Annotated in this window: 62 protein-coding genes and 1 pseudogene (2 of these 63 running past the window's edge); 38 read left to right on the plus strand and 25 right to left on the minus strand. The window is 73.5% G+C overall.

Annotated features, from left to right (window positions below):
- Positions 1-935, plus strand: partial view of a hypothetical protein gene (locus tag ACFY0X_RS17790; RefSeq protein ID WP_387755456.1) — the 3' portion only. It extends 1,900 nt beyond the left edge of the window; only the last 935 of its 2,835 coding nucleotides appear in the window; its start codon lies off the left edge, out of view; it ends in the stop codon at positions 933-935.
- A gap of 108 nt (positions 936-1,043) precedes the next feature.
- Here the strand turns inward: ACFY0X_RS17790 and ACFY0X_RS17795 are convergent, their stop codons facing one another.
- From ACFY0X_RS17795 to ACFY0X_RS17805, 3 genes are all read right to left on the minus strand, one after another.
- The gene (locus tag ACFY0X_RS17795) at positions 1,044-1,331 is read right to left on the minus strand and encodes a hypothetical protein (RefSeq protein WP_387755459.1); all 288 of its coding nucleotides are present in this window, start codon (positions 1,329-1,331) and stop codon (positions 1,044-1,046) included.
- A gap of 397 nt (positions 1,332-1,728) precedes the next feature.
- Positions 1,729-2,124 (minus strand): hypothetical protein, encoded by a 396-nt coding sequence (locus tag ACFY0X_RS17800; protein WP_387755462.1) that lies wholly within the window; start codon positions 2,122-2,124, stop codon positions 1,729-1,731.
- 154 nt (positions 2,125-2,278) lie between these two features.
- Positions 2,279-2,506, minus strand: a complete 228-nt coding sequence (locus ACFY0X_RS17805) for a hypothetical protein (RefSeq protein ID WP_387755465.1) — start codon at positions 2,504-2,506, stop codon at positions 2,279-2,281.
- A gap of 503 nt (positions 2,507-3,009) precedes the next feature.
- On the opposite strand from ACFY0X_RS17805, the gene ACFY0X_RS17810 reads away from it, so the two are divergent.
- Together ACFY0X_RS17810 and ACFY0X_RS17815 are read left to right on the plus strand one after the other, a co-directional pair.
- Positions 3,010-3,213: a cold-shock protein gene (locus ACFY0X_RS17810; RefSeq protein ID WP_030303996.1), complete on the plus strand. Its 204-nt coding sequence runs from the start codon at positions 3,010-3,012 to the stop codon at positions 3,211-3,213.
- Between the two features lie 367 nt (positions 3,214-3,580).
- Positions 3,581-5,098, plus strand: coding sequence for a DEAD/DEAH box helicase (locus ACFY0X_RS17815; protein ID WP_387755470.1), 1,518 nt, complete (start codon positions 3,581-3,583; stop codon positions 5,096-5,098).
- A 53-nt stretch (positions 5,099-5,151) separates the two neighbouring features.
- Here ACFY0X_RS17815 and ACFY0X_RS17820 read toward each other — a convergent pair whose 3' ends face one another.
- Positions 5,152-5,892 (minus strand): alpha/beta hydrolase, encoded by a 741-nt coding sequence (locus tag ACFY0X_RS17820; RefSeq protein WP_387755473.1) that lies wholly within the window; start codon positions 5,890-5,892, stop codon positions 5,152-5,154.
- Between the two features lie 181 nt (positions 5,893-6,073).
- A complete protein-coding gene (locus ACFY0X_RS17825; RefSeq protein WP_387755730.1) occupies positions 6,074-7,264 on the minus strand; it encodes a CapA family protein in 1,191 nt (396 codons plus the stop codon).
- A gap of 322 nt (positions 7,265-7,586) precedes the next feature.
- Between ACFY0X_RS17825 and ACFY0X_RS17830 the strand changes: the two genes are divergently transcribed.
- The 3 genes from ACFY0X_RS17830 (at position 7,587) to ACFY0X_RS17840 (ending at position 9,324) form a co-directional block, all read left to right on the plus strand.
- Positions 7,587-8,150: a GNAT family N-acetyltransferase gene (locus ACFY0X_RS17830; protein WP_387755476.1), complete on the plus strand. Its 564-nt coding sequence runs from the start codon at positions 7,587-7,589 to the stop codon at positions 8,148-8,150.
- A 256-nt stretch (positions 8,151-8,406) separates the two neighbouring features.
- Positions 8,407-8,979: a DJ-1/PfpI/YhbO family deglycase/protease gene (locus tag ACFY0X_RS17835; RefSeq protein ID WP_387755479.1), complete on the plus strand. Its 573-nt coding sequence runs from the start codon at positions 8,407-8,409 to the stop codon at positions 8,977-8,979.
- Between the two features lie 123 nt (positions 8,980-9,102).
- Complete coding sequence (locus ACFY0X_RS17840) at positions 9,103-9,324, plus strand: DUF6480 family protein (RefSeq protein ID WP_387755482.1); 222 nt, start codon at positions 9,103-9,105, stop codon at positions 9,322-9,324.
- A 95-nt stretch (positions 9,325-9,419) separates the two neighbouring features.
- Here the strand turns inward: ACFY0X_RS17840 and ACFY0X_RS17845 are convergent, their stop codons facing one another.
- Complete coding sequence (locus ACFY0X_RS17845) at positions 9,420-9,620, minus strand: hypothetical protein (RefSeq protein ID WP_387755485.1); 201 nt, start codon at positions 9,618-9,620, stop codon at positions 9,420-9,422.
- Positions 9,592-10,263, minus strand: a complete 672-nt coding sequence (locus ACFY0X_RS17850; protein ID WP_387755488.1) for a hypothetical protein — start codon at positions 10,261-10,263, stop codon at positions 9,592-9,594. The genes ACFY0X_RS17845 and ACFY0X_RS17850 overlap by 29 nt, the downstream gene beginning before the upstream one ends.
- Before the next feature lie 109 nt (positions 10,264-10,372).
- On the opposite strand from ACFY0X_RS17850, the gene ACFY0X_RS17855 reads away from it, so the two are divergent.
- The 4 genes from ACFY0X_RS17855 (at position 10,373) to ACFY0X_RS17870 (ending at position 12,178) form a co-directional block, all read left to right on the plus strand.
- Complete coding sequence (locus tag ACFY0X_RS17855; RefSeq protein WP_387755491.1) at positions 10,373-10,807, plus strand: Hsp20/alpha crystallin family protein; 435 nt, start codon at positions 10,373-10,375, stop codon at positions 10,805-10,807.
- A gap of 143 nt (positions 10,808-10,950) precedes the next feature.
- A complete protein-coding gene (locus ACFY0X_RS17860) occupies positions 10,951-11,229 on the plus strand; it encodes an STAS domain-containing protein (protein WP_387755494.1) in 279 nt (92 codons plus the stop codon).
- 63 nt (positions 11,230-11,292) lie between these two features.
- A complete protein-coding gene (locus tag ACFY0X_RS17865) occupies positions 11,293-11,697 on the plus strand; it encodes a DUF2267 domain-containing protein (RefSeq protein ID WP_387755497.1) in 405 nt (134 codons plus the stop codon).
- Between the two features lie 79 nt (positions 11,698-11,776).
- The gene (locus ACFY0X_RS17870) at positions 11,777-12,178 is read left to right on the plus strand and encodes a DUF2267 domain-containing protein (protein ID WP_387755500.1); all 402 of its coding nucleotides are present in this window, start codon (positions 11,777-11,779) and stop codon (positions 12,176-12,178) included.
- A gap of 121 nt (positions 12,179-12,299) precedes the next feature.
- Here the strand turns inward: ACFY0X_RS17870 and ACFY0X_RS17875 are convergent, their stop codons facing one another.
- The 4 genes from ACFY0X_RS17875 to ACFY0X_RS17890 form a co-directional block, all read right to left on the minus strand.
- Entirely contained in the window at positions 12,300-12,596 is a 297-nt protein-coding gene (locus ACFY0X_RS17875) for a hypothetical protein (protein ID WP_387755503.1), read from the minus strand.
- A 153-nt stretch (positions 12,597-12,749) separates the two neighbouring features.
- Positions 12,750-13,889 carry an FAD-dependent oxidoreductase gene (locus tag ACFY0X_RS17880; RefSeq protein ID WP_387755506.1) on the minus strand — a complete coding sequence of 380 codons (1,140 nt, stop codon included), beginning with the start codon at positions 13,887-13,889 and terminating at the stop codon, positions 12,750-12,752.
- A 192-nt stretch (positions 13,890-14,081) separates the two neighbouring features.
- Positions 14,082-14,780, minus strand: a complete 699-nt coding sequence (locus ACFY0X_RS17885) for a TetR/AcrR family transcriptional regulator (RefSeq protein ID WP_387755509.1) — start codon at positions 14,778-14,780, stop codon at positions 14,082-14,084.
- A 5-nt stretch (positions 14,781-14,785) separates the two neighbouring features.
- Positions 14,786-15,379 carry a PadR family transcriptional regulator gene (locus ACFY0X_RS17890; RefSeq protein ID WP_387755512.1) on the minus strand — a complete coding sequence of 198 codons (594 nt, stop codon included), beginning with the start codon at positions 15,377-15,379 and terminating at the stop codon, positions 14,786-14,788.
- Between the two features lie 164 nt (positions 15,380-15,543).
- Here ACFY0X_RS17890 and ACFY0X_RS17895 point away from each other — a divergent pair, with 164 nt between their 5' ends.
- Positions 15,544-15,939 (plus strand): nuclear transport factor 2 family protein, encoded by a 396-nt coding sequence (locus ACFY0X_RS17895; protein ID WP_387755515.1) that lies wholly within the window; start codon positions 15,544-15,546, stop codon positions 15,937-15,939.
- Between the two features lie 86 nt (positions 15,940-16,025).
- Here ACFY0X_RS17895 and ACFY0X_RS17900 read toward each other — a convergent pair whose 3' ends face one another.
- Positions 16,026-17,333 (minus strand): YhgE/Pip domain-containing protein, encoded by a 1,308-nt coding sequence (locus ACFY0X_RS17900; RefSeq protein WP_387755518.1) that lies wholly within the window; start codon positions 17,331-17,333, stop codon positions 16,026-16,028.
- Between the two features lie 702 nt (positions 17,334-18,035).
- Between ACFY0X_RS17900 and ACFY0X_RS17905 the strand changes: the two genes are divergently transcribed.
- Positions 18,036-18,644: a DNA polymerase ligase N-terminal domain-containing protein gene (locus ACFY0X_RS17905; RefSeq protein ID WP_387755520.1), complete on the plus strand. Its 609-nt coding sequence runs from the start codon at positions 18,036-18,038 to the stop codon at positions 18,642-18,644.
- Between the two features lie 19 nt (positions 18,645-18,663).
- On the plus strand, positions 18,664-19,566 hold the full coding sequence (gene ligD, locus ACFY0X_RS17910; RefSeq protein ID WP_387755523.1) for a non-homologous end-joining DNA ligase: 903 nt from the start codon (positions 18,664-18,666) through the stop codon (positions 19,564-19,566).
- A gap of 129 nt (positions 19,567-19,695) precedes the next feature.
- On the opposite strand, the gene ACFY0X_RS17915 is transcribed toward ligD, so the two are convergent.
- Complete coding sequence (locus tag ACFY0X_RS17915; protein ID WP_387755525.1) at positions 19,696-20,115, minus strand: hypothetical protein; 420 nt, start codon at positions 20,113-20,115, stop codon at positions 19,696-19,698.
- A 248-nt stretch (positions 20,116-20,363) separates the two neighbouring features.
- On the opposite strand from ACFY0X_RS17915, the gene ACFY0X_RS17920 reads away from it, so the two are divergent.
- Positions 20,364-21,038: a transglycosylase family protein gene (locus ACFY0X_RS17920; RefSeq protein WP_387755528.1), complete on the plus strand. Its 675-nt coding sequence runs from the start codon at positions 20,364-20,366 to the stop codon at positions 21,036-21,038.
- Between the two features lie 211 nt (positions 21,039-21,249).
- On the opposite strand, the gene ACFY0X_RS17925 is transcribed toward ACFY0X_RS17920, so the two are convergent.
- Positions 21,250-21,753, minus strand: a complete 504-nt coding sequence (locus ACFY0X_RS17925) for an ArsI/CadI family heavy metal resistance metalloenzyme (RefSeq protein WP_387755535.1) — start codon at positions 21,751-21,753, stop codon at positions 21,250-21,252.
- Positions 21,754-21,841: 88 nt separating this feature from the next.
- On the opposite strand from ACFY0X_RS17925, the gene ACFY0X_RS17930 reads away from it, so the two are divergent.
- Genes ACFY0X_RS17930 through ACFY0X_RS17945 form a run of 4 tightly spaced genes read left to right on the plus strand, consistent with a single transcriptional unit; the run spans position 21,842 to position 23,932 of the window.
- Entirely contained in the window at positions 21,842-22,234 is a 393-nt protein-coding gene (locus ACFY0X_RS17930) for an ArsR/SmtB family transcription factor (RefSeq protein ID WP_387755538.1), read from the plus strand.
- Entirely contained in the window at positions 22,231-22,980 is a 750-nt protein-coding gene (locus ACFY0X_RS17935; RefSeq protein WP_387755540.1) for an aquaporin, read from the plus strand. The genes ACFY0X_RS17930 and ACFY0X_RS17935 overlap by 4 nt, the downstream gene beginning before the upstream one ends.
- 32 nt (positions 22,981-23,012) lie before the next feature.
- Positions 23,013-23,432: an arsenate reductase ArsC gene (locus ACFY0X_RS17940; protein WP_387755542.1), complete on the plus strand. Its 420-nt coding sequence runs from the start codon at positions 23,013-23,015 to the stop codon at positions 23,430-23,432.
- Positions 23,429-23,932, plus strand: a complete 504-nt coding sequence (locus tag ACFY0X_RS17945; protein WP_387755545.1) for a GNAT family N-acetyltransferase — start codon at positions 23,429-23,431, stop codon at positions 23,930-23,932. Before ACFY0X_RS17940 ends, ACFY0X_RS17945 begins: the two co-directional genes overlap by 4 nt.
- Positions 23,933-24,122: 190 nt before the next feature.
- On the opposite strand, the gene ACFY0X_RS17950 is transcribed toward ACFY0X_RS17945, so the two are convergent.
- Positions 24,123-25,208, minus strand: a complete 1,086-nt coding sequence (locus ACFY0X_RS17950) for an alkene reductase (protein WP_387755547.1) — start codon at positions 25,206-25,208, stop codon at positions 24,123-24,125.
- 169 nt (positions 25,209-25,377) lie between these two features.
- On the opposite strand from ACFY0X_RS17950, the gene ACFY0X_RS17955 reads away from it, so the two are divergent.
- The 5 genes from ACFY0X_RS17955 (at position 25,378) to ACFY0X_RS17975 (ending at position 28,789) form a co-directional block, all read left to right on the plus strand.
- Entirely contained in the window at positions 25,378-25,935 is a 558-nt protein-coding gene (locus tag ACFY0X_RS17955; RefSeq protein ID WP_387755549.1) for a TetR/AcrR family transcriptional regulator, read from the plus strand.
- 9 nt (positions 25,936-25,944) lie between these two features.
- Positions 25,945-26,229 (plus strand): YciI family protein, encoded by a 285-nt coding sequence (locus tag ACFY0X_RS17960; RefSeq protein ID WP_387755553.1) that lies wholly within the window; start codon positions 25,945-25,947, stop codon positions 26,227-26,229.
- Between the two features lie 382 nt (positions 26,230-26,611).
- Positions 26,612-26,938: a hypothetical protein gene (locus ACFY0X_RS17965; protein WP_387755556.1), complete on the plus strand. Its 327-nt coding sequence runs from the start codon at positions 26,612-26,614 to the stop codon at positions 26,936-26,938.
- Complete coding sequence (locus ACFY0X_RS17970; protein ID WP_387755558.1) at positions 26,938-28,281, plus strand: putative T7SS-secreted protein; 1,344 nt, start codon at positions 26,938-26,940, stop codon at positions 28,279-28,281. Before ACFY0X_RS17965 ends, ACFY0X_RS17970 begins: the two co-directional genes overlap by 1 nt.
- A gap of 19 nt (positions 28,282-28,300) precedes the next feature.
- On the plus strand, positions 28,301-28,789 hold the full coding sequence (locus tag ACFY0X_RS17975; protein ID WP_387755560.1) for a SitI3 family protein: 489 nt from the start codon (positions 28,301-28,303) through the stop codon (positions 28,787-28,789).
- Between the two features lie 296 nt (positions 28,790-29,085).
- On the opposite strand, the gene ACFY0X_RS17980 is transcribed toward ACFY0X_RS17975, so the two are convergent.
- On the minus strand, positions 29,086-30,039 hold the full coding sequence (locus ACFY0X_RS17980) for a pirin family protein (RefSeq protein ID WP_387755562.1): 954 nt from the start codon (positions 30,037-30,039) through the stop codon (positions 29,086-29,088).
- A gap of 93 nt (positions 30,040-30,132) precedes the next feature.
- Between ACFY0X_RS17980 and ACFY0X_RS17985 the strand changes: the two genes are divergently transcribed.
- A complete protein-coding gene (locus ACFY0X_RS17985) occupies positions 30,133-30,621 on the plus strand; it encodes a carboxymuconolactone decarboxylase family protein (RefSeq protein ID WP_387755564.1) in 489 nt (162 codons plus the stop codon).
- Between the two features lie 157 nt (positions 30,622-30,778).
- Positions 30,779-32,032 carry a serine hydrolase domain-containing protein gene (locus tag ACFY0X_RS17990; RefSeq protein WP_387755567.1) on the plus strand — a complete coding sequence of 418 codons (1,254 nt, stop codon included), beginning with the start codon at positions 30,779-30,781 and terminating at the stop codon, positions 32,030-32,032.
- A 130-nt stretch (positions 32,033-32,162) separates the two neighbouring features.
- Here ACFY0X_RS17990 and ACFY0X_RS17995 read toward each other — a convergent pair whose 3' ends face one another.
- Positions 32,163-32,915, minus strand: a complete 753-nt coding sequence (locus ACFY0X_RS17995) for an acetoacetate decarboxylase (protein ID WP_387755570.1) — start codon at positions 32,913-32,915, stop codon at positions 32,163-32,165.
- A 158-nt stretch (positions 32,916-33,073) separates the two neighbouring features.
- On the opposite strand from ACFY0X_RS17995, the gene ACFY0X_RS18000 reads away from it, so the two are divergent.
- From ACFY0X_RS18000 to ACFY0X_RS18020, 5 genes are all read left to right on the plus strand, one after another.
- On the plus strand, positions 33,074-33,967 hold the full coding sequence (locus ACFY0X_RS18000; RefSeq protein WP_387755573.1) for a 3-hydroxyacyl-CoA dehydrogenase family protein: 894 nt from the start codon (positions 33,074-33,076) through the stop codon (positions 33,965-33,967).
- 255 nt (positions 33,968-34,222) lie between these two features.
- Entirely contained in the window at positions 34,223-34,828 is a 606-nt protein-coding gene (locus tag ACFY0X_RS18005; RefSeq protein WP_387755575.1) for a TetR/AcrR family transcriptional regulator, read from the plus strand.
- A 93-nt stretch (positions 34,829-34,921) separates the two neighbouring features.
- Entirely contained in the window at positions 34,922-35,689 is a 768-nt protein-coding gene (locus ACFY0X_RS18010; RefSeq protein ID WP_387755578.1) for a leucine-rich repeat domain-containing protein, read from the plus strand.
- A gap of 212 nt (positions 35,690-35,901) precedes the next feature.
- Positions 35,902-37,218: a threonine--tRNA ligase gene (gene thrS / locus ACFY0X_RS18015; RefSeq protein ID WP_387755581.1), complete on the plus strand. Its 1,317-nt coding sequence runs from the start codon at positions 35,902-35,904 to the stop codon at positions 37,216-37,218.
- A gap of 223 nt (positions 37,219-37,441) precedes the next feature.
- Positions 37,442-37,726 carry a hypothetical protein gene (locus ACFY0X_RS18020; RefSeq protein ID WP_387755584.1) on the plus strand — a complete coding sequence of 95 codons (285 nt, stop codon included), beginning with the start codon at positions 37,442-37,444 and terminating at the stop codon, positions 37,724-37,726.
- Positions 37,727-37,812: 86 nt separating this feature from the next.
- Here the strand turns inward: ACFY0X_RS18020 and ACFY0X_RS18025 are convergent, their stop codons facing one another.
- Entirely contained in the window at positions 37,813-38,220 is a 408-nt protein-coding gene (locus ACFY0X_RS18025; protein WP_387755587.1) for a VOC family protein, read from the minus strand.
- A gap of 81 nt (positions 38,221-38,301) precedes the next feature.
- Between ACFY0X_RS18025 and ACFY0X_RS18030 the strand changes: the two genes are divergently transcribed.
- Entirely contained in the window at positions 38,302-38,823 is a 522-nt protein-coding gene (locus ACFY0X_RS18030) for a MarR family winged helix-turn-helix transcriptional regulator (protein ID WP_387755589.1), read from the plus strand.
- A 106-nt stretch (positions 38,824-38,929) separates the two neighbouring features.
- Here the strand turns inward: ACFY0X_RS18030 and ACFY0X_RS18035 are convergent, their stop codons facing one another.
- The 4 genes from ACFY0X_RS18035 to ACFY0X_RS18050 all read right to left on the minus strand — a co-directional run bounded on the left by ACFY0X_RS18035 (position 38,930) and on the right by ACFY0X_RS18050 (position 41,259).
- Positions 38,930-39,556: a C40 family peptidase gene (locus ACFY0X_RS18035; protein ID WP_387755592.1), complete on the minus strand. Its 627-nt coding sequence runs from the start codon at positions 39,554-39,556 to the stop codon at positions 38,930-38,932.
- Between the two features lie 323 nt (positions 39,557-39,879).
- Entirely contained in the window at positions 39,880-40,368 is a 489-nt protein-coding gene (locus tag ACFY0X_RS18040) for an SRPBCC family protein (RefSeq protein WP_387755595.1), read from the minus strand.
- The gene (locus ACFY0X_RS18045) at positions 40,365-40,769 is read right to left on the minus strand and encodes an ArsR/SmtB family transcription factor (RefSeq protein ID WP_387755598.1); all 405 of its coding nucleotides are present in this window, start codon (positions 40,767-40,769) and stop codon (positions 40,365-40,367) included. Before ACFY0X_RS18045 ends, ACFY0X_RS18040 begins: the two co-directional genes overlap by 4 nt.
- A 43-nt stretch (positions 40,770-40,812) precedes the next feature.
- On the minus strand, positions 40,813-41,259 hold the full coding sequence (locus ACFY0X_RS18050) for a hypothetical protein (RefSeq protein WP_387755601.1): 447 nt from the start codon (positions 41,257-41,259) through the stop codon (positions 40,813-40,815).
- A 182-nt stretch (positions 41,260-41,441) separates the two neighbouring features.
- Between ACFY0X_RS18050 and ACFY0X_RS18055 the strand changes: the two genes are divergently transcribed.
- The 3 genes and pseudogenes from ACFY0X_RS18055 (at position 41,442) to ACFY0X_RS18065 (ending at position 44,133) form a co-directional block, all read left to right on the plus strand.
- A complete protein-coding gene (locus ACFY0X_RS18055; protein WP_387755603.1) occupies positions 41,442-42,008 on the plus strand; it encodes a TetR/AcrR family transcriptional regulator in 567 nt (188 codons plus the stop codon).
- Positions 42,009-42,170: 162 nt separating this feature from the next.
- A complete protein-coding gene (locus ACFY0X_RS18060) occupies positions 42,171-42,644 on the plus strand; it encodes an SRPBCC family protein (RefSeq protein WP_387755606.1) in 474 nt (157 codons plus the stop codon).
- Positions 42,645-42,760: 116 nt separating this feature from the next.
- A pseudogene (locus tag ACFY0X_RS18065) lies at positions 42,761-44,133 on the plus strand (carotenoid oxygenase family protein).
- Between the two features lie 59 nt (positions 44,134-44,192).
- On the opposite strand, the gene ACFY0X_RS18070 reads toward ACFY0X_RS18065, so the two are convergent.
- The 3 genes from ACFY0X_RS18070 to ACFY0X_RS18080 all read right to left on the minus strand — a co-directional run bounded on the left by ACFY0X_RS18070 (position 44,193) and on the right by ACFY0X_RS18080 (position 47,187).
- Complete coding sequence (locus ACFY0X_RS18070) at positions 44,193-45,473, minus strand: hypothetical protein (protein ID WP_387755609.1); 1,281 nt, start codon at positions 45,471-45,473, stop codon at positions 44,193-44,195.
- A 78-nt stretch (positions 45,474-45,551) separates the two neighbouring features.
- Complete coding sequence (locus tag ACFY0X_RS18075) at positions 45,552-46,400, minus strand: DUF4389 domain-containing protein (protein ID WP_387755611.1); 849 nt, start codon at positions 46,398-46,400, stop codon at positions 45,552-45,554.
- Positions 46,401-46,584: 184 nt separating this feature from the next.
- Positions 46,585-47,187 (minus strand): hypothetical protein, encoded by a 603-nt coding sequence (locus ACFY0X_RS18080; protein ID WP_387755614.1) that lies wholly within the window; start codon positions 47,185-47,187, stop codon positions 46,585-46,587.
- Positions 47,188-47,355: 168 nt separating this feature from the next.
- Between ACFY0X_RS18080 and ACFY0X_RS18085 the strand changes: the two genes are divergently transcribed.
- The 4 genes from ACFY0X_RS18085 to ACFY0X_RS18100 form a co-directional block, all read left to right on the plus strand.
- Positions 47,356-48,768 (plus strand): BTAD domain-containing putative transcriptional regulator, encoded by a 1,413-nt coding sequence (locus ACFY0X_RS18085; protein ID WP_387755617.1) that lies wholly within the window; start codon positions 47,356-47,358, stop codon positions 48,766-48,768.
- Positions 48,769-48,907: 139 nt separating this feature from the next.
- Positions 48,908-50,284 carry a M14 family metallopeptidase gene (locus tag ACFY0X_RS18090; RefSeq protein WP_387755619.1) on the plus strand — a complete coding sequence of 459 codons (1,377 nt, stop codon included), beginning with the start codon at positions 48,908-48,910 and terminating at the stop codon, positions 50,282-50,284.
- Between the two features lie 589 nt (positions 50,285-50,873).
- Positions 50,874-51,596: a ScbR family autoregulator-binding transcription factor gene (locus tag ACFY0X_RS18095; protein ID WP_387755621.1), complete on the plus strand. Its 723-nt coding sequence runs from the start codon at positions 50,874-50,876 to the stop codon at positions 51,594-51,596.
- Positions 51,597-51,895: 299 nt separating this feature from the next.
- Positions 51,896-52,314, plus strand: the beginning of a protein-coding gene (locus tag ACFY0X_RS18100; protein ID WP_387755623.1) for a BTAD domain-containing putative transcriptional regulator. 427 nt of this gene lie beyond the right edge of the window; the window shows 419 of its 846 coding nt (coding positions 1-419); it begins with the start codon at positions 51,896-51,898; its stop codon lies beyond the right edge, outside the window.

Genomic DNA, 52,314 nt, shown 5'->3' on the forward strand with positions numbered 1-52,314 from the left:
ACGAGCCGACGGCGTACGCCGAGATCGCCCGGGCCCTGGGAGTCGGCGAGTTCGACCCGGCGAAACTGGCCGGGACGTCCGGCGGCCGGGACACCCCGGTGCCCGCCCTGGTCAGCCGCGACCTGGCCGGGCGCCTGGCCGCGGGGCCGGCCGAGGTGCGCACGCCCAACGGCAACGACGTGCACCTCGCCGTCGCCGGCCTCGTCACCGCCACCCCCGCGCTGCCGGACCCGGGCAAACCCTTCGTCGTCGTCCCCGCCGGCCCCACCTGGGAACGACTGCCGGGCACCAGGCGGGCGAACAAGTGGTTCGCCCTCGGCGACGTCGACCCCGACCGGGTCAGGACGGTCCTGCGGGACACCAGCGGGGCCCGGCCGGTCGGACTGGCCAAGCTGATCGCCGACGACGCCACGGCCGTCGGCAAGGACACCCACGGGCTGCCCGCCGGCTACCAGGTGCACAGCAGCCGGGAGACCGCCGCCGCGCTCGGCGACGACCCGCTGCAGCACGCCACCGAGCGGCTGTTCTGGTACGCGGCCGCCGCCGGAGCCGGATTCGCGTTGCTCGCCGTGCTGCTGACGCTGCTGCGGGCCGCGCCGGACCGTACGGCGGTGCTCGCCCGGCTGCGCACCATGGGCCTGCGGCCCCGGCAGGGGCTGGCGCTGATCCTCGCCGAGTCGCTGCCGCAGACCCTGGCGGCGGCCGTCGGCGGCGGCCTGGTCGCGGCCGCGGCGGTCGTCCTGCTGGGCGGCGCCTTCGACCTCTCGGCGCTGGTCGGCGCCACGGTCGGCGAGACCCTGGCCCCGGCGGTGCTGCCGGTGCTGCTGCCCACCGCGGGCCTGGCCCTGCTGGTCGGGCTCGGGGTGGTGGCGGAGACGCTGGTCGCCGGCCGGCGTCAGATCGCCACCGAACTGCGGGCGGGGGAGCAGCCGTGACGGCCCGGCCGGCGGCAGCACGGGCCGGGACCGTACGGGCCGCCCCGATCCGGCCCCGGCACTCCGGCCGGGTGCCGCACCGACCGGTCGGTCGACGGCCGCGGTGGCTCACTGCGCGGTGAGGCGGCGTCCGAGGTCGTCCAGGTAGGAGGTGCCGTAGGCGTCGGCGAGGTCGTCCAGGTCGATCATGGGCGGGATGTCGATCACCGGCTGGCGCTCGACCAGGAAGGCCACCGTCTCGTGGACGATCCTGGTCTCCTCGGCGCCGGTGACCTGCGGCTGGTCGAGGACGCCGTCGGTGACCCGGATCCGGGTCTCCGCCTCGGCGGCGCCCTCGCGTACCCGGACCAGGTGCTCGTGGTCGCCCAGGGGTTCGACCTGGATCTCGATTCCCATGGTGGTCTCCGCCTTCCGTTCCGCGTGGTCCGGGCCGTGCGGCCGCGGCTGTGTGGATGCTAACGCCCGGTCGGCGCGGCGGCGGTGCCCGCTGCTCGCGCGCTCGACCGGCGCGTCGCCGGCCGACCGTACGGATGGACGGGGGACGGCTCGGAGCGGCGGCGCAGCGGCGAGGCGGCCTGACACCGGGCGGGCCGGGCGCCCCTTCCGTGGGGGACCGGTGCCGCACCCCTGGGTACGGACGCGCCGCGCACGTGAAGTGCGCGGCGCGGAGGTCGTCAGCGGGAGTGCAGGAGGCCGGGGTGGCGGCCGGCGTTCGGGCAGGAGCGGCCCTGGGCGCCGTGGGGGCGGGGGTCGAGCGGACCGTCGGCCCGCTCGACCCTTCACGGGCGGTGTGTCACTGGTCGGAGTAGCTGAGGTCTCCCACCGTCCAGCAACTGATGTCGGCGATGGCGATCCGGTACATGCCCCCGGTGTGGGGCAGGCCGTAGCTGCCCTGCAGGATGCGGGCGACGTGCAGGTGCAGGTGGGTCGGCCGTGAGTCGGGCGGCACCGCTTCGTCGCGTGCCGCTCCACCGGCGGCGTTCGCGGGCGCCGCGAACAGTGCGGCGAAGGGCTTCAGGAAGTCCGAGGTGGCGAGGACTTCGGCCACCCTTTCGTTCCACAGGCTCTCCGGTGCCAGCCGGCCGGTGATGACCGCCCCGGGGACGACCACGGTCAGGGGCATCTGGGTGCTGTGCTCGGACTCCACCATCGCGGCGATGTCGACGAGCAGCCCATCAGGGTTCGACATGGACTTGAGGATAGTGCCCGCCGGACGCTGCCCGCACGGACTTCCCCGGGCGGCCTCCGGCCGCCGCCCGACGGCGCCACCGGGCGCGCCACTCACCGGCCGCTCCGCCCGTGCGGCGTGCGCACCACGGGCGGAGGAGCCGGGAGCGTCCGGGTCAGAGCGCGAACATCGCGCTGTACGGCGGGGTGACGCGGGCCTGCTGCGAGCCGAAGTCGACGAGCACGGCGGTGTCGCCGTCCCCCTCGACGCCGATGACCCGGCCCAGGCCGTACCTGTCATGGGTGACCCGGTCGCCGACGGCGAAGTGCTTGAGGGGCGCCTCCGGCGGGGCCTTGAAGGGGCTGTGCGGCAGGGGGCGGCGGACTGCTGCGAAATTTTTCATCCCTGCCAGTATGGGCCGGAAATCGCCGCAGCGGACCCCTTCGACGCACTCGGGTTCGAGCGGGGCCGCAACGCCGCAGGTCCCGGCCGGTACGCCGCTGGACGGCACCGGCGCGCGGCGTGGTCACCCGCGCTGCTCCGGCGGGGTGAGGGTCGGCCGCGCCGGGCCCGACGGGATCCTCCTTCGGGGCCCGCGGCGCCGACCCCGTCGACGCGCCAACCAGCCTGCCGCCAGGCGGCGTTGACGCCCGTGACGGCTCCGGCCGGTGGCCCCGGGGGACGCCTCGTCCGAAACCGGCGCGGAAATATCCGCCCACAACGCGCTCGGGCCTGCTAGAGTCGTTTTAGTTGCAGTAGTGGTTCCCATGAACTTTGTGTGCGCCTGCTGATGTATTTCGCAGGCGCATTTTTTCTTTCCCGGCTCTTCCCGGGTGGGTGCTTCCCGCGGCGACTCGATGCGTGCGCTGTGCACGCGTCGGACAGCCCCTTGAAGGAGATTTCTTAATGGCTAATGGCACCGTGAAGTGGTTCAACTCGGAAAAGGGCTTCGGCTTCATCGAGCAGGACGGTGGCGGCCCCGACGTCTTCGCCCACTACTCGAACATCAACGCCAACGGCTTCCGTGAGCTGCTCGAGGGCCAGAAGGTCGAGTTCGACGTCACCCAGGGCCAGAAGGGCCCGCAGGCCGAGAACATTCGCCCGCTGTAATTCCTGCCACGGCACCCGCCAAGCAGCGAGGGGCCCGCACCGCGCACACACGCCTGGTGCGGGCCCCTCGGCATTGCGCCACGGCGCACCCCCCGGCCGTTCAGGCCCTGGCTCCGCCACCGGCGCCCGTCCCCATGCGAGACGCGCGGCGTCGCGTCCGGACCGGCGCCCTGCCGTGACATCGCACGGCTTCGAGGCTCCCGCTCCCGCCCGGTGCGGTGAGCGCCGACCGTAGGTGACGTGCCGCACGGTTCCACCGTCCACGCTCCGACCGTCACACTTCCGGCCCGTTCCCTTGCGGTCTCCGCCGGCGCCCAGCGCCACGGAGCCTTCCTCGTGACGCGCCGCCCCGAGGAAGGTCTCCCGCATGAACCGTCCCAGTCGCTCCCCGTACCGGAACGCCGGCTCCCACTCCGGCGGCAACTCCTTCCACAGCGCCAGGCCCGCCGGAGGGCGGCGCTCGTCCGGCCGTGGCGCCGGCCGGGGCCCGTCCCCGTCGGGCGAGTTCGCGATGCCCGTGAGCACCACCCCGGCCCTGCCGGCCGCCGAGTCGTTCGACGAGCTCGACATGCCGAAGGCGCTGCTGCCGGTGCTGGCCCGCCGGGGCGTCACCGCGCCGTTCCCCATCCAGGCCGAGACCCTGCCGAACTCGCTGGCCGGCCGCGACGTCCTCGGCCGGGGCCGCACCGGCTCCGGCAAGACCATCGCGTTCGGCCTCGCCGTGCTGGCCCGCACCGCCGGGCAGCGGGCCGAGCCGCGCCGCCCGCTGGCCCTCGTGCTGGTCCCCACCCGCGAGCTCGCGCAGCAGGTCACCGACGCCCTCAGCCCCTTCGCCCACGCGGTGCGCCTGCGGATGGCGACCGTGGTGGGCGGGACGTCGATGAGCCGCCAGGCGTGGCTGCTGAACCGCGGGGCGGAGGTCGTGGTCGCCACCCCCGGCCGGCTCAAGGACCTGATCCAGCGCGGCGACTGTCAGCTGGACGGGGTCGGCGTCACCGTGCTCGACGAGGCCGACCAGATGGCCGACATGGGCTTCCTGCCGCACGTCACCGAGCTCCTCGACCAGGTCGCCGAGGGCGGCCAGACCATGCTGTTCTCCGCCACCCTGGACCGCAACGTCGACCGCCTGGTGCGGCGGTTCCTCAAGGACCCGGTCACCCACTCGGTGGACCCGTCCGCCGGGGCGGTCAGCACCATGGAGCACCACGTGCTGCACGTGCAGAACTTCGACAAGAACGCCACGATCGCCCACATCGCGTCCCGCGACGGCAGGGTGATCATGTTCACCGAGACCAAGGACGGCGCCGACCGCCTGGTGGACGACCTGCTCGCGAACGGGGTGAAGGCCGCGGCCCTGCACGGCGGCAAGTCCCAGCCCCAGCGCACCCGCACCCTGGAGCAGTTCCGCACCGGTCAGGTGACCGCGTTGATCGCGACCAACGTCGCCGCCCGCGGCATCCACGTCGACGGGCTCGACCTGGTCGTCAACCTCGACCCGCCGGCCGACCACAAGGACTACCTCCACCGCGGCGGCCGCACCGCCCGCGCGGGCGAGTCCGGCACCGTCGTCACGCTGGTGCTGCCCAACCAGCGCCGCGCGATGACCCGCCTGATGGCGACGGCCGCCATCACGCCCGTCACCACCAGGGTCAGCGCCGGCGACGAGGACCTGGCCCGGATCACCGGCGCCCGGGTGCCCACCGGCATCCCCACCGTGATCCCCGACCCGGTCATCGAGCGGCCGCGCCGCAGCCCCTTCGGGAGCGGCCCCCGCCGCAACCGCCCCGCCCCCACCGGGGGCGACCCGCGGTCCGCCGCGGGCCGCGACAACCCGGGCGCCGCCGGCCGCCGCCGGGCACCCCGCCGGGCCACCCTCGCCCCGTAGCGGGGTCGGGGCCAGTCCTCGGGCCCCGTCGAGTCCACCTGGTGTCCCCGGGCCTACGCACTCGGCGCGCCGGCCGGGGTGGGGCGGCCGGCGGTGGCCAGCCGGTGGAGCAGCCCGACGGTCTCCTCCTGGTGGGACGCGAAGACCCCGTGGTCGCTGTGCCAGGTGAGCACGTGGGTCGCGCGGGCGGCGAACCGGCGTTGCAGGTCCGGGTGCATGGCGCGGTCCTCGGTGCAGACCACGTAGCTGCTGGGCCGGTGGTGCCAGGCGGCGCTGGTCGTCGGCTGGTGGGCGGGGGCCATCAGCTGGGGGACGAGTCCGGCGGCGTGGCGGGCGCGTTCCTCCTCGCCGAGTTGGGAGTGGAAGAGCCGTCCCGCGGCCTCGGGGTCGATCGTCGTGGTCCCGGCAAGGTCGCCGACCATGCTGGTGGTCAGGTCGGTGGGCGGTGCACTGGCGAGCAGGCCGAGGGCGGTCTCGCCCTGGTCGGGCATCATCGCGGCGAGGTAGACGAGGTGGTCGACCTTGTGCGGTGGAAGGCCGGTGATGACGGCGCCGCCGTAGGAGTGGCCGCACACGACGGCGGGGCCGCCGTCGGTCAGCCGGTCCAGCGCGCTCTCGGCCGTGGCTATGTCGGCCGCCAGCGACCCGCGGTGCAGCTCGGCGACGGCCACGGCGACGCCGCGTGCCCGCAGCCCGGCCGCGACGCCGTCCCAGGCACGGCCGGTGTGCCACGCGCCGTGCACCAGCAGCACTCCTCGGGGCGAACGGGGGGACGGGGACGGGGTGATGGTCACGAGGGCCTCTCGGTGTTCTGTCGATCGCGGAACAGGGGGAGCGCGGGCGGCACCCGCAGGCGCGTGCCGACGGTGCGGGACGGCGGCGCGCCCCGCCCACGACTCCGACCTGTAAGAGACACCGGCCGGGGAAAAGGATTCGGCTTCCGCCCGGGCAGTCGTGAAACCGTGCCGCGGGCGCTCAGCGAGCCATGGTCAGTCCTGCCGCGCCGCCGCCCCGGCTCAGCACGATCGACCGGATGTGGTCGACGGCCCGGGCGTAGTCGCCGCGGCCCGGCTCGCGGCGGACGGCCTCGGTCAGGTCGAGGACGCGGTAGGGCGGACCGAGGTCGGTCAGCTGGGGGACGAACTCGGCCCTGGTGACGGCCCAGCGCTGCCCGGGCCCGGCGGGCGGCGAGAAGGTGAAGCGGGCGATGGAGCTCCAGTTCCCCCGCGGGTCCTCCGCGCCGGTGGGGTTGAACATGTGTCCGGCGAGCTGGTCGCCCAGGCCGTAGACGATCCAGGTGTCGTCGATCTTCTCGTAGGCCTGCGGGATGTGGGCGTGGGTGCCGAGCACCAGATCGATGTCGGGCCGGCCGGGGCCCTGCCCGGCGGCCAGCTCGCGGGCGAGGGAGAGCTGCTGCCCGTCCGGGGCGTCCTGCCACTCGGTGCCCCAGTGGAGGCTGACCACCACCACGTCCGCCCCCTGCTCCCGGGCGGCTCTGGCGTCGGTGAGGATCCGCTCCCGGTCGATGAGGTTGACCGCCCAGGGGCGCTCCTTCGGCAGCGGGATGCCGTTGGTGCCGTAGGTGTAGGCGAGTTGGGCCACCGTGGCGCCGCCTGCCGTGAACAGCGCGGGGCGGCCGGCCTCGTCGGGGGTGCGGGCGGATCCCGTGTGCTTCAGGCCGACGGCGTCCATGGCGTCGAGCGTGCGCCGGATGCCGTCCGGCCCGTCGTCGAGGGTGTGGTTCGAGGCCGTGTCGCAGGCGGTGTAGCCGGTGTCCCTGAGCGCCCGGGCCACCTGCGGGGGCGACTTGAACGACGGGTAGCCGGTGAAGGGCCCGCCGTCGGCGCCGTACACCGTCTCCATGTGGCAGACGGCCAGGTCGGCGGCGGCGACGACGGGCTTGATCCCGGCGAGCATCCGGGCGAAGTCGTAGCCGTCGCCCCCGGCGTCCTCCTGGGCCTGCCGGATGATCTCGGTGTGCGGCAGCACGTCCCCGGTCGCGACCAGGGTGAACGCCCGCGGCCCCGGCGGGGTCGGTGTGGCCGTGGTGGCGGGATCCCGCGGCGGCGACGGTACGGCCTGCCGGGCCCGGGGTGCCCCGCACCCCGCGAGGGTGAGCAGCAGGGCGGTGGCGGCTGTGAGGATCTCTCGGCGCGGGAATCGCATCATCGGCTCGTCCCATGATCGGCGGGTGTGACGGTCCGACTATGCGAGCCATCGACCGGCCGACGCGGAACCCGCGCTCCGGGATCACCCGACGGGGCCAGCCGCCGCGGCGGGTCGGACCGTGGACCCGTTCGGGCTTCCCGGCGGCACGGAGCGGCCCCGGTCCCGTCGGGGGCCTCCGGCCCGCGGCCGCGTGAAATTCGATTGCGCGGCTGGTGGCGAGGGTCTAGAACGGCGTTGTTGTCCAGGACGAGTCGTTGGGGGCTCCGCGGTCCGGTCGCGTCGACCGGCGGGTGGCCCTCGGGGGAGAAACACCGGACCGATGACCATGCTCTCGCTGCCCATCAAGACCGAACGGCTCCTCCTGCGCCCGTTCACGCCGGACGACCTCGACGACCTGTACGAGTTCCAGCGCCTCCCGGAGGTCGCCCGCTACCTCTACCGGCCTCCGCTCACCCGGGAACAGTGCGTGCAGAGCCTGGAGCGCCGCGCGGCCGGCACGGAGTGGGCCCAGGACGGCGACGCTCTGGCGGTTGCCGTCTGCCCGGTCGGCGAGGCGAAGGTCGTCGGCGAGATCACCCTGAAGCTCGCGAGTACGGCGGCGCGCCAGGCCGAGATCGGCTGGACCTTCAACCCGGCGTACGGCGGCCGGGGTTACGCCACCGAGGCGGCGCGCGCGACCGCCGGACGGGCCTTCGCCGAACTGGGCGTCCACCGGCTCTTCGCCCGCCTCGACGTACTCAACACCGGGTCGGTGCGCGTGTGCGAGCGCCTCGGCATGCGCCGGGAGGCGCACCTCGTCGAGAACGACCTCGACGGCGAGCGCTGGGGGAGCGAGTACGTCTACGCGACGCTCGCCCGCGAGTGGAAGGCCGACCGGCCCTGACGACAGGCCCGGACGAATCCGCCTGAGGCGCCCGGCCGGGCGTCGGCGGCGGGGCCTCGTCGGGCTGCTCGTCGGGCTCGGTGCGGTGGACGGGGACGGGATGCGGCGGGCGTCGCCCCGGCGCGGCGGTCGCTCGCATCCCGTGACGATCCGGATCGGGCCGGTGAATCCGGCATGGCCGGGAGCGCGGCGGGTACCCGCAGCGCTCGGGGTGCGTGTGCGCGCCCCGAGCGAACCGACCCGAACAGGAGGAGCCATGAACCGGCACGGCAAGGTCCTGGCGATCGTGACGAACTACGGCGTCGAGCAGGACGAACTGCTCGTCCCCGTCCGGCACCTGCGCGAGAACGGCATCCAGGTCGACATCGCCGCCCCCGAACGGGGCGAGATCCGCACCCTGGTCGGGGACAAGGACCCCGGCGAGACGGTGCGCCCGACACTGACCCTCGACGAGGTCGACGCCACCGGCTACGACCTGCTGCTCATCCCGGGCGGCACCATCAACGCGGACACCCTCCGGCTCCGGCAGCCCGCCGTCGACACGGTGGTCGCCTTCACCACCTCGGGGCGGCCCGTCGCCGCCATCTGCCACGGCCCCTGGCTCCTGGTCGAAGCCGGGGTCGCCTACGGCAAGCGGCTCACCTCCTACCCGTCGCTGCGCACGGACCTCGCCAACGCGGGCGCCACCTGGACGGACGAGCCGCTGGTCACGGACGACACCAACGACTGGCGCCTGGTGACCTCGCGCAACCCCGGCGACCTCGACGAGTTCCTGCGCGGCATCGACGCCGCCCTGCAGGCCCGGGCCGAGGCGGTCAGCCCGCACTGACCGGACGGCACGGCGCCGACCGACGGGGACCGCCCGACCGTACGGCGGGCGGGTGTGACGTTTCCGCCCCTCGGCCCGGGGCAGCCGCCCGGCAATCGAAGCCCACACTTTCCGGGATGCACCATGACCACACCTGACCCCGACCCGGACCGCACTCCGGCGCTGGACGAGCACGGCGCCCTGCCCGGCGGGGACACCCCACCGGCCGAGGGCGGCACGTCGGGCATCTCCCACCCCGAACCCGAGGAACTGCGCACGGCCTGGGGCATCTGGCCCGCGGTGGTGATCGTGGCGATCGCCGTGGCCGTGTCGGTCATGCTCGTCGCCATGATCTTCGTCGCCTGACCGGGGCCGCCGTCCACCCGACCGGCGCGGTGGGACCGCTTCGTGCCGCCGCCCACCCGCCGATGCGAGGCCCCGGCAGGGACCCGTTCCGGGCTCTACTCCCCGGTACCGGGCCAGCTGGGCTGCGCGAGCCGGTGGCGCAGGGCGTCGAGTCGGGCGAGGTGCGCGTCGAGCGCTGCGGTGACCTCGCTTCCCACGGCGTGGACGCGCGCTTCGAGGGCGCCGATCCGGTCCAGGATCGCCTGCCACCCGTCCTGGTCGGCGGCGTCAGGCGCGTCGGCGGTTGCTGGCGTCACGGAGCTGGTCGGTGCGGTGGGTGAGGGCATCGAGGTCGTTGGCGAGGTCGTCGTGGTCGGGGCCGAGGTGGGGGCGGATGTCGGCGAGGGGCTCGATGAGATCGGCGGCGTCGGCCCGGCCGAGGGCGGTGGTCAGGGCGCTCTGGGCGCTCCGGGCGCGGGCGCCGAGGCCGGCAGCGGTGATCCGGGCCGCCAGGACGCGCAGTTCGGCGGCGTTGTCGCGCGCCCAGGCGGTGACGGCTCGGTCGGCGGCCCGGCGGTCGCGGACCGCCTTCACCCGCTCGGCGCCGGTGTCGGCGGTGCTGCGGGCGGGTCGCAGGCGCAGGTAGCGGTTCTCGGCGGCCTGGCGGCTGGCGACGCCCATGGGGCGGGCGAGATCGGCCCAGGTCGCGCCGCCCGCCCGCGCGGCCTCGACCAGCGGGGCCTCCCAGTCCGCGAGCTGCGCGCGCAGCTCGCGCAGGAGCACCAGGGCGGCCAGCGCCTGCCCGGCCCCGTCCTGCGGGGCGTCCCACGGCGAGGTGTCGGGCGCGGCGCCGGGTGCGTGGGCGGAGCGGACCGCGTCGTCTATGGCGGCGAGCGCCGCGGCGGCGGCCAGGAAGGAGACCGGCTCGGGACCGGATGCGGGCGGTGGCTTGGTACTCATGGCGTCATTCTACGGATGACACGCAGCATTTGTCATCGGATGGATGACGTGCTACAACAAAGACAGGTGAAGCGCACTGGCACCCATCGATCAGTGGAGGTGTTTCGCGATGCTGATGCGCACTGACCCGTTCCGCGAGCTGGACCGGCTGACCCAGCAGTTCCTGAACACGACCGGCACCTGGTCGCGGCCGACCCCGATGCCGCTGGACGCCTACCGGACCGGCGACGAGTACGTGATCTGCTTCGACCTGCCCGGGGTGGACCCGCAGGCGATCGACATCGACGTCGAACGGAACATGCTGACCGTCAAGGCCGAGCGCCGTCCGCGCCAGGAGGGCGAGGGCGTGAAGTGGGAGCTCTCCGAGCGCCCGCTCGGAGTCTTCTCCCGGCAGGTCATGCTCTCCGACACCCTCGACCCGGAAGGGATCAGCGCCGACTACGACTCCGGCGTGCTGACCCTGAAGATCCCGGTCGCCGAGAAGGCCAAGCCCCGCAAGATCGCGATCAGCCACAGCGGCGGTCGCAAGCAGATCCAGGCCTGACCCCTCCCCGAGACCGTTCCGTGCCGCCGCTGATCCCCCCGGGCGGCGGCACGGAACGCGCTCCTCCCGTACACCCCTGGCCCGGCCGCGAGCCGGGTGACCCCTGGCCCCGCAGCGCGGGCCGACGGACAGCGAGCACTGCGATGGCCACCACGGTGAACCCGTTCACGGTCCGGGCGTGCGGCGAGATCGACCTCGACACCGGCCCGCGCCTCCACCGTGAGGTGGAACGCGCACTCGCCCGGCACCGGGAGGTGGTGCTCGACCTGTCGGAGGTCACCTTCATGGACTGCGCGGGCCTGAACGCCGTGATCCGGGCCCGCGAGCTGGCCGAGCGCCGGGGCCGACGCCTCGTCCTGCGCGGCATCGGCCACCCCGTGGCCCGACTCCTCAAGCTCACCGGCGCCAGCCTGACCCCGTGAGCCGGCGGCCACCGGCCGGACTCGTCCCGAGAGAAAGCTCGTCCCACGAGAAAGGAGAGCGCTGTGGCGATCCGCTGGGAGGCGTTCTTGGACCAGGTCCGGGAACGCGGCGAGTACGACACGCCTGCCGAAGCCGAACGCTGTGCCCGCGTCATCCTCGCGCTGCTCGGCGCCCATCTGGCCGGCACCGTGCGCGCCCAGCTCGCGGCCCGACTGCCCGAGACCCTCGCCCTGGTCCTGCTCAACCCCCTGCAGGCCGCCGAACCGCTCACCCCCGAGCGGTTCGTGCGCGCCACCGCGGCCTGGATAGAGGGCGCCACCGAATCCACGGCGCTGTGGGACATCGGTGCCGTCCTGTCCACCGTCGCCGACGCCGCCGGTGACGAGCTCATGGAGCAGGTTCTGCTCCAGCTGCCGCCCGGCTACGACACCCTCTTCGGCCGCCCCGACCTCGGCCGACGCCCCTGATCACCCCGCCCCGCGCCGCCGCGACGTCGCGTCCCGCGAGTCGCGGCGGCGCGGCGACCCGTCCCGGAGGCCACCCGCCATGACCCGGTACCGCCGCCTGATCCAGCAGCTCCGCGTTCTCGGCCGCTACGCCGACGACGGGGAAGCCGAACGCGTCCTCGACACCGTCCTCGGCATCCTCGGCTCGCAGCTCACCGGCGACGAACGGTGCGACCTCGCCGCCGCCCTGCCCGAACGCGCCCGCGCGAAGCTCGTCGCCCAGATCCCCCTCGACCGCCCCGTCACCGCCCCGGCCTTCGTCGAAGCCGTCGCCCACAACCTCAACACCACGCTCGCTAGCGCCCGCTGGCACACCTCCTGCACGCTCACGGCCGTCGCCGACCTCGCCGGCGACCACCTCACCGAGCGCCTCCTCGCCCACCTCCCCCGCGGCTACGCGCTCCTGTTCGGCCGCGCGGACCTCACCCCCGTCGCGGCCTGATCCGTACGGAAGGAACCGGAGGACGACCGCGCCGGAGGACGACGCACGTCCAGCACGCGACATCTGCTCCGCCGAGCGTCCTGGGGCGCTGACCGAGTCCGCGACGACGCGCCCCCGGGAATCAGGTGCCGGAGTTGTCGACGAACGCCACGATGTCGAGGAATTCGATCGTGGGCGGGGCGCCGTAGATCCCCGTCACCTTGTCGACGAGCTCCTCCGTGAAGAAGGAACGGGCTTTGTCCTCGTCATCCCATACGTAGAAGTTCCTTGCGTGGAGGCCGTCTTCGTCGAGCATGAAGCTCTTGAAGCGAAGGCCGGCCATGCCTTCGAACGGTCCTCGGAGTTCGCCGGCGATCTTTGCGACAGCGGAGAGGTCGAACTTGTCGGTCCGGGTGAAAGTCACGAGCACGCCGATCATCGGGCTTCCTATCGATCGAGTGGTGCTGGAGGGGGACCTCCCCGCACACGGCCGGAGATTCCGGTCGTCATGCCCTGTTCCCAGCTTGTCAGCCGCAGGGGCCGCCCACCACCGCGCTGTTCGGCGAGGAACCCCCGCTGCGGCGAGGGGCGGTCACGCGTCGGCCGGTGCGGTGGTGAAGAAGGCGGTCATCCTCTCCAGGCCGTCGTCGCCGAACATGGTGTCCAGGCTGGCGGCGGACTCGGCGGCCGAGGCCTCGCTCCGCGGGAACAGGGCGTTCTCGTAGGCGGTGAGGGCTGCCTCCGGGTCGCCGGGGTGGGTGGCGACGGCCCGGGCGAGTTCGGCGCCGTCGAGCATGGCGAGGTTGGCGCCCTCCCCGGCGAACGGGGACATCAGGTGGGCGGCGTCGCCGAGCAGGGTCACACCGGGGACGCGGTCCCAGCGGTGTCCGACCGGCAGGGCGTGGATGCGGCGCGGGGTGATGGTGTCGGCGTCGGCGACGAGGGCCCGCAGGTCCTCGTGCCAGCCCTCGAAGCGGGCCAGGACGGCGGCCTTGGCGGCGTCGCCGTCACCGAAGTCGATGGTGTCCAGCCAGTCCTCGGCGGCCCTGAGCGCGGTGTAGACGTGCAGGCTCCCGTCGGTCTCCCGGTGGGCGAGGAAGCCGCTCCGGCCGCCGAGGCAGAGGAAGAACCCGCCGCCGACGACGGCGGCACTGCGCGGGTGGCGGGTGTCGGCGTCGAAGAGGTCGGTCTCGACGAAGGAGATGCCGGTGTAGGCGGGGGTGGCGTCGGAGAGCAGCGGCCTGATCCGCGACCAGGCGCCGTCGGCTCCGATCAGCAGGTCGGTGGTGAGGGCGGAGCCGTCGGCGAAGGACACCTCGTGGCGTCCGCCGCCCAGCGGGCGGGCGCCCGTGACCTTCCTGCCCCAGTGGACGGTGCCGTCGGGCAGGGAGTCCAGGAGGAGGCCGCGAAGGTCGCCGCGGTCCACCTCGGGCCGGCCGCCGGTGGCGTCGTCCTCCTCGGCCACGTGGACCGTGCCGTCCGGGCCGAGCAGGCGCACGGCCTGGCCGCCCGGGTGGACGAGCTTGAGGAAGTCGTCGTGGAGGCCGGCGGCGCGCAGGGCCTGCTGGCCGCTGTCCTCGTGGATGTCGAGCATCCCGCCCTGGGTGCGGGTTTTGGCGGACGCCTCCAGATCGAAGACGGCCGCCTGGATGCCGTGGAGGTGCAGCACCCGGGCGGCGGTCAGGCCGCCCAGGCCGCCGCCGATGATCGCGACGGGGAAGTGGCTGTTCATGGATGCCTCCGGAAACTCGTGGTGCCGGGCGTTGACCGGACGGGGGCTTCGCCCCTGCCCGGCTGCGCCGCCGGACGCCGCGGCCCGGCCCTTCCAACGTAACGAACATGTTCGTCGCGAACAAGTTCGTCGCGCCTGCGCATGCGAAAAGGCCCCGGGGTGCAGCACCCGGGGCCGGACCGACGGAGGTGCTCAGTCGGCGGTGCGCGGTAGGGGAGTGTGGGTGATGCCGTTGACCAGGACGTCGAAGCCCCAGGTCAGACGGTCCTCGGCGGTCCCGGCGAGCAGGGCCGGCAAGTGTGCGTTGATCATCGGGTGGGTCGTCTCGTCCGCGGCGCGCACGGCCTGCGTCAGCGCGTTCCAGTCCTCGCGCGAGGCGGCTGGGTCGCGCTGCTGGGTGCCGTGCTCGGCGGCGGTGGCCGTGGCGTGCAGCAGCAGGTTGTCCACACCCCAGGCCACCTGCTCCCGGGGCGCGCCGCTGCCGGACAGCAGGCCGAGGACGCGTTCGACCAGGCGCAGGTAGTTCTCGCCGCTGGGGCGGGCCACCAGGGCCGAGCGGGCGAGCTGCGGATGCTCGAACAGGACGCGGGTGTAGGAGGCGAGCACCGCGAGGAGCCGCTCCCGCCAGCCCTCTCCCGCCCCCGGGGCATCCAGGTCGACCTCCGCGAGGAGCGCGTCCAGGACGGCCGCGTGCAGTTCCGCGGTGTTGGCCACGTAGACGTACAAGGAGGCGGGGCCGGTGTCCAGCTCCTGGGCGAGCCGGCGCATGGTCACCTTCTCCAGCCCCTCGGCGCGCATGATCCGCACGGCCGACTCCACGATGCCGCGCCGGGTCAGAGCGGGCTTCGCGGGGCGCTCGCGGCGGCTGACCGGCTCCCGATTCACGTCCATGGCTCCTAGCGGGTGCGCGCCTGGGCGCGGCGGTCGCCGTTGGTGGCTGACCGCAGGTCGAGGGTGCGCAGGGCGGTCTCGCCCCAGGCGAGGTTCTCCCGTTCGAAGGCCATGCCGCGCAGGAGGGTGAGGTAGGGGCCGATGTGCTCGGCCCGGGCGAGGTGCTGGTCCTCGGTGCGGCCGTCGAGCAGTTTGGCCTGGAGGCGTTCGTAGCGGGCGAGTTTGGCGCGGGCCCAGTCCATCCGTTCGGCGATGGCGGCGCGGACGGCCGCGGCGTCGCCGGCGTCGACGCTCTGGACCTTGACGAGGAGTTCGTCGCGGATGGTGCTGGGCTTGCTGGGGAGTTCGGTGGTGTAGGCGTGGACCGCGGCGAGGCCGGCGTCGGTGAGGGAGAACAGGCGCTTGTTGGGGCGCTTCTCCTGCTGGACGACGCGGGCGGCGATCAGCCCGTCCGCCTCCATGCGCTCGAGTTCGCGGTAGAGCTGCTGAGGGGTGGCCATCCAGAAGTTGGCGACCGAGGCGTCGAAGCTCTTCGCCAGGTCGTACCCCGAGGCCTCGCCCTCCAGGAGGGCTGCCATCAGTGCGTTCCGCAGAGCCATGCGGTCAACGTAGCACCTGATTGTCTAGTCAACAAAGCGACTAATCGCAAGTTGGGATCGGGTTGATTCGAGCATCGGTGCGCGGGCTCTGGACATGCCGCTGCGCCCCCGCGCATACTCGCCGACGCACCTAGTCAACTTCATTGCTATAGACGGAGCGTCCCATGCACCCCTTCCGCAAGGCCGTCGAGGACCGCGACCACGAGGCCATGGCCGCCCTGCTGGCCGAGGACGTGGTCTTCACCAGCCCGGTCGCCTTCAAGCCGTACCCGGGCAAGGCGATCACCGCGGCGATCCTGCGCGGCGTGATGCGCGTCTTCGAGGACTTCACCTACGTCCGCGAGATCGCCGACCCGGGCGGGCGCGACCACGCGCTCGTGTTCACCGCGACCGTCGACGGGAAGCAGATCCAGGGCTGCGACTTCCTGCACGTCGACGAGGACGGGCTGATCGACGACTTCACGGTGATGGTGCGCCCGCTGTCCGCCGCGCAGGCGCTGGCCGCGGCGATGGGCGCCCAGTTCGAGCGGATCGCGGCCGAGGCGGCGGCCGGGCGGTGACCGGCCCCGGTACCGGGATCGACGCCCTCCACCGGTGAACGACCCGGGGCCCGCTCGGTCTGTTCGCCGGGCGGGCCCCGCGGGCCTCACGCCGACGGCACCGCCCGGAGCGCCGTCTCGCCCGCCGCCGGAGGGTGCTCGCGGTGCAGGCCCCGCCGGTCGTAGAAGCGGGTCGCGCCGAACCCGAAGGCCAGCGCCCCGACCAGGCCGAGCCCCGTCATCGCCCAGCCGCGGGCCAGGCCCGCGCCCGCCTGCGCGTCGTAGTAGAGGATCGCGCGCATGCCGCCGGTGATCTGCCGCAGCGGCTCGAACCCGGCCAGGAACCGGTAGAAGCCGGGCAGCGCCTCCACGGGGGTCGACGCGCCCGCGGTCGGCACCGCCATCGCGATGAACACCATCGTCACCAGCAGCATCCCGGGCGTCCCGAACACGGCCAGCAGCGCGAGGGCCCCCAGCCCCACGGTGGCCACGGTGGCCGCCGAGTACAGCCACAGCAGCGCCAGGTGCGGGGCGTCCATCCCCAGGACACCGACCGCGCAGGCCAGCGCCAGCGTGGCCGTCACCACCGACAATCCGACGATCAGCACACTGCCGACCGCCAGCGTCTGCACCCGGGACGAGCGGAGCAGCGGAAGGCGCCGCCGCCACGGACCGACGTCGCTGTGCGCGTAGCCGAGCGCCACGTCGACCTGGCTGTTGACCACGTTCGCGCCCAGCATCCCGCACACCACCAGCACCAGCGCGTAGTAGAACGCGCTCAGCCCCATGCCGCTGTGCGACTTCAACGGATGGCCGTCCTGCACCCGCACCGCCACCGGGTCCGCCCACAGCAGCCGCTCGGCCGCGCCCGGCTGCCCGCCCAGCGCCTGTGCGCGCTGCGCCAGCTGCGAGCCGACCGTCACCGAGACGTTGTGCGCGGCCTGCTGGGTGATGCGGCTCGCCATGCTGGAGCCCATGCTGCCCGCCGACGGGTTCGTCAGCACCGTCAGCGCAGGCCGCCCGGTATCCGGTGCCGCCGAAGGCGCGCCGAGCGCCCCGACGGACGCGGTGAAGCCGTCGGGGACGACCAGCGCGCCGTAGAGCCGGCCGGACGCGAGCCGCTTCCGGGCCTCCGGCAGGTCCAGGACCTGCCAGGACACCTCCCGGTGGCCCGGCGCCTCGGCGGTGATCGCCGCCACGGCCTGCTCGCCGAGGTTGACCTGCCGGCCGTCGGCGGTGGCGCCGCGGTCGGCGTTGACCAGCCCGACCGGCAGGCCGCGCAGCGACCCGGAGGGATTGAGGTTCGCTCCTACGTAGAAGAGCGAGAACAGCACCGCGACGACGCCGAGGATGGCGCCGGTGCCGACCCACAAGGGCCGGCTGCGCAGCACCGCGAACGGGTGAGCTGGGGACACGGGGGCTCCAGAACGAGGAGTGGACGGGGAGGCGGGCGCCTGCACCTGCGGAGCATACTAATCAACTTGTTGAGTAGTAATCGATGCCCGGTCGACAGGCCGGTCGGTCAGGTCTGACGGTCAGGCCGGCCGGCCAGGTCTGACGGTCAGGTCTGGCGGTCGACGCCGTGTGCTGCCGGAGGTGTCGCCTCCCGAAGGCCGGGTAGCCGGACCTCCGGAACGTGCCCGTCCAAGTCACGAGGAGCATTGATCGTGGGAACCCCACCGAACGATCCGGTACCGCCCAGCCCCACACCGGTTCCAGGGCCGGGCCCGGCGCCGGGCCCCTTGCCCGGGCCGGTACCCGCGCCCGGTGGTCCGGATCCGGTGCCGCCCGGGCCGCCTCCGCTGGAACCCGACCCGCCGCCGCCCGCGCCGAGGCCGGAGCCTCGCCCGGAGCCCGGGCCGCTGCCCGGGCCGGGGCCCGCTCCCGCGCCGGTCACCTGAGCACCCGGACACGCGCCGAGGAGCGGGGGAAGAGGCTGCGGGTTGGTGCGGAACTCGCGCTGTCCGCCGCGGAGTTCGAAGACTTCGGCGTCGGGTCCTCGCGGGAGGCGGGTGCCCCACCGGGCTGCGCCGTCCCGGATCCGCGCCGTCACGCCGAACGTGTCGGACGACTTCGGCAGGGTAGGCGCCGGAGCGGAGCCGGGAGGAGGAAGGGCGATGCCCGGAGCGGACACGCTGGCGGAGTACCGTCGGAAACGGGACTTCCGTAAGACCCGTGAGCCCAGCGGCGAGGGCGGCCCCCGGGTCGGCGGGGAGCCCGCCTTCGTGGTGCAGATCCACGACGCCAGCACCATGCACTTCGACTTCCGCCTGGAGGTCGACGGCGTCCTCAAGTCCTGGTCGATCCCCAAGGGCCCGTCCGGCGACCCGCACGACAAACGCCTGGCCGTGCCCACCGAGGACCACCCCCTGGGGTACCGCGACTTCGAGGGGACCATCGCGGAGGGCGAGTACGGCGCCGGCACCGTGATCATCTGGGACGAGGGCAGCTACCGGAACCGCAGCACGGACAAGCGCGGACACGAGATCCCGTTCGCCGAGGCACTCGCCCACGGCCACGCCTCGTTCCGGCTGGACGGCCACAAGCTGCACGGCGACTGGGCGCTCACCCGGTTCCGGGAGGGCGACGGGCAACGGGAGGCATGGCTGCTGGTCCGGCGCGGACACAGCAGCGCAGGTTCCGCCACGACCGACCCCCGGCGGGCCCGCTCGGCACGCAGCGGACGGACCCTCAAGCAGGTCGCCGCCGAGGAGAGCGACGGATGACCCGCGAGCGAGGCACGCCATGACCACCACCGACATCCGCGTGAGCGGCCGGACCGTCGAGATCAAGCGGGCGGAGAAGGAGTTGTTCCCCGGGGACGGCATCACCAAGGCCGACCTCGCCGACTACTACCGCCGGGCCGGCCGGCGCATCCTGCCGCACCTGCGCGGACGCCCGCTGATGCTGGAGCGCCACCCCGACGGCATCGGCGACGGGCGCTTCATGCAGAAGGACACCCCCGACTACTTCCCGGACTGGATCCACCGTGCCGAACTGCCCAAGGAGGGCGGCACCGTCGGCTACCCGGTCTGCGACGACCTCGCCACGCTGCTCTACCTGGTCGACCAGGCGTGCATCACCCCGCACCGCTGGCTGTCGAAGGCCGACCGGCCCGACCACCCCGACCTGCTGGTCCTCGACCTCGACCCTTCCGGAGAGGACTTCGAGTCGGTCCGGCGGGCCGCCGCCCGGCTGCACGAGCTGCTCGACGAACTCGACCTGCCCGCTGCCCTGATGACCACCGGCTCGCGCGGCCTGCACGTGCTGGTCCCGCTCGACCACCGCGCCCCCTTCGACGACGTCCGCACCTTCGCCCGCGACCTGGCCGACCTGCTCGCCGACCGGCACCCCGACGAACTCACCACCGCCGCGCGCAAACAGGCCCGCAGGGGCCGGCTCTACCTCGACACCCAGCGCAACGCCTACGGCCAGACCGCCGTCACCCCCTACGCCGTCCGCGCCCTGCCCGGCGCCCCGATCGCCACCCCGCTGAGCTGGAGCGAACTGGACGACCCCGACCTCACCCCGCAGCGCTGGACCATCGCCACCATCGGCGAGCGCCTGGAGGGCGACGACCCCTGGGCGGGCGAGCTGCGCCGCGGCCGGTCGTTGAAGGCGGTCGCCCGGAGGCTGGAGAAGCTCTGAACCGGGTTGACTAGACCGTACCGCCCGTCCGAGAGGTGACCCGGGCGCATCCGCGGGGTGACCCGGCCGGAGAAGGGGGGAGCCTCCGCCGGCCGGACCACCTCTCGGCTTCGCGGCCCGGTCGGGTGGTCAGGTGGCCTGGTCGATGCGGGCGAGCATCGCCGCGAGGCGGCGAACGGCGGCTTCGGCGTCGGCGAGCTCCTCGGTACCGGGCAGGACCGTGCCGAAGGTGCGGCCTTCCGGCGCGTCGAGGGCGCGCCAGTGCAGCACCGGGGTGAGGGCGCTGGCGCACCGGGCGAGGAACCAGGCGAGGTTGCCGTGGGTGCGGGCGACGGTCAGGGCGAGGGTGGCGACGGCCTCGCGCAGGGCGGCGAGCCGGTCGATCCGTGGCAGTCGCTGCTGCGCGTCGGCGGGACCGACGGCCTCCCGCAGGGCTTCGGCGGTCTGCGCCGCGAGCGACGAGTCCCTGGGGACGAGTTTCCAGGTGCCCTCGGTGAGCTGGCTCTCCGCTTCGCGGACGACCTCGTTGACTGCCTCGAACGTGCCCATGGCGGGCAGCCTACCGGCGGTCACCCCGCAGGGGGAGCCCGGTCCCCCTCGGCACCGCCACCACGCCCGCGGGCGTCGTCGCTCTCCTCGGCGCGTCTCCCCCCCCCCGCCGGCTGGCATTGGAGTGGCGTCGGGCCGCCGCTCGGAGGAGGAACGGCCCGGCCGGCGGGCAGGCCGTCCTCAGGTGGGACGGATAGCGGGCCGGCGCTTCGGCGTCCGGGTCCTTGTCCCCGAGCTGTGGAGCTTCCATGTCCTTCGTGCCCGCGTCCGTGCGCCGTCTGTTCGCCGTCCTCCTGCCCGCCCTCCTCCTCGCCACGGTGTTCGGCGCCCTGGGAGCGCCGCCCGCGGCCGGAGCGCCGGCAGGCGGGAGCACGGGCACGGGTACGGACTGGGACGCGCTGGCCCGCTGCGAGAGCGGCGGCCGGTGGGGCGCCAACACGGGGAACGGCTACTACGGGGGCCTGCAGTTCGACGCGGCGACCTGGCGTGCCAACGGCGGGCTCGCCTACGCGCCGCGCGCGGACCGGGCGACGCGGGAACAGCAGATCGCCGTGGCCGAGCACCTCGCCGAGCGGCGGGGCCTGGCGCCGTGGCCGGCATGCGGTGCCCGGCTGGCCAGGGGCGCCGAGCGCCCCGCCGGCCGTCCCGCGGCCGGTGCCGGCGGCCACCGTCCGGTGCAGGCCCGCCCGCACGCCCACGCCGTACCCACGCGCCCGTCGGGCACCGGGAGCAGCGGTGGCCGGGACTTCGCCCCGGGTTCGGACGACACCTGGACGGTGGAGGAGGGGGACACCCTCAGTGCCATCGCCGAGGAGGCCGGCTTCCCCGGCGGATGGCCCGCCCTGCACGCCCTCAACCGTGACACGGTCGGCGGCGACCCCGACCTGCTGCTGCCGGGCCAGGTGCTCCGGCTCGACTCCTGACCTGCCTCCGGCCGCCCGTGGCCGCCCGCCCGTGGCTGCATGCCTCCGCCCGCTTCGGCGGGAGCACGGATCTCAGGCCAGGTGGTGCCGGGCGCCGGACGTGACGGGGCGTCCGGGGGAGGCCGGTGTCAACTTGTCCTGCGCCACATGGACCTCGACCCACGAACCGTCAACACCTTCCGCCGCGTTGCCCGTCCAGGGCACGATCGGCTCAGCGAACACCTTCGCCGGGATGAAACGTTCTTTCAGCCGGGCTCTGGGCGGGATCGATGGTCTGTTCGTCGGGGGTGCGGCAGGCGGTGGTGCCGCAGCAGGCGTCCGGCGCGGCGTCGGCCTTGGCGAGGGTGCCGGCGTCGGCCTTCACGACGTAGACCTCCCACGGTTCCTTGCCGGGGCCGTGGACCCACACCTTGTCCTGCAGCGCGTAGCAGCAGGAGGTGTCGTTCTCCTCGAAGGTGGCGAGGCCCGCGTCCTTGAGACGGGTGGTGGCGGCGGCGACGTGCTCGATGGAGGCGACCTCGACACCGAGGTGGTCCAGTCGGGTGTCCTCGCCGGCCTCGCCCTCGATGAGGACGAGCTTGAGCGGGGGCTCGGTGATGGCGAAGTTCGCGTAGCCGGGGCGGCGCTTGGCGGGCTCGGCGTTGAAGAGCTTGGAGTAGAAGGTGATGGAGCCTTCGAGGTCGGCCACGCGCAGGGCGAGCTGAACACGGGACATGGCGGTCTCCCCGATCCGAGGTCTTGTTTCGACATCTGTCGATACAGTGAGCTTGCCTCGCAGATTAGATGGCTGTCAACATAGACGTATGTCGAATCTCGAAGTGCCAGTGCTCGGCCAGGACGAGGCGGTGGCGTGCTGCTCGCCGATGGTCCGCGAGCCGCTCGGGGAAAAGGCCGCTGCCGACCTGGCGAAGGTGTTCAAGGCGCTGTCCGACCCGGTGCGGCTGAGGCTGCTGTCACTGATCGCCTCGCACGAGGGCGGCGAGGCGTGCGTCTGCGACCTGATCGGCCCGTTCGACGTCTCCCAGCCGACGATCTCCCACCACCTGAAGGTGCTGCGCGAGGCCGGACTGGTCGGCTCCGAGCGGCGCGGCACCTGGGTCTACTACTGGGTGCTGCCTGCCGCCCTGGCCAAGCTCTCCTCCCTGCTTCAGGCCCCAGCCGACACGGCCGCCGCAGCGGTGGGAGACGCGAGATGACGAAGATGGCTCCGCTCGGGAGACGGGCGGCGGTCGAGTTCGTCGGGACCGGCGCGCTGGTCGCCGTCGTGGTCGGCTCCGGCATCCAGGCCACCAAGCTGTCCCAGGACGTCGGCGTCCAGCTGCTGGCCAACTCCCTGACCACCGTCTTCGGCCTCGGCGTGCTGATCGCTCTGCTCGGCCCGGTCTCCGGCGCGCACTTCAACCCGGCCGTCACCCTGGCCGCCTGGTGGACCGGATATCGCGGTGGCGAAGGCCCGACCTCGCGGGAGGTCGCCGCCTACGTGCCCGCGCAGATCGCGGGGGCGATCGGCGGGGCGGTCCTGGCGGACGCGATGTTCGCCGAGCCGCTCGTCGCCTGGTCCACCCACGCCCGCTGGGCCCCGCACCTGTGGTTGGGCGAGATCGTGGCCACCGCCGGGCTGATCCTGCTGATCTTCGGGCTGGCCCGCGTCGGCCGCGCGCATTTCACGCCGGTCGGGGTCGCCTCCTACATCGGCGCCGCCTACTGGTTCACCTCCAGCACGTCCTTCGCCAACCCGGCCGTGACGATCGGCCGGGCGTTCACCGACACCTTCGCCGGCATCGCCCCGACCTCCGTGCTGCCGTTCGTCGCCGCCCAGCTCGTCGGCCTGGCCGTCGGCATCGCCCTGGTCGCCGTGTTGTTCGGCCGTCCCACGCCCGCCGTCGAGGACGTCGTGGTCCCGCACGGCGAGTACCACCCCACCGCCGTCTCCAGCCGCTGACCACCGCCTCGCTCCTGCCGAAGGAAGAACCCGTGAGCTCTCCCGCCGTCCCGTCCGTACTCTTCGTCTGCGTGCACAACGCCGGCCGCTCCCAGATGGCCGCCGCCTTCCTGACCCGCCTCGGCGGCGAGCGGGTCGAGGCCCGCTCGGCCGGCTCCGCGCCGGCCGACACGGTGAACCCGGCCGTGGTCGAGGCCCTGGCCGAGGTCGGCATCGACGTCTCCGCCGAGGTGCCGAAGGTGCTGACCGTCGAGGCGGTGCAGGCGTCCGACGTGGTGATCACCATGGGCTGCGGCGACGCCTGCCCGTACTTCCCCGGCAAGAGGTACCTGGACTGGAAGCTGGAGGACCCGGCCGGCCAGGGCGTCGACGCCGTCCGCCCGATCCGCGACCAGATCGAGCAGCGCATCCGGGGCCTGCTCGCCGAGCTCGGCATCGAGGCCGCCGCATGACCGCCAACGAGGTGACCGTCATCGGGATGCTCCCCGAGCACGCCGAGCAGGTGCTGGCGATCTATCAGGCCGGGATCGACGACGGCAACGCCACCTTCGAGAGCACCGCGCCGACTTGGGAGGCGTTCGATGCGTCCCGGCTCCCGGAGCACCGCCTGGTCGCCGTCGATGGCGACGGCCGGGTCCTGGGCTGGGCCGCGGTGGTTCCGGTCTCCGACCGGTGTGCGTACGCCGGGGTGGTCGAGCACTCCGTCTACGTTCGGCCCGGAACCCGTGGCCGGGGCGTGGGCCTGGCGCTGCTGATCGCACTGCTGGCGTCCACCGACGCGGCAGGCGTCTGGACCGTGCAGTCCGGCATCTTCCCGGAGAACACCGCCAGCCTCGCCCTCCACGCCAGGGCGGGGTTCCGCGTGGTCGGCACCCGCGAGCGACTCGGCAAGCACGGCGGGCGCTGGCGCGACGTCGTCCTCGTTGAGCGTCGCAGCCCAACGGTGTCCTGAGGGAAGAGTCTTCGGACGAAGGCCACCCGGCGGTGCAACACCGCTCGTTGTACCGGCGGAGAGCACTTGTGTCTGCCTGTCGTGTTCTCCGCCAGTCCGGGTGGGCCGGCTTCGTCAGTCAGGGCTCAGGCACCCGTCATGACGGACTGGCGCGAGGGGCTGGGCTGGGAGTGGCTCGCGGTCGCGAGGGCTACGCCTGGGCTCCGTCTTCCTGGTGGAACGGGTAGTCCGTGTAGCCGGCGGCTCCTCCGCCGTAGAAGGTGGCGGGGTCGGGAGCGATGAGCGGCAGGTTCTCCCGGTAGCGGCGGACAAGGTCCGGGTTGGCCAGGAAGGGTGTGCCGAAGGCGATCAGGTCGGCGTCCCCGGCGTTGACGGCGGCCTGGGCGCGGGCGAGGTCGTAGCCGTTGTTGGTGATGAACGCGCCGGCGAAGCCGTCCCGCAGTGCGTGGTAGTCGAGCGCTGTGGTCGTCGCCGTCATGTCGCCTTCCAGGACGTGCGCGTACGCCAGACCGCGCGGGCTCAGCTGTTCGAGAAAATACGCGAAGTGGCTCTGCGGGTCGGAGTCGGTCATTGAGTTGAAGCTGTTCTCCGGCGTCAGGCGCACGCCCACCCGCTCGGCCGGCCACTCGGTGCACACCGCGTCGAGGATCTCGTTCAGCAGGCGCATGCGGTTGGCGGTGCTGCCGCCGTAGGCGTCGGTGCGGTGGTTGGTGCCGTCGCGCAGGAACTGGTCGATCAGGTAGCCGTTGCCGGCGTGGACCTCGATGCCGTCGAAGCCCGCGTGCCTGGCCAGTTCGGCGGCGCGACGGAACTGGGTGACGATGCCCGGCAGTTCGCCGGGGTCGAGGGCGCGGGGCGGCACGAAGTCCTGCGGGCCGGTGTACGTGATGGCCTGGCCGGCGGGTGCGAGCGCGGAGGGCGCGACGGGCGGGTGCCCGTCCAGCAGGCTCGGGTGGGAGACGCGTCCGCAGTGCTGCAGCTGGACGAAGATGCGGCCGCCCTCGGCGTGGACCGCGTCCGTCAGCCGCCGCCAGCCGGCCGCGTGGGCGTCGGTGTACAGCCCGGGGGTGAAGGGGTAGCCCACCGCCTGGGGCGAGACGGTGGTGGACTCCGCGATGATCAGGCCCGCGGTTGCACGCTGGCGGTAGTGGGTGACCATCAGCGCGGGAACACACCCGTTGGCGTCGGCGCGGTTGCGGGTCATCGGTGCCATCACCAGCCGGTTGGCGAGCTTGAGGCCGCCCAGGTCGAACGGCGCGAACAAGTCGAGGGGCATGTGGAGCTCCAACATCGCAGCGAACCTCATAGGACAGTCGTCCTAGAGCGCCGTCACGCCAGATCTGACGGACTGGCGGTGTCAACGGCTTGACGATCTAGGACGGCTGACCTACGTTGAGGGCTCTAGGTCATCCGTCCTACGACGTGAGGGAATCATCGTGCCTGCTGTGGCGACCCGGGATCAGATCGTGGCGGCGGCGGACCGGCTCTTCTACCACCGCGGCTACGAGCACACCTCGTTCGCGGACATCGCCGGAGCCGTCGGGCTGTCGAGGGGAAACTTCTACTACCACTTCAAGTCCAAGGACGCGATCCTGGACGCGGTGATCGATGCCCGCCTCGCCGCCACCCGCCGGATGCTGGAGCAGTGGGAGGCCGAGGCGCCGACCCCGGCCGGGCGCATCATGCGCTACGTCGAGATCGTGCTGACCAACCGCGCCGACATCCAGGACTACGGCTGCCCGGTCGGCACCCTCACCACGGAGCTGGCCAAGCTGGAGCACGCCATGCTCGGCCAGGCCGGCGGTCTGTTCACCCTGTTCCGCACTTGGCTGCGCGAGCAGTTCGCACTGCTCGGGCAGGCGGAGCGGGCCGACGAGCTCGCGATGCACGTGCTCGCCTTCAGCCAGGGCGTCGCCGTCATGGCCAACGCCTTCCGCGACGAGGCGTTCATCCAGCGTGAAGTCGACCGGATGCGCGAGTGGCTGCACACCTACGAGAAATGAGAGACAAGCATGTTCGTGGTCCTGCTCCGGTTCTCCGACAACAAGGCCGCCGCCGGCCGGCACATGGCCGGCCACCAGGAGTGGATCAAGCGCGGCCTGGACGACGGGGTCTTCCTGCTGGTGGGCAGCATCCAGCCGGGACTCGGCGGCGCGGTCCTCGCGCACAACACCTCCTCCGAGGAACTGCACAAGCGCGTCGAGGAGGACCCGTTCGTCGCACAGGACGTCGTCACGGCGGAGATCATCCAGATCGCCCCCGGGATGGCGGATGACCGGCTGAACTTCCTGCTGTGAGGGCATTCACTCCCGCAGCACCAACGGCGCGCGGCACCATCCGGAGGATCCGGAGTCCGGGTCGGCCGCTTATCGGTGCTGTGGAAGTCCTCGTCGAAGGCGGCTGGTCGGACCGGCGGCTGGCTCGCTGTCGATGTCGGTCGGTCGGGGCACGGCGCTTGGGGATGCCTCGGCGCGGGCCTGGGGACGACGTCCGTCCCCCTGCGGGAACCAGGGTCGTTCCTGCTGGATGGCGTCCGCGTTCGCCGCAGGTCAGCACTGTTGTTCGAAGAGTTCGCACCTGGATCGGGTTGATCGGCCTGACCTGCGACATGGAGAACCGGATCCGCCGTCCTGACGTCCATTGATCTGAACGTGATCGAATGGGCATGGGGGATAGCGGATGGCTGAGGGATTCAAGGTCGATCTCGGCGCGCTGGACAAGGCGGCGTCGGGCATCACCAACACCTTGGCGAAGTTGCAGTTCAAGAAGGTCAGCGACCTCGACCCCAAGAAGGAGGACATCGGCCACGACCATCTGGCCGACGTCCTCGAAAAGTTCTGCACCCGCTGGGAGATCGGTGTGGAGAACCTGGGGAAGGACGCCACCCAGGTGTCCCAGCGCCTCAACGCGAGCGTGAAGGCCTACGCGCAGCTCGAGGGGCAGCTCGCCGGGCACATGCACGGCACCGCCAGCAGCGACCACGGCGAAGACCCGGGGGCGAAGTGATGGCGAAGGAACTCGGAGAGACGTCCGACCCGAAGGACCTCGTCCCGGGTGACCCGGACGCGATCGCATCGGCCGCCGCCTGGCTGAAGAGCTACGGCGACACCCTGCACTCGACCGGCGAGGGCCTCAAGCGGATCGACACCACCGAGGGATGGTCGGGGAAGGCCGGTGACGCGTTCCGCGACGCGTTCGAGGGCGAGCCGCAGAAGTGGCTGGAGGCGGGCGACTGCTTCCACGCCGCCGCCACCGCCCTCACCACGTATCAGGCGACCCTGGTCTGGGCCCAGGGGCAGGCCTCGGACGCGGTCCGGCAGTGGAACGAGGGCCAGGCCGCGAGCGCCAAGGCCAAGTCCGACCACGAGACGGCGGAGAAGAACGCCGGTCACGAACTGCCGTTCACCGATCCCGGCGACAGCACCAGGTCGACCGCGCAGCACACGCTGAGCAACGCGAGGAGCCAGGTCAAGACCGTGGGCGACACCACGGCCGACACCATCGCCAAGGGTCGTGACAAGGCCCCGGAGGAACCGGGCTGGCTGGACAAGGTCGGTGACTTCCTCTCCGACGCCGGGGACTTCCTCAAGGACGTCGGCACGGTCGCCGTCGAGGACCTGGCCTCCATCGGCAACGCGATGCTCCACGACCCCGGCGCGTCCCTGGAGATCGCGGGCGGTCTCGCCCTCGCGACGCTCGGCGCCGGCGGCGAGGTGCTGGGCGTCGGGCTCGACCTGACGGGCGTCGGCGCCGTCGTCGGCGTGCCCGTCAACGTCGCCTCGGCCGGCGTCATCGCCACCGGCCTCGGCATCGCCGGTGTCGGCGCGGCCCAGATCGCCCAGGACGCGATGGGGCCCGACCGGGTCCACATGGAGGGCGAGGGGGGCGGCGGCGGGAGCAGCGCGCCGGACATGCGGACCCAGCCCTCCAAGGCCGCCGACCCGAACGCCACGCCCGAGGGCCGGGTCACCAACATCCCCAAGAACGCGGACCCGACCACCGTGCGCGCGTTCACCCGCGAGAACGAGTCGGCCGACATCCTGGCGAAGAACGGTTACAAGGTCGAGCAGAACCCCAACGTGGCCGGTACGACCAAGAACCCCGACTACCGGGTCGAGGGCGAAGTGATGGACTGCTACGCGCCCACCGCGAAGAACCCCCGCTCCATCGCCACCGGGATCCAGAAGAAGGTGGACGAAGGACAGGCGGATCGTATCGTTCTGAACCTGTCCGACAGCGAGGTCGACGTGGCCGCCATGCGCAAGCAGCTGAACGACTGGCCCATTGAGGGACTGAAGGAGGTCACCGTGATCGACAAGTCCGGCAACGTGGTCTCCCTCTACCCGTAGAAGAGCAGAAGGACAAGACATGGCAATCTCCTACAGCCTCGAGCTGGTGACCCCGTGGACCACGGCCCAGGTCGCCCAGAAGCTCGCCGACGTGGCCCCGTCGGTGCGGCTCTTCGACACCCCCGCAACCGTGGACGCGCTGGTCGGGGACGGCGCGGTCACGGCGTACGGCACCTGGGTCCGGGTCACCCCGCGCAAGCCCACCCCGTGGGGGGACCCGCAGATCGGCGGCCGCGTCTTCGCCCCGACCGTCTCGGTCGCGTTTCGACTGGGCAAGGACACCGACGCCTCCGGCCAGCAGGACGACATGGCCCGCCTGGCCGACGCCCTCCTCGCGCAGGTCCCCGGCGACGCGGTCCTGCACCTCGACTACGAAGACGTCTGGCTGGTTCGCCAGGACGGCGAGCTGAGCCTGAGCGAGCGTTCCGACTTCTGGCCGCCGAACCGCCTCGCCGCCGTTTCCGGCCCCTATCGCCGCCAGAGCCACGAATTCGTGGACGAGGCATGAGCCCGCCCTCCACAGGCGGCTGAGGCGTGGTGCCCAAGGGTGTGAGCGGACAGGGGCCATCCGGCCCTGCCTGCTCAACCCCGATCTCCCGCACCGCGCTTCAGACGCCGACATGCGCGGGCGTCTCGGTCCTGGCCAGGATGCAGGCCATGGGTGACGGCATCGGCGGAGGGTGTCGGTGAGCGGGTGGCCGGGGGCGGCGAGCTCGGCACGGGCGCTTCGGGTGGGCGGAGGGCGGCGCCGGCCCGCGGGTGCGGCGGGCCCGGCCGCCGCACCCCCGATTGGCGAACGCCAGGTCAGCGCGCGTTGCCGCGCGGCTTGAGGGGGGTGCCGGGGAGCTCCGGGGCGGGGAGGCGGTCGCCCGGGTAGCCGTGGACGGCGCCGAAGCGGTCGTCGGCGGCCTGCCAGTCGGCCCGGGCCCGGGCGATGTCCTCGTGGGTGCGCCCGATGAAGTTCCACCACATGACGATCTGCTCCTCGAAGGGCGTGCCGCCGAGGAGGACCAGCCGGGCGTCGGTCGGGCCGGTGTTGGTGAGGGTGAGCGTGGTGCGGCCGGGGGCGACGTAGCCGAGGTCGGCGGGGCGCAGCGGGGTGTCGAGGAGGCGGACGTCGCCGCTGTCGACGAGCAGGCCGTGTTCGAAGGCGGCGTCGACGTCGAGGGTGACGGTGGCCCGCGGGCGCAGGGACAGTTCGGCGCCGAGCAGCGGGGTGAAGGTGGGGACGGGGGAGGTGTCGCCGGCGAGGGTGCCGAGGAAGACCCGGGCCTCGCCGCCGTCGAGGGCGACCGGGCGGGGCGCGTGGTGGCGGAAATCGCGTGCGGTGTGCCGGTGCTCCTCTGGGAGGGCGACCCACAGCTGTACGCCGTGCAGGACGGTGGTGGCCGGGGTGGAGACCTCGGAGTGGGCGATGCCGTGGCCGGAGGTCATCAGGTTGACCTCGCCCGGCCGGACGTAGGCGTGCACGCCGAGGCTGTCCCGGTGCTCGATCTCGCCGGTGAACAGCCAGCTCACGGTCTGCAGCCCGGTGTGCGGGTGCGGGGCGACGTCCATGCCGCCGGTGCTCGCGACGTCGTCGGGTCCGTAGTGGTCGACGAAGCACCAGGCGCCGATCATGCTGCGGGAGCGCTGCGGCAGGGTACGGCGTACGGTCATCGCGCGCGGGCCGCCGAGCGGTACGTCCCGGGCGGGAAGGACCTCCACGCGCGGGTCGGCGGCGGGCGTCGGGACGAGGTCGGTCTCGGCGGTGCTCACGGTGGGCCCTCCCAGGTGTTAATTAGTTCTATATTCAACTATCATGCCATGGCAGAGTGGCGGGCGACAGCATGATCAGCCTAAGGAGTCCAGGTGAGTGACGTGACGGTGGTTCCGGCGGACCGGCGGGTGTTCGTCGACAAGCAGAGCCCCAAGGCGTACCAGGCGCTGCTGGCCGCCGCCGAGGCGGCCCGCGAGGTCGCGGCCGAGGCCGGGCTGGACCGCCGGCTGATCGAGCTGGTCAACCTGCGCGTCTCGCAGATCAACGGCTGCGCCTACTGCCTGCACGTCCACACCAGGGCCGCGATCCGCGAGGGCGAGACCAGCCAGCGCCTGGGCGTGCTCCCGGCCTGGCGCGACACCGAGGTGTTCAGCGACCGCGAGCGGGCCGCGCTCGGGCTGGCCGAGGCGACCACCGCCCCGGCGGACGCGGCGCTCCAGGAGGCCGCGTACGGCGTGGCGCGCGCGGTGCTGAGCGACGAGGAGATCTCCGCGGTGGTCTGGGTGTCGATCGCCATCAACGCCTTCAACCGGGTGTCCATCCTGAGCAAGCACCCGGTCCGCCCGGCCCCGGCCCGGTAGCCGCGCCCGCCGCAGGGCCTCCGTCTTCCGGCGGACGCCCTCCGTTGCCGGGTGTACGGCCGGCTCCTCCCGGCGGAGGATGACCGGCCGTCAGCGGTGCGGCGAGGCTGGGCGGCACGGGCGAGGAGCTGCTCGCCGACGGCGAAGGTGGGGTCGCATGGCACGTCGTACGGTTTCCGCGCTGGTGGGGGCGGTCTGCCTGGCACTGGCCGGGTCGGTGGTCTCGGCCGGCGCGGCGGGTGCGGCCGAGGCCGCGGGCGGACGGCCGGGATCCGGCGATCCGCGGGCGGCGGCGCTGCGGGCGCTGACCGAGGCCGGAGCGGTCGGGGCGATCGCGGAGGTCAGGGACGGGAACGGGGCCTGGCGCGGGGCGTCCGGCGTCTCCGACCTCGCCACCGGCGCGCCGGTCCGCGCGGACGGACGGTTCCGGGCCGGGAGCGTCACCAAGATGTTCACCGCCACCACGGTGCTCCAGCTGGTCGGGGAGCGGCGGGTCGGCCTGGACGAGGCGATCGAGCGGTACCTGCCCGGACTGGTCCCGAACGGCGGGCACATCACCGTCCGCCAGCTGCTCAACCACAGCTCCGGACTCTGGGACTCCACCAACGAGAAGGGCGGGGTGTTCCCCGACCTGGAGGACCCGGCGGCCCTCCGCGACTGGCTGGACCAGGGCGGCCTGACCCGGTCCGTCACCCCGGCCCAGGTGGTGGCCGCCTCGGTGGCGCACGCGCCCAACTTCCCGCCGGGCGCCGGGTTCGGCTACTCCAACGTCAACTACACCCTGCTCGGCATGATCATCGAGAAGGTGACCGGCCGCGGCTACGCCCAGGAGATCACCGCGCGCATCCTGCGCCCGCTCGGCCTGAACGGCACCTACTTCCCGGGCTCCGCCACCGGCATCCGGGGTCCGCACGCGCACGGCTACTGGACGGTGCCCGAGGGCCCGGCCCCGGAGGACGGCAGCGACCGGGACGTCACGGTGGCGAGCGTCACCTGGGCGAACTCGGCCGGCGAGCTGATCTCCACCCTGGGTGACCTGAACCGCTTCGAGAAGGCCCTGCTGGGCGGCCGGCTGCTGCCGCCGGCGCTGCTGAAGGAGATGACCACGACCACCCCGATCGAGGTCGAGGGGGTGCCGACACAGCTGGGCTACGGGCTCGGGCTGGCCGCCTGGCAGCTCTCCTGCGGCCAGGTCTACGGGCACGACGGCTCGGTGCCCGGCTACAGCACCCAGCTGTGGGGCTCGGGCGACCGGCAGGTGTCGCTGTCGGTCACCCAGCGCGGCGACGGGACGCAGATCGTGGCGCAGTTGCAGGCGGAGGCGGGCTTCCTGGAGCAGGCCTTCTGCGGGGCCGGCCAGGGGGCGGCCGCGGCGCACGGGCCGGCCGCCGTGGCGCCGAAACTCGGCTGAGCGACTGCCCTCTGCCGGCTTCACCGCTCCGGTTCGTCCTTCGCGGGTCCTCGACCGCGGGGGCGGGCCGGGGCGGTGCCGTTTCGGCGGTCAGCCGCCCTTCGTTCGGAGTCGTTCGCGAGCCGCCGCGTCAGGCCGCGTGGCGCTGCTCCGCCAGGTAGTCGTGGACGGGCGTGGCGGGGGAGAGGGTGAGGTCGGTGACGATGTGGCTGGCCGAGACGACCTCCAGGACCGGCAGGTCCGCCAGCGGCGCCATGACGTGCGCGGAGAGCTGGAGGCGGGCGGGGCCGGTCCAGGCCTCCTTGACGGTGACGTCGGTGATCCGGGTGCGGACCAGGTCGCAGACCCGCAGGCCGCCGGCGTAGTCGGGGACGATCTTCACCCCGTACGTGGGCACGGTGATCTGCTCGCGCGCCTCGGCCGGGTCCAGCGGTTGCCACTTGTAGGCCATGGTCGCGGTGGCGACCCGCTGGCTGCCGTGGTCGAGGGTGCCGACCAGGGCGCCGGCCTCGGTGAAGAGGCGGGGGGTGCCCATCACCTTGGGGTAGGCGCTCAGCTCCCGGCCGGCGGCGGTGGCGGCGAAGTTGTCGAGGTACATGGCGTGCAGGTACTCGCCCTCCTCGTCCCCGTACCGGACCGGGACGACCTGCCCGGCCTCGACGTACGGCCCGAAGCCGTCCACCTCGCCCATCCGCATGACCTCGAAGCGGACCAGCGGCTCGTCGACCTCCAGCGGTTCGGGGACGACCGCGCGCAGCGCCTCGGGGTCGGTCCGGTAGACGACGTTCAGGTACTCGCGGTCGGTGAAGCGGGTGGCGCGGGGCGGGTAGAGGGGGACGGTCAGCGGGGTGGTGGCGTGGCGGACGACCTGGTCGGGGCGCATCGGGGGCTCCTTCGTGGCGGCGGGTTGCTTGGTCTCCTCAAACGGATACCATGTGTATCGGATACACCATGCATCCGATAGAGCTCGTGGTGCAAACGCGCGGGATCCGCCGTGCGGCACGGCTCTCGGAGCGCAGCACAGCCAAGGAAGTGATCTCGATGCCGTTCACCGTTCCCAACCCCACCGGCCGGCCCGTCGCCGTCGTCGGAGCCGGCACCCTCGGGCGCCGCATCGCCCTGATGTTCGCCACCGGCGGCGGGCAGGTCCGCATCTACGACCCCTCGGCCGAGCAGCTCGCGGCCGCCCGTGACTACGTCGAGGAGCAGCTGCCCGCCGTCGCCGCCGCGGTCGGCGGAGGAGAGCCGGGCACCGTCGCCGTCAGCGACGACCTCGCCGAGGCGCTGCGCGGCGCCTGGCTGGTGATCGAGGCGGTTCCCGAGCGCCCGGAGCTCAAGCGACGGGTCTTCGCCGACCTGGACCGGACCGCCGAGCCGGACGCCGTCCTCGGCAGCAACTCCTCGTCCTACCCGACCAGTGGCTTCGTCGACTGCGTGCGCGAGCCGGAGCGCCTGGTCAACATCCACTTCTACATGCCGCCCACCCAGAACGCGGTGGACGTGATGTCCAGCGGCCGCACCGACCGGGCCGTCATCGACCTGCTGCTGGCCGAACTCCCGCGCCACGGCCTCTTCCCGTTCGAGGCGCGCAAGGAGAGCACCGGCTTCATCTTCAACCGCATCTGGGCGGCCATCAAGCGCGAGTCCCTCGCCGTGGTCGCCGAGGGCGTCGCCACGGCCGAGGAGGTGGACGCCATGTGGTCCGTCAACACCGGCCTGCGCGGCGGCCCGTTCCGCGCGATGGACCAGGTCGGCCTGGACGTCGTGCTCGACATCGAGCAGCACTACGCCGCCGAGCGCCCCGGCCTGCCCGCCGGCCCCCGCGAACTCCTGGCGGAGTACGTCGGGGACGGCCGGCTCGGCGTGAAGACCGGGCGCGGCTTCTACGACTACGGCCCGGCGGACGGTCCGGCGGACGGCGCAGCGGCCGCCTGAGGCGGCGTCGGAGCGGGCCGTCGCCGAGGGGCTACTCGCCGCCGGACTCGCCGCCGGACTCGCGCCCGGCCTGCGGTTGCGCGAAGGGCTCGCGCGCGGCACGGCGACGAGCGACGCCACGACCCCGACGCGCGCCGTCGAGCTGGTGCGTGCCGTCTTCGACGCCGTGTCCGTGCTCCTCGGCCCGCCCGTAGACTGGGCCGGGCCGCCCGGCGGCACCGTCGAGCCAGGAACGAGACCCGAGGACCGCAGTTCGTGCCCAAGTCACCCACGAAGCGGCGCCCGCTGACCGTCGCCGCCCTCAACGACAGCGCCCTCGCCCTGTTCACCGAACACGGCTTCCACGCCACCTCGATCCGCGACATCGTCGCCCGCGCCGGGCTGACCCGCGGTGCGTTCTACTCCAACTACCAGGACAAGGAAGAGCTGTTCCTCGCCCTCTACGACCAGCAGATCGACCGGCTGCTCGCCGACCTGCGGGCCGCCTTCGCGGACGCCGGGCCGGGCCAGGACGTCCCGTCCCGGCTGCTGCGCGAGCTGGCCGGGCGGCGGCGGGAGGACGAGGGCTGGTTCCTGCTCTCCATGGAGTTCACCCTGCACGCGGCCCGCCACCCGGAGGTCGCCCGCAGCCTCGCCGAGCACGAGGCGCGGCTGGTCGACGGGCTGGTGGAGCTGATCGAGGCGACGCCGGACCACACCTCGAAGGTCCGTCCGCGCGACCTCGCCCGGCTGCTGGTGATCCTGCACGAGGGCGCCACCGCGATGCGGCTGACCGAGGAGGCCCGCGGTGAACTCGCCGAGTTCCCGGAGGAGCTCCTCCACCAGGTCGTGGACGGGCTGTTCCACGCCGGCGCCCGCTGAGCGGACCGCGCCCGGGCGTCCGGGTGTCGGGGTGCCGGCCGGCGGCCCGGGTGCGTACGGTGATCCGGACATTCGTCGGAGAGGGGTGCGGGCATGACCGAGGTGACGGGAAGTGCGGACGGGCGGAGCACGGCGGACGTGACGCTGAACCTCTGGCGCCGACCGCTCGACGAGGTGCCGGCCGAGGTGTGGGACCGCACCGAGCTGACCGTGCTCATCCTCGCCGACACCGGCATCCGAGAACTCCCGTCCGGCATCGGCCGGTTGACCGGGCTGCGGACCCTCGACCTCGGCCACAACCGGCTCGCCGAACTCCCTGTCGAGCTCTGCGGCCTCACCGGGCTCGGGGACTTCCTCTACCTGCACGACAACGAGCTGACCGCCCTGCCCGAGGCGATCGGACGGCTCTCCGCGCTGCGCTACCTCAACGTGGGCGAGAACCGGCTCAACGAACTCCCGTCCGCCGTCGGCGGCCTGGCCTCGCTGGTCGAGCTGCGCGCCCAGCACAACCGGCTCGCCGCGCTGCCGGAGTCGATCGGCGAGCTCGGCGCGCTGCGCGAACTGTGGTTGCGCGGAAACGAGTTGACCGCCCTGCCGGACTCCGTCAGCCGGCTGGCCGAGCTGCGCGAGCTGGAACTCCGGGAGAACGCCCTCACCGAACTGCCGGCCGTGCTCGCCGGGCTTCCGCGGCTGCGCCGCCTCGACCTGCGCGGCAACCGGATCACCGAACTGCCCGACTGGCTGGCCGACTCGGGCGCGCTGCCCGCACTGGAGAAGCTGGACCTGCGGTGGAACGAGGTACGGCCGTCGGCCCGGCTGCTGGCGGCGCTCGCCGCACGCGGGTGCGTCACGCTCCACTGAGCCGCCGGACTCCGGACCGGAAAAAGATCACCGCGGGCGGCGCGGAGCTGTTACCGTGGAACGCATGAAGCGCGCTGCACTCGCCACGACGACGCCGGAGAGAGTCCCGGTGCGCTGACTGCTGACCTAGTCCGAAGCCCCGGGGCCGAGTGCCCCGGGGCTTCGCGGTTCCCGGACCCACTCGCCCCGCAGACCGAGTGGAGACCATCCTCATGCACGACCACCAGCCGAACGAGCACCAGCCGAACGACCGCCGGCCGCACGGCCACGCCGCCCAGGCGCAGGCCCACCCGGCGCACGACCACCGCAAGCTCGGCCGCGAACTCGACCTGTTCGACACCGACCCGCTGATGGGCTCCGGCCTGCCGTACTGGCTCCCCGACGGCGCCGCGATCCGGCACTCCCTGGAGGAGTTCATCCGCGGACGCGAGCGCCGGGCCGGCTACCGCCACGTCTACTCCCCGGTGCTCGGCAAGCGCGAGCTGTACGAGATCTCCGGCCACTGGGCGCACTACCGCGAGGACATGTTCCCACCCATGGAACTGGGCTCCGAGGAGATGGTGCTGCGCCCCAGCCTCTGTCCGCACCACGCCCTGATCTACCGCTCCCGCCCGCACAGCTACCGGGAACTCCCGCTGCGCATGGCCGAGTTGGGCGGCATGTACCGCTCCGAGCTGTCCGGGGTGCTGGGCGGGCTGACCAGGGTCCGGGCGATCCAGCTGAACGACGCCCACGTCTTCTGCACCCCGGAGCAGGCGGCCGACGAGGCCGTCGCCGCCCTGGAGCTGATCCGCGAGGCGCACCGGGCGCTGGGCGTCGTGCCCGTCCGCTACCGCCTCTCGCTGCCCGGCGCGGGCGGCAAGTACGTGGCGGACCCGGCACTCTGGGAGCGGGCCGTCGCGCTGCTCACCGAGGTGCTGGAGCGGTCCGGGGTGCCGTTCGAGGCGGCGGAGGGCGAGGCCGCGTTCTACGGTCCCAAGATCGACGTGCAGATCGCCGACGGTGCCGGGCGCGAGTTCACCCTCTCGACCGTGCAGATCGACTTCCACCAGCCCGAGCGGTTCAACCTGCACTACGTCGGCGCGGACGGCGCCAAGCACCGGCCGGTGATGGTGCACCGCAGTGTGATTGGCAGCGTCGAGCGGGTGGTCGCCCACCTGATCGAGCTGTACGGCGGCGCGTTCCCGGCCTGGCTCGCGCCCGTCCAGGTCGTGCTGCTGCCGGTTTCGGACGCCGAGCTGCCGCAGGCCGAACGGTTCCGGCAGCGCTGCCTGGACCTCGGGCTGCGCGCCGAGGTGGCGGGCCCCGAGCACGGCAGTCTCGGTGCCCGGATCCGCGAGGCCCGGCTGGTGCCCTACCAGGCGGTGATCGGGGCGAAGGAGGCCGTGGACGACCGGGTCGCGCTGCGGCTGCGGGACGGCCGACGGCTGGAGCCGCTGCCGGCCGAGGAGGCGTGGGAACGGATCGGTGCGCTGGTGGCGGCGTGCGACGCGGAGCTGTGGGCGGAGGCCGCCTCCCCGGCGGCCTGAACGTCGGGCCCTGCGGTGGAAGCGGTCGGCCGACGCCACCGGCGCGGACGGCCGTCGGCGGGATCGGCCGGCGGGACCGTCGGCCGCCGCGCCGACGGCGTCGGTACGACTAGTGCGGCGCGCGGTGTGTCGGCCGGGCCGTGGGTGGCGGCCGCCCGTCGAATGGGCCGGGCGGCCGGGATCACGGCCGCCCGCTGTTCCCACCCGTACGGAGGTACCCCCGATGCGCATCCCCCGCGGCTTCGCCGCTCCCGTCCTGGCCGGCTGTCTGGCCCTCGCCGGGGCGGTGGCCGCCACTCCGGCCGGCTCGGCCGAGCTGCGCCCGCTGCCCAGCCCCGTTGTCCAGTACTGCGCCGCGGTGCTCGGGCACGTTCCCGGCGCCGACGCCGCGTCGCAGGCGCTCGGGCGGGCCTGCTCGTCGGACTTCCGGGTCGACCGACTCGCGCAGGGCGGCGGCGGGTTCGAGGCCTCGGGGTTGCCGGGCCGACCCTCGCCGTCGATGGAGTAGCTCAGGCCGGGGCGCCGCGCCGCCCGGCCGCGCCGCGCGAGGCGCCCGGCCGCGCGAGGCGCGATCCCCGGTGCGGCGCGGGCCGGTCAGTAGGACTGGAGCTCGACCAAGCGGCCGTCCGGGTCGCGCAGATGGGCGCTGCGCAGGGTGGGGCCCCACTCCGGGCGGTCGGCCGCCACGCCGGCCGGGGTGCCGCCGTGGCGCAGGCAGAGGTCGAGGGCGGCGTCCACGTCGTCCACCCGGAGCACCAGCATCGCGGCGTCCTGGGCGGGTGCGGCGTAGGCGGGCAGCTCGGCGGTGCCGAGGGTGGCGGCCATCGCGGAGCGGTCGAAGAGCGCCAGGAGGGTCTGGTCGGCGAGGTCCCAACTGGCGTACGGGCCCTCGGGCGCGCCCTTGGCCAGGGCGGCGCCGGTCAGTGGCGGGAGGACGGCGCGGTAGAAGGCGAAGCACTCGGCGAAGCGGGTGACGAGCAGGCGGGAGTACAGGGCGTCCACGGGCGAACTCCTGGCAGGGAAGGGCGGTTTCCGAATTAGTGGGTCGACACCCACTATAGGGAGAGACCCTAGACTGCCGCCATGGCCTCCGAGAACCCGTACCCGGGGAACCCGCACCGGGTGAACCCGCGCGCCGTGGACCCGCACCCCGCCGCCGAGCTTCCCCCGACCCTGCTGGACCTCAGCACCTACCTGCTCTCCCGGCTCGGCAAGGCGGCGCGCGGCCGGCTCGCCGAGCGGTTGGCGGAACGCGGCCTGCGGCTCTGGGACATGGCGGTGCTGGCCGCGCTCGCCGACTTCGGCCCACAGGCCCAGCGGGACCTGGTGCGGCGGCTGGCCATCGACCCGAGCGACCTGGCCAAGGTCGCCGACCAGCTCGCCGCCGCCGGGTACGTCGAGCGCGCCAGGGACCAGGCCGACCGGCGGCGGGTCTCGGTCTCCGTCACCGACGCCGGGCGGGCGCTGCTCGCCGAACTGGACGCGCAGGCACGGGCGGTGCAGGACGAGGTGCTCGCGCCGCTGGACGCGCGGGAGCGGCTGCTGCTGCAGGACCTGCTGCTGCGGGTGCACCGGGGGATGGGGGCGTGGCGCGGCGGTCTGTGACCGTATGCGGGCCGGTCGCCCCCCCCGGCGGCGAGTTCGGGGCTCTCACCGGGGGCGGGTTCGGGGCTCTCCCCCGGGGGCGGGCCGCCCCCGGGGGCCCGTGGTGTCAGGCGGCGGGTGGCCCCGGGCGGCGGGCGCCGGCGAACTCGCCCGCCCAGCGCGGGACGTCGAGCACGTTGTCGACCCGGGCGACCAGGGTGCCCGTCCGCTCGGCGTGGATCATCGCGCCGTCGCCGACATGGATCCCGACGTGGTGCAGGGGGGCGTCGGGGCGGGAGAAGAACAGCAGGTCGCCCGGGGCGAGCGCGTCGCGCGGTACGGGCGCGCTGAGGTTGAACTGCGCGACGGTGTAGTGCCCGAGCTCGACGGTGCCGTGGCTGGCCCGGTACCAGCAGTAGAGCGACAGGCCGCTGCAGTCGAAGCCGACCGTCTTCTCGCCCATGCACTCGCCGTTCAGCCAGCCGTTCTCCTCGTCGCAGAAGCCGAGGCTCGCGCCCAGCCGGTCGCCGCCGCCCCAGGCGTACGGGACGCCGAGCTGGCTCGCGGCCACGTCGGCGACCCGTCGGCCCAGTGCGGCAGCCGGCAGCGACCGGGCCTGCTGGGGTGCGGAATCGGACGCCGCCTGGGCGGCCGGGCCGAGCGCGGGCACGAGGCCCGCTCCGAGTGCGAGGCCGAGCATGCGGCGCCGGCGGACTCCGCAGGCTTGGTCGCGGTCGGACGGTTGGGGCTCCATGGCGGTGCCTCCCGGTGCTGGAGGTGGGCGGGCACGCGGGGCGTGGTGCCGGGCGCTCGCACCAGGATTCCGCTCCGACGGGTCGGTCCGCCATCACCCGCAACGGTGAATCGCGGACGCACGGGCCGTAGGCGGAAGGGAGTTCGCCGGTAAGCGGCCTGACGGCCACTCAGCACGGAACGGCGGTGCGCGAGGTGGGGACGGGGGCTGTGCCGCTTCCCCGGATTCGGCGCGACCGGACCGGACCACGTCGGACCGGACTACGTCGGACCGGACCGCGTCGGACCGGCCCGGGCGGGGCCGGGCCGGTTCCGTCGGGCCGGTCAGGAGTCGGCGAGCAGGGCGTCCAGCTGCTGGTAGCCCTCGACCACGCCGTGCTCCATGCCGCTGGCCAGGATGGCGTCCCGGGCAGCCAGGCTGTCGACCACCGACAGCACGGTGACGCGGGTGCGGCCCTCCCCGGCGGGCTCGAAGGTGGCGGTCTCCAGCGAGACGCCGTCCGGAACGCCCTCGTAGGTGAAGGTCTGCACCAGTCGGTCGGCCGGCCGGACCTCGTGGAAGGAGCCGTAGAAGGCCGCGATCTCCTGGCCGTCGCGGTGCGCCGAGTAGCGGTAGTGCCCGCCCGTCCGCCCGTCCCAGGTGTCGATCTTCATGTCGAGGTCCTTCGGGCCGAGCCAGCGCACGACCAACTCGGGATCGATCCAGGCCCGGAACACCCGCTCCCGCGGCGCGTCGAACTCGCGGACGATCCGGATGGTGGGCAGCTGGGGGTCCGCCTCGATGCGGGTCTCGGGGCCGGTGGTGGAGGTCATGACGGGGCTCCTTCGCTCTGCTCGGGTCGGTGGTTCTCTTCGGTGTGGCCGGTGTCCGGGGCCGGTCCGGTGCGTTCCTCGTCGCCCAGGTCGGCGAGCAGGGCGTCCAGTCGGCCGAACCGCTCCTCCGCCTGGCGCCGGTACCGCTCGATCCAGCTCGTCATCAAGTCGAACACCTGCGGCTCCAGATGGCACGGCCGTCGCTGTCCGTCCCGGCTGCGGCTCACCAGTCCCGCCTCCTCCAGCACCTTCAGGTGCTTGGAGACGGCCTGCAGGGACATCGCGTAGGACTCGGCCAGTTCGCCGACGCTCGCATCCCGGATCGCCAGCCGGGCGACGATGTCCCGCCGGGTCGGATCCGCCAGCGCGACGAACGCCCGGGACAGCTGGTCGACGGCCACCGCTCACCTCTGTTCCTATTCAACCGATCGGTTGAGAAAAACGCTACGCCGCCCGCCGGCCATATTCAACCGATCGGTTGAGGAAATGTTCGGGGGAGTGAGGAGGCCGCCGGGAGGCGCCCGGCGTACGACCTCCGGGGTCGCTGGACGTGGTGGGCAAGGAGACGGTGACGGCGCGGCCGCCGCCAGCGGTGGCGCCGTTCAGGGTGAGGTAGCCGGCTTCGCCGCCCTCGTGGCTCCAGTAGCTGCCGCCGCAGGTCAGCGGGCGGCTGACCAGGCCGAGGCCGTAGCGTCCGCCGGGCCGGAACGCCTCGATCCGCTGGTCGACCGGGACGGTGTCCTGCATCTCGGCCGGGCGCGCCCGGGGCAGCAGCCTGCCGCCCAGCAGTCCCCGGAGGAAGTGGTTCACGTCCGCCGTGATGGAGACGTAGCCGCCGAGGTCGGGGGTGAGCTGCTCGGTGACGTCGGGGCGTTCGCCCGAGGGGAGCACCTGGTAGCTCGGCCGGCGACAGCGGCTACCGCCGGGTCCGCGCCGTCCTGGTCTACCTCCGCCGCCACGGCGGCGGCGCCCCGACCGCTGCCGGGTGACGCCGGTCGGCTGCTCCCGCGTCGACGGATCTTCGGGACGGCCGGGTGTTGACGGCGGGAAAGTGTGAGTGGTTGAGTACTCACATGCAGAAGGAACGACCCCGGCAGCTGTCCACCGCCGAGGAGCGTCGCGAGACGGTGCTGCGCACCGCGATCGGGGCGTTCGCCGCGCGGGGGTACTTCGGCACCACCACCACGGAGGTGGCGAAGGCCGCCGGCATCTCGCAGGCGTACGTGTACCGGCTCTTCCCGAGCAAGGAGGCCCTGTTCGTGGCGGTGGTGGAGCACTGCTTCGTGCGGGTCCGGGGGAGTCTGGAGCGCGGTGCGGCGGAGGCGAGGGGGAGTTCGCCGGAGGCGGTCCTGGAGTCCATGGGGGACGCCTACGCCAAGCTGATCACCGACAACGACCTGATGCTGGTCCAGCTGCACGCCCAGGCGGCGGCGGTCTCCGAGTCGGCCGTCCGGGAGGCGGTCCGGCAGGGGTACGCCCGGCTGGTCGAGTACGTGCGGGGCGCCTCGGGCGCGGCGGAGTCGCAGGTCCAGGGCTTCTTCGCCACCGGGATGCTCTGCCACCTGCTGGTCTCGATGGGCGCCGACGAGGTCGACGCACCGTGGACGCGGACCCTCGCGGCCGGCATCACCCACTACTGACCACCGCTGTCCAGCCCACCCACCCCGGCGGGGCGGGAGGTCCGCGCGTACGCGACGGGCCGAACGCCACCGCGTTTCTTTCGGGCGCGAGTGTGAGTGGTTAACCACTCATCATTTCAAGGTTGCGCCCACACCCCGACCCATCACCAGGGAGACCGCTCCATGTCCACCCAGACCATCGACACCACCGCCCCCGTCATCGTCCGGCTCGCCACCACCGTCGACGCCCCGGCCGCCCTCGTCTGGGCCCTGCACACCGACGTCGAGGCCTGGCCGCGGTGGAACCCCGACATCGAGCAGGCCCGCCTCGACGGCGGCCCGCTCACCGGCCCCGGCGCCTCCTTCGGCTGGCGCACCCACGGCCTGGACATCACCTCGACCGTTCGCGAACTCGTCCCCGGCCGCCGGATCGTCTGGGGCGGCCCGGCCAACGGCGTCGAGGGGGTCCACGTCTGGTCCTTCGAGCCCGCCGGCGACGGCCGGGTGACCGTCCGCACCGAGGAGTCCTGGAGCGGACCGGCCGTCGAGGCCATGCCGGAGGCGCTGGAACAGGCACTGCGGGAGTCCCTGGAGCGCTGGCTGGACCACCTCAGGGCCACCGCCGAGAGCGCGCACCTCGCGGCCACCGCCCGCTGAACCCGGCCGGCTGACCCGCGCCCGCTGAACCCGGTTCGCCGAGCCCCGCCCGCTGAACCCGCCCGTTGAACCCCGCCCCGGCCTTACCCCGAACCGTTCCCGGAAGGACCCCTCCCATGAGCGCCGACGCCACCCCCAAGCCCTACCTGACCGGCCACTACGCCCCCGTCGCCGACGAGCTCACCGCCACCGAACTGACCGTCGAGGGCCACCTTCCGCCCGAGCTGACCGGTCGGCTGATCCGCAACAGCCACAACCCCAAGCCCGGCATCACCCCCACCCACTGGATCAAGGGCAGCGGCATGGTGCACGGCATCCGGCTCCGCGACGGCCGCGCCGAGTGGTACCGCAACCGCTGGGTGAGGACGCCCGCCCTCGACGGCGCCCCGTACCTCACCGAGCACGGTCCCGACCTGACCGCCTCCACCGCCGGCACCCACGTCATCGAGCACGGCGGCCGCCTGCTCGCCCTCTGCGAGTCCGCCCTCCCCTTCGAGCTCACCGCCGAGTTGGAGACCGTCGGCGCCCACGACTGGAACGGCCGGCTCACCTCGGCGATGACCGCCCAGCCCAAGGAGGACCCGGCCACCGGCGAACTGCACTTCTTCGCCTCCTCGCCGTTCCCGCCGTACCTGGTCCACCACGTCTCCTCGCCCGACGGCACCGTGCTCACAGCCAGGAGGTGCCCGGCGCGAGCGCCGCGCTCAAGCACGACTTCGCGATCACCGAGTACCACGTGGTCTTCCTGGAGGGATCGGTCACCTTCGACCCGGCCGACCACTCGGGCATCCCGTACGGCTGGGACGACGGCCGGCCGGCCCGGCTCGGCGTCATGCCGCGCGGCGCGGGCCGGGCCGCCGAGGTCCGCTGGTTCCCGGTCGAGGCCGGCTTCGCGATGCACCTCGCCAACGCCTACGAGGACGCCGCCGGGCGGATCGTCGTCGAGGGCCCGTCGGTCGGCCGGGACGGCTGGCAACGCTCGTGGATCTGGTGGGTCGGCGCCCCCGACCGCGGCGCCGAGCCCAACTCCGGCTCGCGCAGCCGCCGTTGGATCGTGGACCAGGCGGCCGGGCGGGTCCGCGAGGAGCAGACCGACGACCTCACCGTGGAGTTCCCGACCATCAACGAGGCGTTCCTCGGCCGCGAGCACCGCTACCAGTACGCGCTGTCCTTCCCCGACGACCAGGGTGTCGGCAACCACGCCCTGGTCAAGTACGACCGCCGCACCGGCGAGCGCCGGCTGCGCCCGGTCGGCACCGGGCAGCTGCCCAGCGAGGCAGTGTTCGTCCCCGCCGACGACCGCCCGGACACCGACGAGGACGCCGGCTGGCTGCTCACCGTCGTCGGCGACCTGAACCTGAACGCCTCGAAGCTGCTCGTCCTCGACGCCTCCGACCTCACCCTCCCGCCGGTCGCCACCGTCCACCTCCCGCGCCGGGTGCCCGCCACGATCCACGGCTCCTGGATCCCCGACACCGCCCTCGCGTAACACCCCAGCGCCCGTACCGACGCCCCCAGTGACCCCCCACCGACCGTCCCCGGCGGGGCCTACGCGGTCGCGCAGTCCAGCACCCGGCCGTCGGCCGTACCGACGAGCAGGCGGCCGGGGCCGGTGGCGGTCAGGGCCGTCGGGATGACGGGGACACCGGCGACGGTCAGCCGGTGGCGCCAGCGCGGGGCGCCGGTGCGCAGGTCGAGGGCCAGGACGTCGCCGTTGCGGTAGCCGAGGTACGCGGTGTCCGGGTCGGTGTCGAGATCGGTGGCGACGTGGTCGGTCCGGAAGATCCAGCGGGGTGTCCCGTCGGTGCCCGAGCGGCGGACGACGAAGGAGCCACCGGGCCGCAGCCCGTGGCCGTGGTGGACGGTGCCGGCGTGCACCAGGTCGCCGTCGTCGGCCTCCGCACCGGGCCCGGGAAGGTGGGTCTCCCCGGGCTCCCAGGAGAGCGGGAACAGGGGCCGGACGCCCAGGCCCCCGGGTGGGCGCACCGAGAGCCGGCGCGGCTCCGAGCCCCGGCGGGCCGGTGGGGCCTCGGTGACGTAGTCCCGGCCGGCGTGCCGGATCCGCAGACGGTCCTGCGGGTCGACGTCGTCCACGGGCCGGTGCCCGATCAGCAGGCCGTCGGGGAGGGCGGTGCACCCGGGCCGCTCGGGGTCGTCCTCGTCCTGGGCGAGGGTGGCCAGGACCGCGCCGTCCGGCAGTTCCTCGACGGCGAGGACGTGCCGCCGGGGCTCCCAGTCCGGGCTCAGGGCGGACAGCGCCCGGTGGGCGTCGTCGCTTCCGTCGGGGCGCGGGGCCGGGACCCGGGGGCCGGCCAGGTCGGCGGCGGTGAGCGAACGGGGTGCGACGGCGCGCCAGTCGGGCCGCCGCACCACGGCGACGTGGCCCTCGACGTGCGCCTTCCGGTCCTTGCGGTCGTCGGGCGGGGCCATCAGCACGCGCAGGGTCCGGTCGTCGAGCCAGCTCAGCCCGAGGACCTCGCGGCCGAAGTGGTCCTCGATGAGCGAGGTGGTCGCCCCCGTCTCCCAGTCGAGCAGGAGCAGCTCGCCCTCGAAGAGGTAGCCGCCGTCGTACCTGCCGGTGCCGACGGCCACCAGGGGCGCACCGGGGTGGAAGGCCAGCGCGCGCACCGGGAAACGCGTCCGGAGCACGGCCCGGCAGCCGAGGTCCCCCGTGCCGTACACGCCCACCGTCGCCGTCCCGGCGAACCCGCGTTCGCCGGCGATGGCGAGTAGACCGCGCCCCTCGTCCGGCACGGCGAGGACGGGCCGGCCGGCCTCGGCGAACGGGCGGTCGCCGAGGACGTGGCGGACGCGGAGCGGGGAGGTCATACCGGCATCCTCCCAGCTGACGGCGTCGGGCCGGCGGCGAGGGTGCCGGTACGGACGACCCCGACGGCCGGACGGGCCTCACGAACCGCCGAGCGGGCCCCGGGTCTCCTGGCCTGCGGGGCCCGGCACCAGGGGCGCGACGACGTTCCGGGCCGGGCCGGTGGTGTCGTCGTAGTCGTAGTCGCCGTCGTCCGAGTTCACCGAGGCGGTGATCGAGCCCGTCGCCCAGGAGACCAGGCCGAGGATCAGGAAGAGCACGAGCAGACCGCGCCCGGCGCCGCTCAGGACCAGCGGGCGGGTGGCCGACACCGGGCCGCCCGGCTCGCTCCCCGGCTCGTCGCCGAACAGCCGCTTGGGGTAGGCGGACGAGAGCATCAGCAGGTAGGCGGTGTAGCGCAGCCGGTAGCGCAGGATCGCGGTCGTCGCCTCGTACAGTGGCCGCGGCATCCGGCCCAGGACCAGCACCACCAGCCAGAGGACGAACGACACGAGCCACCACCCCGCGTACGCCAGGCCCTGCACGATCGAGGCCGGGATGACCAGGAAGACGCGGAACAGCACGGCCAGCCGGTTCAGTTCGCCCGGCCGCAGCCCCACCCGCACCGGGTGGTCGGGCACCTCGAAGCGGAACGGCGGGTAGCGGTCCACGGTGAGCATCAGGTACGCGGTGACGCGGGTCTCGTACGGGACGAACGCGGTGAGGTAGTCCGCCGCGAAGCCGGGCAGCCGGCCGAGCACCAGCGCGCCGAACCAGCCGATGACGGTGACGAGGAACGCCACCACCGACAGCACCCACACCACCACGAACTGGGGGATCAGCAGCAGCGCGCGCAGCAGCACCGTCCAGCGGTTCTGCGGGCCGGGCGCCGGCATGTCCAGTACCGGGAGCCACTCACCACTGACTGGGGCGGGGGGCGTCTGCCACATCCGGGCCTCCACGGTCTCGGGACGACGGGACCCGGCGGTCGGGCGAGGCCGGGTGCCCTCCGAAGATCGCAGCCCCCCGCCGGCGCCGCGCGGCGCGCTGCGCCGGACGGGGTAGTCGGCCGACCCGGCGCGGCCGGGGCGCCCACGGCCCGGGGGGTGCGTCCCCGCCGTACGCGCGGCGTGGTCAGGCGATCTTCGCGCAGAGCGGTTCGGCGGAGCCGTGCTTGATGGTCAGCGTCCGGTAGCCGGTGGCACCGATGTCGATGGTGTAGACGCCGTCGACGGTGTAGAGGTCGCGCGGCAGGTTGCCGGCGCCCGGGCCGACGCCGAGCAGGACCGGGCCGTGGGCGTACCAGGTCTGGGAGCCGTCCGGCCGGTAGTCGACGACGGACCGGCCGCCGGCGTCCGCGTCGTACCAGGCGCCGGTGGTGGTGTTGGTGATCCGCAGGACGAGGGCGCCGCGGAAGGCGGCGCGTCGCACGGTGGTGCCGTCGGGGGCGTACTCCAGGACCCGCCGCTCCACCTCGTCCACCACGGCCGCCATGTGCACGGGGAAGTCGCAGCGGGAGCCGGCCGGGAGGTCGTACGTCGGCGTGGGCGACGGCTCCCAGCCGTCCTGCCCGTTGCCGGCTCCGGACGCCCCGGCCGCTCCGGACGCCCCAGATGCTCCGGACGCCCCGGTCGCTCCGGACGCGGCGCCCGCCGGGGCGGCCGCCAGGCCGGTCAGGGCGAGCACGAGGACGGCGGCCAGCGCGGTGGACGCGGCGGAGAACAGGATTCGTCGCATGATCGGTCCTTCTGGTGAGGTGTCGGGCGGCGTGCGGAGGCCCAGCGTGGCAGGCACCCCTGACCGGATTCTCACCACGCGCCCCGGCCCTCGCCGCCCGGGAACCCGGCGCGGCCCCGCGGACGCGCGTTCGAGGACAGGCCCGGGCCCTGGCTAGGGTGGCCCGCCATGGAGTTCCGACTGCTCGGGTCGTTCGAGGCCGACCACGAGGGTGAGTCCGTCCTCGGCGGCAGCCGCCGCCAGGAGCGGTGCCTGCTGGCCGTCCTGCTGCTGGAGGACGGCCGGGTCGTCACCACCGACCGGCTGATCGACCTGCTGTGGAACGGCAACCCGCCCGGCTCGGCCCGCGGCACCGTCCACACCTACGTCGGACGGCTGCGGGCCCGACTGCGCCCGTACGCGGTGGTGATCGAGACCCGGCACCGTGGGTACGCCCTGGTGCCCGGCCAACACGCCGTGGACGTACGGGAGTTCCTCGAACTGACCGCCCGGGCGGCCGCCACCGGAGACCCCGGCGAACGGCTGCGCTGCCACGACCGGGCGCTCGCGCTCTGGCGCGGGCCGCTGCTCGCGGACGTCGTGGACGACGAACTGCGCGGACGGCTGGGCCGTCGACTGGCCGAGCTGCGGCTGTCCGCCCTGGAGCAGCGGGCCGAGATCCTGCTGGCCATGGGCCGGCACGAGCAGGTGCTCGCCGATCTGACCGCGCCCTGGGCCGGGGCACCCGCCGTCGACGGCTCCACGCTGACCGGCTCTCCCGTCGACGGCTCCCTGCCGACCGGCTCTCCCGCCGACGACCTCCTCTCCCGCGAGCGCCTCGTCCTCGCCCTGATGACCGCCCTCTACCGGGCCGGCCGGCAGGTCGAGGCGCTCGCCCTCTACCGCCGGACCCGGCGCGTGCTGGTCGACGGCCTCGGCGTCGAGCCCGGCGCCGAACTCGCCGCCCTGCACGACCGGATCCTGCGGGCCGACCCCGGGCTGGACCGCCCTCCGGCGCCGCTGTACGCGGTGCGGGTCGGCGACCAGTGGCTGCCGTGGAGCGCGGGCGGCCACCCGGCGCTGGAGTTCTGCAACACCTACGCCGGCTGGGGCGCCGCGCCGGCCGCCGGGTCGGACTGGCTGCGCGGCTACCCGGCGCTCGCGGTCTGGGCCGGCCACCACGACCTCGCCGACGAACCGGTCGTCCAGGCGCTGCTCCGCCGGGCGGCCGAACGGCCCGAGGAGGCCGCCGCGGTGCTCGCCGACGCCCGTGCGTTCCGCTCGGCCCTCTACGGCTGCCTGACCGACCCGCAGGACGGCGCCGCCTTCGGCGCGGTGGCGGCGGTGGTGCAGGAGGCCGGCCGGTCCGCGGTCTTCACCCGCAGCGGGGACGGCCTGGCGCACTGGCGGCTGCCACCGACGGCCGGCCTGCGGCTGCCGCTGTACGCCGCCGCCCGCGCGGCCGGTGAACTGCTCGCCGACCCGCGCCGGTTCACCATCCGGCGCTGCCCCAGCAGCGGCTGCGGCTGGCTCTTTCTGGACGCGAGCGGCCGGCGGCGCTGGTGCAGCCTGGCGACCTGCGGGACGGGGCCGGACTCCTGAGCCGTGCGCGCCGTCCTGCTGCCGCGCTCCGCCTTCCCCGATGTATTGACGAACACATGGCACTGACGGACCATCAAGCTGGCGCGCGCCGCAACTCCTCCACCGTTCCGCCCCCACGGACCACCACAGGAGGACAGTCATGCGACTGCCCCGCCGAGGGAAGCCCGCCGCAGCCACCGCCGTGCTGCTGGCTCTCGCCCTCGCCACCCCGCTCACCGCCCAGGCCGCCTCCGCCGACCGACCGCCGGCACCCTCGTCCGCCACCGCCGACACCACCATCGGCACCGCTTCCGACTCCGCACGGCAGTACCGGCTCGACGGCCCCCGCACCGTCGCCGAGCGCACCGCCGTCGCCGCCACCGGCGCGTCCGTCGACGCCGTGCTGCCCGACGCGGTGGTGGTCACCGCGACCCCCGCCGAGGCCGCGCGACTGCGCGTGCTGGGCTGGTCGCCGGTCGCCCTGCCCGGCCCCCGCTACGGCGCCGAGGCCGGCGACGAGGGCCTGGTCGGGTCGCTGTACGACTTCCCGCAGGCCGACTCCGGGTACCACAACTTCGCCGAGGCCACCGCCGACATCGACGCGGTGGTCGCCGCGCACCCGGACATCATGAGCAAGCGCGTCATCGGCACCTCGTACGAGGGGCGGCCGATCACCGCGGTGAAGATCAGCGACAACGTCGGCGCCGACGAGGACGAGCCCGAGGTGCTGTTCACCGCCCACCAGCACGCCCGCGAGCACCTCACCGTCGAGATGTCGCTCTACCTGCTGCACGAGTTCGGTGACAAGTACGCCACCGACAGCCGGATCGCCAACGCCGTCGACAGCCGCGAGATCTGGGTGGTCCCCGACCTCAACCCGGACGGCGGCGAGTACGACATCGCGACCGGCCGCTACCGCAGCTGGCGCAAGGACCGCCAGCCGAACACCGGCAGCAACAGCGTCGGCACCGACCTCAACCGCAACTGGAACTACAAGTGGGGCTGCTGCGGCGGCTCCTCCGGCTCCACCTCCAGCGAGACCTACCGGGGCAGCGCGCCGGAGTCCGCCAAGGAGACCAAGGTGGTCGCGGACTTCGTCCGCAGCCGGATCGTCGGCGGCAAGCAGCAGATCACCGCCGCCATCGACTTCCACACCTACAGCGAACTGGTGCTCTGGCCGTTCGGCTGGACCACCGCCGACACCGCCACCGGCATGAGCGCCGACGAGTACAACACCTTCGCCGCCCTCGGCCGCGGCATGGCCGCCACCAACGGCTACACGCCCGAGCAGTCGAGCGACCTCTACATCACCGACGGGGCGATCGACGACTGGCTGTGGGGCGCCCAGCGGATCTTCGCCTACACCTTCGAGATGTACCCCGGCCCGAGCGGCAGCGGCGGCTTCTACCCGCCCGACGAGGTGATCGGCCGCGAGACCAGCCGCAACCGCGAGGCGGTCCTGAAGCTGGTGGAGACGGCCGACTGCGTCTACCGCGCGATCGGCAAGCAGCAGCAGTACTGCGGCATCTCGGCCTGACCGGGCGTCCTCGGTCCGGGCCGCGCCACGTGCCCCGCGCGGTGCGACCCGGCGAGGACGGCGGCCGCTGCGTGAGAAGTCGGCCCGGCCGACTTCTCACGCGCCGGCCCTCCCGAGTGCCGGGCGTCAGAGGCCGGGTGTCAGAACATCGGCGGGTGGTCCGGCGTCGGGCCGCCCGCTGCGCCGTGCCCCGCCGCAGGGGGAGCCGGGGCCGGAACCGGGCCGGTTGCCCGTCGTCAGCACCCCCCGCCCAGCCGGAGGCCCGTCCGCACCCGCTTCCATCGGGGAATCCCGCCCGATCCGGTGCAACGCCCGGCCCGCCCGGGAGGTCGGATGTGTAGGGTGACGAACGCCTGGAGGAAACCGTTCGTTCGGTTTTCCGGCGGTGAAGGCGGACCGGTCGGAGACGGAACCGCCGGGACGGTCGAGGCGATTGCTCGCCAAGGGGGCGATGGGCCCTGACGGGTTGTGGGATCGCGGAGTGGTCGGCGGGATTCCTCGACATCGTCTTGTCGGTCGCGGGTGGGGCGCAGCTAAGATACGGGGTGTTTGGTTTTGTTTTCCGGGAGCTCAGGGCGGGTGGTTTTCGGTGGTACGGCAGGAGCGGGCGCTCCGGACACGTCGACTGATCCTGGAGGCGGCAGCCTCGGTCTTCGACGAGTTCGGGTACGAGGGCGCGACCATCGGCGAGGTGGTCTCCCGGGCCGGTGTGACGCGGGGTGCGGTGTATTTCCATTTCGCCTCGAAGCGCGATCTGGCGCAGGGCGTGGTGGAGGAGCAGTTCGTCCAGGACGGAGTTCCCGAACGGAGCTGCAAGCTCCAGGAGTTCGTGGACACCGGGATGGTGGTGGCGTACCTGATGCCGCGTGACCCGCTGCTCAGCGCGGGCGCCCGGCTCTCGCTCGGCCAGGACTTCTTCGACGATCTCGGCGGCGGCGCGATCCCCGGCTGGATCAACCGGTTCGAGGCGCTGCTGGTCGCGGCCGGCGAGCGCGGCGAGCTGCTCCCGCACGTCGTGCCGGAGGACACCGCGTGGCTGCTCGTCGCCGCGTGGACCGGGGTGCAGATCCAGTCCCAGAAGCTCTGCGGCCGGGCGGACCTGGAGTCGCGGGTGTCCGGGCTCTACCAGCACCTGATGCCGAGCATCGCGGTGCCGGGCGTGCTCGGTTCGCTGCGGATGGGGCCGACCCGGGGGGCGGAGGTGGTGGCCGAGGCCGCGGCGGCGCGGGCGACCGCGGAGGGCGGCGGCGTGGACGGTGGAGCGGGCGGTCCCGCGCGCGCCGAGGCGCAGGCGGAGGTCGGGGTGGGCTGACGGAGGGTTACCGGCCCTCCCCGTCAGGGGAATCCGGGCGGGTGAGGGCTGACGGGCGGCGACGGGACCACGGCGGTCCGGCGCCGCCTTTGGTTTGCGCGGAACCGGTCACGGAGGGTAGTGGAAGTCGTGTCCTGGTGACCAGCTGTGTCATCGTCAGAAACAAACAGCACGTTCGGTTTTGTATTGACAAACCGCGCGTCCTGTTTTTGACTGGGTGCCAGTTGACCCAGGGTGTCGGCCCGGGTGCCGGCCGCGGCGAACGGACTGCGGCGTTCCGTGTGATTGGGGTGGTCATCGTGGAGATTCGGGTGCTCGGGGCGCTGGACGTCCGGGTGTGCGGGGTCTCGGTGGTGCCGTCGGCGCCGAAGCCGCGGCAGGTGCTGGGACTCCTGGCGCTGAGGGCGGACCAGGTGGTGTCGGCCGGGATGCTGGCCGACGAGCTGTGGTCCGGCCGTCCGCCGCGCAGCGCACGCACCACCGTGCAGACGTACGTGCTCCAGGTGCGCGAGCTGATCGACCGGGCGCTGGTCGCGGCCGGTGCGGCGCGGGGGGTGTCCGGCGCCAAGGACGTCCTGATGACCTCGCCGGGCGGCTACACGCTCAACAGCGGCGGCGGACCGACGGACCTGCGGGAGTTCGAGCGGCTGGCCGGAACGGGCTACCGGGCGATGGACGGCGAGGACTATCCGGAGGCCGCCCGGCTGCTCGGCGAGGC

Source organism: Kitasatospora sp. NPDC001547 (genome assembly GCF_042894165.1).
In the GTDB taxonomy this organism is placed as follows: Bacteria; Actinomycetota; Actinomycetes; order Streptomycetales; family Streptomycetaceae; genus Kitasatospora.

Coding starts and splice junctions, on each gene's coding strand:
- ACFY0X_RS17795 (WP_387755459.1), bottom strand. CDS start 1,331: ATGGGAATCGAGATCCAGGTCGAACCCCTGGGCGACCACGAGCACCTG.
- ACFY0X_RS17800 (WP_387755462.1), bottom strand. CDS start 2,124: ATGTCGAACCCTGATGGGCTGCTCGTCGACATCGCCGCGATGGTGGAG.
- ACFY0X_RS17805 (WP_387755465.1), bottom strand. CDS start 2,506: ATGAAAAATTTCGCAGCAGTCCGCCGCCCCCTGCCGCACAGCCCCTTC.
- ACFY0X_RS17810 (WP_030303996.1), top strand. CDS start 3,010: ATGGCTAATGGCACCGTGAAGTGGTTCAACTCGGAAAAGGGCTTCGGC.
- ACFY0X_RS17815 (WP_387755470.1), top strand. CDS start 3,581: ATGAACCGTCCCAGTCGCTCCCCGTACCGGAACGCCGGCTCCCACTCC.
- ACFY0X_RS17825 (WP_387755730.1), bottom strand. CDS start 7,264: ATGCGATTCCCGCGCCGAGAGATCCTCACAGCCGCCACCGCCCTGCTG.
- ACFY0X_RS17830 (WP_387755476.1), top strand. CDS start 7,587: ATGACCATGCTCTCGCTGCCCATCAAGACCGAACGGCTCCTCCTGCGC.
- ACFY0X_RS17835 (WP_387755479.1), top strand. CDS start 8,407: ATGAACCGGCACGGCAAGGTCCTGGCGATCGTGACGAACTACGGCGTC.
- ACFY0X_RS17840 (WP_387755482.1), top strand. CDS start 9,103: ATGACCACACCTGACCCCGACCCGGACCGCACTCCGGCGCTGGACGAG.
- ACFY0X_RS17850 (WP_387755488.1), bottom strand. CDS start 10,263: ATGAGTACCAAGCCACCGCCCGCATCCGGTCCCGAGCCGGTCTCCTTC.
- ACFY0X_RS17855 (WP_387755491.1), top strand. CDS start 10,373: ATGCTGATGCGCACTGACCCGTTCCGCGAGCTGGACCGGCTGACCCAG.
- ACFY0X_RS17860 (WP_387755494.1), top strand. CDS start 10,951: ATGGCCACCACGGTGAACCCGTTCACGGTCCGGGCGTGCGGCGAGATC.
- ACFY0X_RS17870 (WP_387755500.1), top strand. CDS start 11,777: ATGACCCGGTACCGCCGCCTGATCCAGCAGCTCCGCGTTCTCGGCCGC.
- ACFY0X_RS17875 (WP_387755503.1), bottom strand. CDS start 12,596: ATGATCGGCGTGCTCGTGACTTTCACCCGGACCGACAAGTTCGACCTC.
- ACFY0X_RS17880 (WP_387755506.1), bottom strand. CDS start 13,889: ATGAACAGCCACTTCCCCGTCGCGATCATCGGCGGCGGCCTGGGCGGC.
- ACFY0X_RS17885 (WP_387755509.1), bottom strand. CDS start 14,780: ATGGACGTGAATCGGGAGCCGGTCAGCCGCCGCGAGCGCCCCGCGAAG.
- ACFY0X_RS17890 (WP_387755512.1), bottom strand. CDS start 15,379: ATGGCTCTGCGGAACGCACTGATGGCAGCCCTCCTGGAGGGCGAGGCC.
- ACFY0X_RS17895 (WP_387755515.1), top strand. CDS start 15,544: ATGCACCCCTTCCGCAAGGCCGTCGAGGACCGCGACCACGAGGCCATG.
- ACFY0X_RS17905 (WP_387755520.1), top strand. CDS start 18,036: ATGCCCGGAGCGGACACGCTGGCGGAGTACCGTCGGAAACGGGACTTC.
- ligD (WP_387755523.1), top strand. CDS start 18,664: ATGACCACCACCGACATCCGCGTGAGCGGCCGGACCGTCGAGATCAAG.
- ACFY0X_RS17915 (WP_387755525.1), bottom strand. CDS start 20,115: ATGGGCACGTTCGAGGCAGTCAACGAGGTCGTCCGCGAAGCGGAGAGC.
- ACFY0X_RS17920 (WP_387755528.1), top strand. CDS start 20,364: ATGTCCTTCGTGCCCGCGTCCGTGCGCCGTCTGTTCGCCGTCCTCCTG.
- ACFY0X_RS17925 (WP_387755535.1), bottom strand. CDS start 21,753: ATGTCCCGTGTTCAGCTCGCCCTGCGCGTGGCCGACCTCGAAGGCTCC.
- ACFY0X_RS17930 (WP_387755538.1), top strand. CDS start 21,842: ATGTCGAATCTCGAAGTGCCAGTGCTCGGCCAGGACGAGGCGGTGGCG.
- ACFY0X_RS17935 (WP_387755540.1), top strand. CDS start 22,231: ATGACGAAGATGGCTCCGCTCGGGAGACGGGCGGCGGTCGAGTTCGTC.
- ACFY0X_RS17945 (WP_387755545.1), top strand. CDS start 23,429: ATGACCGCCAACGAGGTGACCGTCATCGGGATGCTCCCCGAGCACGCC.
- ACFY0X_RS17950 (WP_387755547.1), bottom strand. CDS start 25,208: ATGCCCCTCGACTTGTTCGCGCCGTTCGACCTGGGCGGCCTCAAGCTC.
- ACFY0X_RS17960 (WP_387755553.1), top strand. CDS start 25,945: ATGTTCGTGGTCCTGCTCCGGTTCTCCGACAACAAGGCCGCCGCCGGC.
- ACFY0X_RS17965 (WP_387755556.1), top strand. CDS start 26,612: ATGGCTGAGGGATTCAAGGTCGATCTCGGCGCGCTGGACAAGGCGGCG.
- ACFY0X_RS17970 (WP_387755558.1), top strand. CDS start 26,938: ATGGCGAAGGAACTCGGAGAGACGTCCGACCCGAAGGACCTCGTCCCG.
- ACFY0X_RS17975 (WP_387755560.1), top strand. CDS start 28,301: ATGGCAATCTCCTACAGCCTCGAGCTGGTGACCCCGTGGACCACGGCC.
- ACFY0X_RS17990 (WP_387755567.1), top strand. CDS start 30,779: ATGGCACGTCGTACGGTTTCCGCGCTGGTGGGGGCGGTCTGCCTGGCA.
- ACFY0X_RS17995 (WP_387755570.1), bottom strand. CDS start 32,915: ATGCGCCCCGACCAGGTCGTCCGCCACGCCACCACCCCGCTGACCGTC.
- ACFY0X_RS18000 (WP_387755573.1), top strand. CDS start 33,074: ATGCCGTTCACCGTTCCCAACCCCACCGGCCGGCCCGTCGCCGTCGTC.
- ACFY0X_RS18010 (WP_387755578.1), top strand. CDS start 34,922: ATGACCGAGGTGACGGGAAGTGCGGACGGGCGGAGCACGGCGGACGTG.
- thrS (WP_387755581.1), top strand. CDS start 35,902: ATGCACGACCACCAGCCGAACGAGCACCAGCCGAACGACCGCCGGCCG.
- ACFY0X_RS18020 (WP_387755584.1), top strand. CDS start 37,442: ATGCGCATCCCCCGCGGCTTCGCCGCTCCCGTCCTGGCCGGCTGTCTG.
- ACFY0X_RS18030 (WP_387755589.1), top strand. CDS start 38,302: ATGGCCTCCGAGAACCCGTACCCGGGGAACCCGCACCGGGTGAACCCG.
- ACFY0X_RS18035 (WP_387755592.1), bottom strand. CDS start 39,556: ATGGAGCCCCAACCGTCCGACCGCGACCAAGCCTGCGGAGTCCGCCGG.
- ACFY0X_RS18040 (WP_387755595.1), bottom strand. CDS start 40,368: ATGACCTCCACCACCGGCCCCGAGACCCGCATCGAGGCGGACCCCCAG.
- ACFY0X_RS18055 (WP_387755603.1), top strand. CDS start 41,442: ATGCAGAAGGAACGACCCCGGCAGCTGTCCACCGCCGAGGAGCGTCGC.
- ACFY0X_RS18060 (WP_387755606.1), top strand. CDS start 42,171: ATGTCCACCCAGACCATCGACACCACCGCCCCCGTCATCGTCCGGCTC.
- ACFY0X_RS18070 (WP_387755609.1), bottom strand. CDS start 45,473: ATGACCTCCCCGCTCCGCGTCCGCCACGTCCTCGGCGACCGCCCGTTC.
- ACFY0X_RS18075 (WP_387755611.1), bottom strand. CDS start 46,400: ATGTGGCAGACGCCCCCCGCCCCAGTCAGTGGTGAGTGGCTCCCGGTA.
- ACFY0X_RS18080 (WP_387755614.1), bottom strand. CDS start 47,187: ATGCGACGAATCCTGTTCTCCGCCGCGTCCACCGCGCTGGCCGCCGTC.
- ACFY0X_RS18085 (WP_387755617.1), top strand. CDS start 47,356: ATGGAGTTCCGACTGCTCGGGTCGTTCGAGGCCGACCACGAGGGTGAG.
- ACFY0X_RS18090 (WP_387755619.1), top strand. CDS start 48,908: ATGCGACTGCCCCGCCGAGGGAAGCCCGCCGCAGCCACCGCCGTGCTG.